The sequence below is a fragment of the Pseudomonas frederiksbergensis genome (genome assembly GCF_000802155.2).
GTDB lineage: Bacteria > Pseudomonadota > Gammaproteobacteria > Pseudomonadales > Pseudomonadaceae > Aquipseudomonas > Aquipseudomonas frederiksbergensis_A.
Genome location: NZ_JQGJ02000013.1, coordinates 57,672 through 115,342 on the forward strand (window position 1 = coordinate 57,672; position 57,671 = coordinate 115,342).

Below are 57,671 nucleotides of genomic sequence, written 5' to 3' on the forward strand. Positions count from 1 at the left end.
TGGCCGGCGCTATCGGCGGGGAAAATGTCGGTGAAACCATTGAAGGGCTTGCACGCTTCCCAATCAACGTCCGTTACCCTCGGGAGTGGCGGGATTCGCTTAGCGCTTTGGAGCAGTTGCCAATCTACACCCCGCTAGGCAGCCAGATCACCCTTGGCACAGTGGCGAAGATCAAGGTCAACGACGGGCCGCCGATGCTCAAAAGTGAAAACGCACGGCCTTCAGGCTGGGTGTACATCGACGTGCGTGGCCGGGACATTGCATCGGTAGTCGCCGATCTACGTCGGCTCGTCAGCGAGCAGGTCAAGTTGCAGCCCGGCATGAGCCTGAGCTACTCAGGTCAGTTCGAGTTTCTTGAGAGGGCAAATGCACGACTAAAACTGGTGGTCCCCGCCACGCTGCTGATCATCTTCGTCCTGCTTTACCTGACATTTGCACGCTTTGATGAGGCTTTGCTGATTATGGCCACGCTGCCATTCGCTCTCACGGGCGGAGCATGGTTTCTCTATCTGTTGGGATTCAACCTGTCGGTTGCCACCGGGGTCGGCTTTATCGCCCTGGCTGGAGTTTCTGCCGAATTTGGCGTGATCATGCTGCTCTACCTGAAAAATGCCTGGGCCGAGCGTCAAGAGCTCGGTGACAACACAGAACGCGGGTTGATGGCCGCGATTCGTGAAGGCGCTGTGCAGCGCGTTCGCCCCAAGGCCATGACCGTTGCGGTGGTTATCGCTGGTTTGTTACCAATACTTTTAGGAGGTGGTGCCGGCAGCGAGGTGATGAGCCGCATTGCCGCCCCGATGATTGGCGGTATGGTCACGGCGCCGTTGCTGTCGCTGTTCGTCATTCCGGCGGCCTATCACCTCATGCGCCGTCGACGCCTATCCGCTGAGCCTGGCAGGCACTAACGCGGAAAAAATGTGCAAAAGGGGCTGCGCTTGCAGCCTCGTTTGAGTTGCACATCTCGTTGTCATCAGTTCTACGCGCGGTATGTATCGAAATTAGCGAGTTTATGTATTTTGCATAAACTCGCTAATTTCGATACATACGCTGTGGTCAGTGCCATTCCCCACCAGCACTTGCTAGAAAAACGCCCGCTTCCATCACTGCGTTTCGATGAGCCAAAAAAAGCACCCTGCTCAAAGCCGACTTAGCATTCGTCACCCTGATATCTCTCTTGAAATTGAGGCAAATGACCTTAATATGATCTTATCTTGCCGTCATCGTTTTCGATCATGGATGTTTCTCGGGGGGTAGGTCGGAATGGCAGAACAAGAAGACGCAAAGCCTGCGAGTGGGCGCTTTAATACGAATGATGAGACGAAGCGGATCGTATGGACACAGACCGCTGGTCATTGTGAACTGTGCGGCGCAGATCTAACGTTCGACTATCGTGCCGGCAAGCCAATGAAATGGGGCGAAGTGGCGCATATCCTACCCGCCAGTCCCAAGGGGCCTCGGGGACGTGCGGATCATGATGCTGAGGCGCACACAAACGATACTGCCAACCTGATGCTCCTCTGCCCAGGCTGTCATGACAGAATTGATCGTGACGCAGATGGTTACCCTGAAAATAGTTGGAGCCCAAGCTGAAAGAGATTTTGCATAGGGCAATTCTTGAGGGCTTCGACGAAGCTCGGGTGGCGATTCTGTCCCGAGATTATGGGCGCGCTTACTATTGGCTTGAACGTACCCACATCCTCTCACAACGCCGCACTTTGCTACGTGCAAAGTCACACGTCTTGATGCTGTACGTGGGCGTCAAGACACATGATCCTCGGGAGATCCTGGGACAAATAACACGAGTTATCGCTGCACTGCTATTTTCTAAAGTATGAGTGCCTTCGGGGAATGCTGGTCGTGCCCGGGTCAGTTCTTTTCAGGTGATGCCTCTTTCTCAAGAGCTGGAAACTCTTCTGAATGAAGATTGATCCTCATGCGCGGTCTGAGTCGTTGTCGCATCCGCTTACACCCATGGAGAGACATATGAGCGCTGGTCATAGTCACGGTCAAGCACGTGCAGGACATGAGAAAAAACTGTGGATCGCTCTAGCGTTAACGACGAGTTTTATGATTTCAGAGGTCATTGGGGCTTTCATTACCGGCAGCTTGGCGTTGTTATCGGACGCAGCTCATATGCTGACCGATTCCACTGCATTAGCTATTTCATTGGTCGCTATTCAGATCGCCAAGCGCGCTGCGGATAAAAAAAGGACATTCGGATATGCACGATTTGAGATTCTCGCAGCTGCTTTCAACGCGATTCTGTTGTTCATGGTGGCGGTGTACATCCTATACGAGGCCTACCAGCGGTTTAAAACTCCGACAGAAATAGAATCGATAGGCATGCTGATCGTGGCAGTGATTGGGCTAGTTGTGAACCTTGTCTCAATGCGCTTGCTGATGTCTGCCAGTGACGAAAGTCTTAACGTCAAAGGTGCTTATCTGGAGGTTTGGAGTGACATGCTAGGCTCCATAGGCGTGATAGGAGCCGCATTGATCATTCGCTTTACCGGATGGATTTGGGTTGACGCGATCGTTGCCGCAGCTATTGGGTTATGGGTCCTTCCCAGAACTTGGATCTTGCTTAAAGAAAGCATGAATATCCTGTTGCAAGGGGTTCCAGAGGGCATCGATATCGCTGAAGTGGAGCTAAGAATAAGGGCGGTTGAAGGCGTTGAAGATATTCATGATTTGCATATCTGGGCTTTGACCAGCGGCAAGAATGTCATGAGTGCACACCTTGTCGTCCAACGTTTCTCCCGCACCGAGCAGGAAATATTAGCTGAAGTAACGCACCTTATGAGCGAAGCGTTCCATATTAGCCATACGACGCTTCAATTAGAGGATTCGCGATTTCATGAAGGGCTCGAAGAAAGCGAAGGTATGCAGCACTAGTAAGATACGTCGCGAACAGCCCATGTCAATGGTAGGGCACGTAAGGGGAAGCCCCCTACACCACCAGAGTATTTCTAGAGGTATGGGGGGATTTGAGTGCGGATTATGCAAGCTTGATATTGAAACTCACCCCTGAACCCGTCTTGCCTGCTGCCAGGAAGTTTGTCCCTCGAGGTTTGGAAAGTTCAGCCTGAAAACAGTAATGCTACCAGGCATGCTCTGAACCTCCGCTGTTCCCTGATGAAGACTCATGATCGATCTGACAATCGCCAAGCCAAGACCAGTCCCACCTTCCGCACGGGAGCGACTGGTGTCGACTCTATAAAAACGGTCGAACAAGTGCGTCAGATGCTGAGGTTCGATTCCTGCGCCTGGATTGCCTACAAGTAGCGAGACTCGTTCGGCATGGCTTTCGATAACAATTGAAATAGATTGGCCGGCCGGGCAGTGGCGTATAGCGTTCGACAGCAGATTCGATATTGCTCGCTGAATCATCAGCCTGTCGCCAATGGTCTTGCCGTTTCCGGCGACGCTTAGGCTGATGCGCTTTTCTTCCGCCGACAGCGAAAACAGATCGACGACCTTCAATGCTTCATCTTCTAACGTAATTGTCTCGAACGGGACGAGCGCCGCTGGATGACTGACTTGAGCGAGGAAGAGCATATCCGAGACGATCCGGGTGACTCGGCCCAACTCTTCGGTGCAAGACTCCAACACCGCTTTGTACTCTTCTGCAGGTCGCTCCCGAGATAGTGTCACTTGTGCCTTCCCCATCAAATTGGTGATTGGGGAACGTAATTCGTGGGCCAAGTCATCGGAAAACTGCGACAGCTGCTGAATACCACTGTCGAGTCGGTGGAGCATGAAATTGATACCATGGGCCAGTTCACTCAGTTCCTGAGGCATTTTGACCACTGAAAGACGATGACTGAGATCTTGGGCCGAGATCATGGCGGCGACCTTTCGAAATTCTCTGAGGGGAGAGAGCCCTCGTTGCACCACAGCCCAAGCGCTAATTCCAATGAGTATCAGTAAAAGCGGTAGAGCAATGATCGTCGATCGAAGATACGCGCTGAGCAATGCTTCATCGTTCGCACTATCCATGGACAGCAAAACGGCGACATTTTTACCATTCTTCAATCGGATGAGTTTGTATGCGGTGAGGAAGTGTCGACCCTCACTATCGGAATTTGAAGAATATGAGAGATTGTCGATGGCGGCATTAGCAGCTTTCAATTCGATTCGTGGATCCGATAAACCAGTTCCGAATTTTAGTACTGGCGTCCTGAGGTTTGTCAGGTCATAAATGGACAAATTTAGATTGTCGTGCCCCATGACTTGATCCAGCAAGGAGTGCGGTTTCGAGTTCACCTCCGCCATATCCTCGTAAAATGAGAGGCTGTGTTCCACCTGCTCCATTTTCTTTTCCAGACTATGTTTCGCCAATTTATCCAGCTCATGCGTAAGCGCGAAAAAGGCCAATATAGCCAGAAACACCACTAACAAGGCCCCCAAGATACTCACCGTCAAACCTAGTCGCATTGACAGGCTCGCCGGCTTCATTCGCGTGCCTCCAATACATAACCAACCCCGCGAAGGGTGTGGATCAATTTGTTATCAAAGGGATCGTCAATTTTGGCCCTCAATCTACGGATTGAAACCTCTACAACGTTGGTGTCGCAGTCAAAATTCATATCCCACACTAAGGAGATGATTTGGGTTCGTGAGAGTACCTCTCCAGTCTGACGCATCAGTAGATGCAGAAGCGCGAACTCCTTGGTCGTCAAATCTATACGCTGCGCGCCACGAAAGGCACGGTGGCGCCCTTGATCGAGCTCCAGATCGGCTACTTTGAGTACCTGCGGTACAGGAATGTGTTCACTTCGACGCATAAGGGTTCGTACTCGGGCAAGCAGCTCTGGGAACTCAAACGGTTTAACCAGATAGTCATCAGCACCCAGATCGAGCCCGCGAATTTTGTCCGCAAGCCGTCCCCGGGCCGTCAACATCATCACCCTGGTATTGCTGCTTTGGCGCAGATGTTCAAGAACACCCCAGCCATCAAGTTCTGGAAGATTAACGTCGAGTATCACCAAATCATAGACATGTTGACGTGCAAGATGAAGTCCATCTGCTCCGGTTACCGCACGGTCGACTATATAGCCACTTTCTGTCAGCCCTTGATGCAAGTATTCGGCAGTTTTAGGCTCGTCCTCAATTACAAGGATTCGCATGATATTTCGCCCTCTTCAATAGGAAGTCAGTTGGGTCAGAAGTGTTATTGTTTTATTTTCTGAGAAGAATTATATAATTCGAAACCATTTAATTTTTTGCGCTTACCGATATCCGGCATTAGATATTAAATAATGATCTTAAAGCCTGTAGCCGCTACAGGGTCAAGCTTAAACCCCCGGTCTTGAGCCATCACAGCGACTCCTTGCGACAACGTGTCGCACTTTGACCGTTGAATCGAACACTGGGCAAGCGCCACACATGGTTAACCAAAATCGACAAGTGCTGTTCGGCAGATACCAGGTTGGTATTTGTTTCGGCATATTGCTGCCCCCACGTTCGAATCTTTCATTCCTCCTATGCTAGTGCAAAAAAAATAGCTGCATCGTTGGATAACGTATTTGTAATTTTTCAGTCACCTTGCTGATAAGTGCAAAACTTTACATTTACGTATAGAGAATAGGCGTTGAAGGAACTATGAAATTGCGTCCGCATAGAAAGTTAACTGCACCCTTGAACATACAAAAGTCCTTACTAGTTGTAGGCTTGAGTTGTATGTTCTTAATGGCAGACACCAGTTTTGCCGCAGTTTCGTCTTCTCAGACGCTGACCATGGATCAGGCACTGGAATCGGCCTTTGCTAACAATCCCGATTTGGCGGCAGCACAATGGGAAATTGGTATCAGCCAAGGAGATCGAAAACAAGCGGGTTTGATTCCCAACCCCGAGCTTTCTTGGGAAGCTGAAGATACCCGACGGAGCTCGCGCACTACGACGGTAATGATCAACCAACCGATTGAGCTTGGCGGCAAGCGCGGAGCTAGGATAGACGTTGCCAGTCGAGCCCAAGACGCGGCTAGTATTGAATTGGAGCGTAAACGCAATATTCTACGTGCAGAAGTCATCCAGGCCTTTTCTAGCGCCTCGACGGCCCAGCAGAGATTGCTCTTATCGCGTCAATCCCTTGTGCTTGCCGAGCGCGGTGTTCGTGTTGCTCAAGGACGGATTAATAGTGGTAAATCATCCCCCATCGAAGGTACACGAGCAGAGGTACAGTTATCTGAAGTGCGCCTAGAACTGCGGCGTGCTGAGCGCGACGAAGCAAATGCCTATCAGCAGCTTGCGCGCGTAATGGGCGCACCGTTGCCTTCGTTTAAATCCGTCGGTGAGTCAGACCGGCCAATGCCCAACGTTCCGGAACCGTCACTGCTGCTCAACCGCATCGGTGAAACTGCCGAATTACGATTGGCAAAACTACAAATTGATCAGCGTGAAGCTTCTCTTGATCTGGAGAAGTCTCAGCGTGTTCCAGATCTCACCGTAAGTGTGGGCAGTCAATACGATGAACGAGAACGCGAGCGTGTGAACGTTGTGGGGCTGTCGATGCCCATTCCGTTGTTCAATCGTAATCAAGGCAATGTACTGGCAGCAGCCCGCCGAGCCGATCAGGCCCGCGACCTTCGCAATTCAAGCGAGTTACGCCTGCGTACAGAAATTCAGATCGCTCTGGATCAGTGGATGACGGCGAACACCGAAGTTACCTCTTTCAATCAAACCATCCTGCCTGCCGCCCAAAATGCCGTCGACACCGCGACCCGAGGTTTCGAAATGGGCAAGTTCAACTTCCTGGATGTGCTCGATGCACAGCGCACGTTGATCAGCGCACGTAACCAATACATCCAGGCCATTGCAGAGGCAACAGACGCCTGGGTGCGCATTGAGCGAGTTTTCGGTGATGTCACTCAATTAACTCGTTCCCAGTGAATTTCATATAACGCTTTTGTACCGCTGCTCAGCACTGCATTGTCACGCTAATCCGTGACTGCCCGATTGAGCTGCGTAGGGAGTTTCCATGGATAAAAAACAAATCTTTGTGATCGCGCTGACCCTGACGGTGGGCATGGGAATCGGCTCATTCTGGGTTGGTAAAACGTCTGCACCGTCCGCCGAAGCTCAGCCTCATGAGGAGCATGGCCACGATGACGACGGCAACAAGGATGCCGGTGGGTCAACAGCTGTAGGCGAACATGCCGAGGGCGAAGAGGAGGAAGGTCACCTGACACTTAGCGAGGAGCAGATTAGCGCGGCTGGCATCCAGTTGGCCGAAGCAAAGGCACACAGCATCAGCCTGTCATTGCCCTTCCCAGGAGAAGTCCGGTTCGATGACGACCGGACTTCCCATGTCGTGCCCCGAGTGCCTGGCGTCGTCGAGTCGGTACATGTCAATCTTGGCCAGCCGGTGAAAAAAGGCCAGCTACTAGCCGTGATCGCCAGCCAGCAAATTTCTGATCAGCGTAGTGAGCAAGCCGCAGCGCAACGTCGTCTGGAGTTGGCGCGTACCACCTACGAGCGTGAGCGACAGTTATGGCAAGACAAAATCTCTGCCGAACAAGATTTCCTTCAAGCCCGTCAGGCTCTGCAAGAAGCTGAAATCGCCCTCAGCAATGCCCGTCAAAAAATCAGCGTACTCAGTGGCAGCTCGGTAGCCAGCGGCGGCAACCGGTATGAGCTGCGTGCGCCGTTCGATGGCGTCGTGGTTGAGAAACACTTGGGCCTTGGTGAGGTTGTCAGTGAAACCACCAATGCCTTCACTCTCTCGGACTTGTCGCGTGTGTGGGTAACTTTTGGCGTCTCCCCCAAGGATTTGAACAAGGTGCTGGTGGGCAAGTCCGTCACCGTCAATGCCCCAGAGTTAAGTGCCGAAGTCACCGGCACCGTGGCCTACGTAGGAAGTTTGTTGGGCGAGCAGACCCGTACCGCCACGGTCCGCGTGACCCTACCCAATCCGAAAGGCGCCTGGCGTCCCGGACTGTTCGTTACCGTGCTGGTAGATACCGATACCCGGCAGACGAAAGTCGCGGTGCCAGAAGTGGCGATCCAGACGGTCGAGGATAAACCGACAGTTTTCGTTCGAACTGATGACGGATTTAAGGCGCAGCCGGTGGAAATAGGCAGTCGTGCGGCGGGTCTGGTTGAGATCACAGAGGGCCTGGAGCCCGGTGTTCAAGTCGCTGCTGCCGGCAGCTTCATTCTGAAATCAGAGCTGGGTAAAGCCTCGGCTGAACACTCCCACTGATCCGCCATTTCCACGAGAAGGTTCTTATGTTCGAACGCCTGATCCAATTTGCAATCGAGCAACGCATCATCGTGCTGCTCGCGGTTCTTCTCATGGCTGGCCTCGGCATCGCCAGCTATCAGAAACTTCCGATCGACGCAGTACCCGACATTACAAACGTCCAGGTGCAGATCAACACGGGTGCCGCAGGTTTCTCGCCACTGGAGACAGAACAGCGAATCACCTTCCCCATCGAAACCGCCATGGCCGGCTTGCCAGCTCTTGAGCAAACGCGTTCGCTCTCACGCTCAGGTCTGTCGCAAGTCACCGTGATATTCAAGGAAGGCACCGACCTGTTTTTCGCCCGGCAATTGGTCAATGAGCGACTGCAGGTGGCCAAGGAGCAATTACCCGAGGGCGTGGAAGCGGTCATGGGGCCGATCTCTACCGGCCTGGGTGAGATTTTCCTCTGGACAGTCGAGGCAAAAGAAGGCGCCGTTAAAGAGGACGGCAGCCCTTACACCCCGACCGACTTGAGGGTGATCCAGGATTGGATTATCAAACCTCAGTTGCGCAACGTTCCCGGCGTCGCCGAAATCAACACCATTGGTGGTTTCGCCAAAGAATATCAAATTGCTCCCGATCCAAAACGCTTGGCGGCGTACAAGCTGACTCTGACTGATCTTGTGACGGCGCTGGAACGGAATAATGCCAACGTCGGTGCCGGATACATTGAACGCAGTGGTGAACAACTCCTGATTCGTGCTCCCGGGCAGGTGGCAACCACCGACGACATTGCCAACATCGTGATGGCCAACGTCGATGGCACGCCGATCCGCATCAAGAATGTGGCAACAGTTGATATCGGCCGTGAGCTGCGCACGGGGGCCGCTACCGAAAACGGTCGTGAAGTCGTGCTTGGCACTGTGTTCATGTTGATCGGTGAAAATAGCCGAACCGTCTCTCAGGCCGTTGCCGCCAAACTGGAGCAAGTCAATCGGTCACTACCTGAGGGGGTGGTGGCGGTCACGGTATACGACCGTACCAATCTCGTGGACAAGGCGATTGCCACGGTCAAAAAGAACCTGATTGAAGGTGCGATCCTGGTCATCGCAATTCTGTTCCTGTTCTTGGGCAACATTCGCGCCGCATTGATCACTGCCATGGTTATTCCTTTGGCCATGCTGTTCACATTCACCGGTATGTTCACCAACAAAGTCAGCGCCAACCTGATGAGTCTCGGCGCGTTGGACTTCGGCATCATTGTTGACGGAGCGGTGGTGATTGTCGAAAACGCGATCCGGCGCTTGGCTCATGCACAACAGCACCATGGACGTATCCTCACACGTTCCGAACGGATGCATGAAGTGTTTGCAGCGGCAAAGGAAGCGCGCCGCCCATTGATTTTCGGTCAGTTGATCATCATGGTCGTGTATCTCCCGATTTTTGCCCTGACCGGTGTTGAAGGGAAAATGTTCCACCCCATGGCGTTTACAGTCGTAATTGCCCTGCTGGGCGCCATGCTGCTGTCCGTTACCTTTGTTCCTGCGGCGATTGCCATGTTCGTAACTGGCAAGGTCAAGGAACAAGAGAACGTGATCATGCGTGGCGCGCGTCGGATGTATGCACCTGCGCTGGATTGGGTCATGAACCACCGATCAGTAGCCTTTGCCATGGCACTAGGCCTCATTGCAGTGTGCGGGGTTGTCGCCAGTCGAATGGGAAGTGAGTTTGTACCGAGCCTCAGCGAAGGGGATTTTGCCCTGCAAGCACTACGCGTGCCGGGCACCAGTCTGACGCAATCGGTAGAAATGCAGCAGCGTTTGGAAAAGCTAGTGCTGGCAAAAGTGCCTGAAGTCGAGCGAGTTTTTGCTCGTACCGGTACCGCAGAGATTGCCTCCGATCCAATGCCGCCGAATATCTCTGACAGCTATGTGATGCTTAAGCCTAAGGATCAATGGCCTGACCCGAACAAATCCCGGGATGAGTTAGTCGCGGATATTCAAAAGGCTACGGCCGCGATGCCCGGCAGCAACTATGAGCTTTCGCAGCCAATTCAATTGCGTTTCAACGAGCTGATATCAGGCGTGCGCAGTGACGTAGCCGTTAAGGTCTTCGGTGATGACATGGTAGTGCTTAACAGCACAGCTGCGAAAATCGCTGCCTCTATGCAGAAGGTCGAAGGAGCTTCAGAGGTCAAAGTCGAGCAGACCACAGGGCTACCAGTACTTACCATTAACATCGACCGTGACAAGGCCGCGCGTTATGGCCTGAATGTTGGTGATGTACAGGACACCATAGCGGTAGCGGTTGGTGGTCGCCAAGCGGGTACGATGTATGAAGGAGACCGTCGTTTCGATATGGTTGTGCGTTTATCCGATGCCATGCGCAAGGACATTGAAGGGTTGTCTACGTTGCTGATTCCAGTACCGGCGCTGGTCAATGGCAATGCAGAACAGATTGGTTTTATTGCCCTCTCAGAAGTGGCAACTCTCGATCTGGTGCTTGGGCCGAACCAGGTCAGTCGCGAAAATGGTAAGCGTCTGGTAATCGTAAGCGCTAACGTGCGAGGTCGGGATATAGGCTCTTTTGTTCAAGAGGCCAGCAGCGCTATTGATCGAGAGGTACAGGTGCCGGCTGGTTATTGGACTAACTGGGGTGGGCAATTTGAGCAACTCCAGTCGGCTGCGAAACGTCTCCAAATCGTTGTCCCGGTGGCCCTGCTCCTTGTATTTGCCCTGCTTTTCATGATGTTCAACAATCTCAAGGACGGCCTCCTGGTATTCACCGGTATTCCATTCGCGTTGACTGGAGGGGTCATGGCTTTGTGGCTACGTGACATCCCGCTATCGATCTCGGCGGGTGTTGGTTTCATTGCTTTGTCGGGGGTTGCGGTGCTGAACGGTTTGGTGATGATAGCGTTCATTCGCAATCTTCGAGAGCGGGGGTATTCGTTAAATTCTGCTATCAATGAAGGAGCCCTCACGCGGCTTCGTCCGGTATTGATGACAGCTTTGGTGGCTTCCCTCGGCTTTATACCTATGGCTCTGGCCACTGGCACCGGGGCAGAGGTTCAACGACCACTGGCCACCGTTGTGATTGGGGGCATCCTGTCCTCGACTGCATTAACGCTGTTAATACTGCCTGCGCTCTATCAATGGGTGCACCGCCACGATGAAGATGAACCCGCAGAAGGGAGAATAACAACCCAATAGTTCTTTTGGTTTTGAGCCCGCTGCGGTTGTTCATCAGCGGGTTTTTTATACCAGGAACGATTACGAATATGTAATCTGAGCGCCACCGTGATGATAGGTTCGCATTGATACCCTAATAGCGTTATCTATATGAGGTGTCAGAATGAAACTTACTAAAATCTTTGCTGTTGCGGGCGCTTTGGCCCTTTCTTCATTCGCTATGGCGGAAGGCGGTGGAGACAGAACATTCGAGAAGATGATGGCGGCAAAAGATCTGGCAATGGAGAAGTATGTGGCGAAACAAGGAAAAAATGCCTCAGTGGTGTCAAGTGACGAAAAGAATGAGAAGGCTAAGTAAGCGTAGCCATGCAGTTTGGAATCAGCCCGCCCCTAGGCTCCTAGTGGCGGGTTTTTTTTGCCGGTTTGATTACATACTTGTAATTTTAGCGCCACCCGGTCGCAATCATTAGCCTGATATTATCTTGACTGTATTAGTTGAGGTGCTGAATATGAAATCTATCAACATTTTAGCTTTGTTCGGAGTTTTAGCTGTCTCGTCAAGCGTGTTTGCAGAGGGGGGAGGAGATAAGGCTTTCGAAAAAATGATGGCTGCCAACACCAAAGCTATGGAGAAGTACGCAGTCAGCCAAGGAAAAAGCGCGCCGGTACCGAAGCGATATGAATATGGAATGAAGGTGGATGTGGTAAAGGTGATCAGTGTGGTGCGGCCTGCGAAAATCTGCGCAGTAGTGCCGGCCGCAATGACTTATGAAGACTCCGTAGGGCAACTAAACACGATCACTTACACTGTAGCTGGAGACTGCCGTAGGCGAGGCGGTTAATACCTGCGCTGTTATATGACAATTAAACGCGCGACCCGCTTCGTTAGTCAAAGGTGTCGGGCGTTTTTGTTTGTTCGAGTTCTGAAAGGCAAAAAAAGACGCCCCGAAGGGCGTCTCAAAATTCACCTTACCAAAGGAGCAAAGGAGCTTCCAAAGGTGAATGGATATGACAACTGAACAGCATTGAGTTTGGATTTTCACAATCTAGCTACTCATCCATAGAACCCCAGCCAGATGCGCTAGCTAAGATTCTATCAACTCACGATAAGTATAAAAAACATAACCTAACGTGAAGATGATTGAAAAATGACATTTCTGTAACTTTTCGAAGGACGGGACGCTCGCACAGCGAGTCATCCCGTTCGATGTCACATGACAGCTAATGGATACTCAACAATCACACGTACTTCATCAAGGTCAGATTCAAACGCTGTAGCACGAGTGTTTGCTTGGCGCAGGCGGAAAGACATGTCCTTCAAAGATCCGGTCTGAACGACATATTTCACCTCAATATCGCGTTCCCAGCGTTTCTGATCGGTCAGCGGATTTCCCTCTGCATCCCGTCGCATGTAGGTTCCATTAGCGTTGGAGTAATCGGCATCGGTGCCACGGGCGTAACGTGTCATAAACGACAGTCCTGGCACGCCATATGTCGTCATATCCAAGTCGTATCGGACCATCCATGAACGCTCTTTAGGCGAGTTGAAATCGCTGTATTGGATTGAGTTGTCGAGAAAAATGGAATCCGATTGGCGGAGGTAGTCGAAGTCGTCGTTACCATTGTTTCGTTGGTGAGACAATGCGACAGAGTGTGCGCCATACTTCACGCCGACTTTAGCACTCCAAATATTATTGTTGAATTCACCTAGCAATTTTTTGCCTTCGTCGACGGCTTTGTAGTAGTTCAAGCCGCCGAATACGGAGAGTTCATCCGAAAGCGAATAGTTTAATCCCGTGCCGGCATAATATTGATTCCAGGCGTCTTTAAGGCGGCTGGAGTAGAGGCTAACGATCACATTCTTGTTCAGATTGTAGTCACCGCCAAAGTAGCCGACCCACGGTGAATTAACAGGTCCGGCATAAAATGTCGCGAAATTGTCGCGCATATTGCTGGAAGTTGGCTGGCTCATAGCGTGAAGGCGGCCCGCCTGAACAGTCAATCCGTCAAAGCTGGTGTTTGTCGCCGTTACGCCTGTGAAACTTTCTGGTAGAAGTCTGGAGTCACCAGCGGCAACGACTGGGTTAGATGGGAATACGTCGCCGACCTTTACTACCGTGTCAAAGGCGCGAATTTTTGCTGCACCTCCAATTTTAGTATATTCGTCTCTAGCCTGCCCATCACTATTGACCGGTAGTACATCGAACGAACTACGGCCACCATTACGCCCGTCACCTGTGTCGAGTTTCAATCCGATCATGGCGAACGCGTCAACACCGACACCCACAGTGCCCTGAGTAAACCCGGACTCGAATTTACTAATGATGGCATGTGCCCAGGCCTCGGAGTAACCGTTGCCCGTTGCACTCGATTGGCCGTTGCGATGATCACGATTGAAGTAATAGTTTCGGTTGAGAACAGTAAGGCTGCTGCCTTCCACAAATCCTTCGGCCTTTTCTTCCGCAAATACCGTGGACGGGCCAGAACTGACAACGATCGCCAACGCGGCCATCGAAAATTTCGTGTTGTTATTCATACATCACTCCTTAGGTTCGGCAGAACTAGAAAGCTCTTCGGCTGGAATTATTGTTTACAGAAAGCAGGATGTGCCTCCCGCATCGTCGCCGAGCTGTATCGTTGCAATCTGGAGATAACGTGGACATGATCAGAAAATTACAATTTTGTAATGTAAATCTGCTTTTTTAAAATTGCCTTTATTTGGAGCGCGTGTCAGCTGATGTGCAGATCTTGTTTGCTACCTTAACGTTCATGGGAGCCTTATGATCCGCAGCGCACCGGGTATTCACACGCAATCTGCGCTCAGATCGTATCGGTCCAACGAAACGCCTTTTTTGACGCAACTGCGAAGCTAATGATGTCCGCCGAGCCAATACGTGGGTGGCTGTATTCGCGGTGAGGTGGGAGCCTGTTGGTAATCCAGAATGTATTACGCTTACTTCGTAGGTGGGAGGGACACGAACCATGGCTTGCCAGCGGCTAGCGACGAGTCCTCCCCGAGCGACATGTACGTACTAGATACGAAATCATCTAAGCTTATCCATGGCTGGGAACGGCTCAAATCGTTACTCGACCAATGCCTAAGCTTCATGCTTACAGCCATTGGCTGACATCTCTGAACGGCCGGAAAGAGCGACTGATGCATTTTCAAACGGCGCGCATACCGGCTGCTTCGCTTTTCCTAGCTATGGGGCTCGAGGGTACGAGATCACCTCTTCGGTATATTCTAAGACGGAGCAGACAAGCTTAAGACAGGAATTGTGCGATCACTGAAGAGACGTGTACGCAAATTAGCGAGTTTATCTCTTTCACATAAACTCGCTAATTTCAGTACATACGCTGTGGTCAGCGCTCTTAATAAGTCGCATTTACCATAAAACGGCGCCGCCATTCCCCCTTCCGTTGGGGTCAAATACGACCTTGGTGCTTAAGACGATTCAGCCTCCGCCACTCTCAGATCTTTCTTGTATTTGGGGTGAATGACCTTAAGATGATTTTATCTGGCCATCATCGTTTTTTTCATGGATGTTTCTCGGGGGTAGGTCGAAATGGCAGAGCAAGAAGACGCTAAAGTCGCGAGCGGGCGCTTTAACACGAATGATGAGACGAAGCGGATCGTGTGGATACAGGCCGCTGGTCATTGTGAACTGTGTGGTACAGATCTAACGTTCGACTATCGTGCCGGCAAACCGATGAAATGGGGCGAAGTGGCGCATATCCTACCCGCCAGTCCGAAGGGGCCTCGGGGCCGCGCAGATCATGACGCTGAGGCGCATACCAACGATACCGCTAACCTGATGCTCCTGTGCCCAGGCTGTCATGACAAAATTGATCGTGACGCAGATGGTTACCCTGAAAATGATTTGAGTGGTTTACACCAAGCGTACATGGAACGCATCCGACTCGCCGCAACGACCCCCGATGGTGGCAGAGCCATTCCTCTCATCGTCCAGAGTCAGCATTTCCAGACTGTCACCGATATTCCCGTTCGCGATCTGTTGACTGCGATGTCTGCTGAGGGATTTATCGCCTTCGATCAAGGCATCAAAATCACTTTCCCTGCACCCGGACCGCGAGGTAGGGACGCGACCTATTGGCAGAACATCAAAGACAGTGTCCAGTATGAGCTGGAGCAGCAACTCAAGCGTCGCGGCGGCACCTATGGAGACTCGCCCGCGCTAGCAGTGGTAGGCTTGGCCGACATTCCGGCTTTGATGATGTTGGGCCAGAGTATCGGCGACCGTTCCAAGCGCTTGATCTTCTCCTTTCATCGCGAGCATCTTTTGCGCTGGCCCGATCAGTCCGCTGAGCCGCCCGTTTTTTTGTTTACACCTCCCTCCGACGGCGACGGGCCACTGGCGCTAGTGCTCTCCATTTCTGCGCAAGTTCCAGTTCGAGACGTGATCGACGCTCTGCCCGGTGCACGTATAGCAGAGCTGTCGATCCCAGAGCCAAGCTATGCGATGGTACAAAACCGTCGGGTGATTCATGCCTTTCGTGACGCACTTCAAATACGACTGAGCCAGCTTGAAGCTCTGACTCCTACCCCTATCCACGTCTTCGCCGCTATTCCTGCTGCATTGGCCATCGAGTTTGGCGCGTTGCTCACAACGCAGCACCAACATACGTACCTGATCTTCGATCGGGACAAAGAAAACCAAGATCGGTTTACGCAAACACTGCAATTGGGCTCGGTGGCCCAGGAGGCTAGGTAGATGCTATTGAGCAACGAACAGACCAAGCGCAGCAGTTGGGAATATTTTCTGCTTCGCGCCGCGCGGGAAATCTCGCTGTCGGAAGCGCAGTACGAAAAAATCAATGACCGCTACTCCCAACTGGAAAAAATCCTCTCGGCATCCGACAACCCGCTGCTCGCTGAGGCCCATATCTTCGTTCAAGGCTCGATGCGGCTGAAAACGACCATCAAGCCAATCCCCGGTGCGCCTGCGGATCTGGACACCATTGATGCGGACGCGATTATCTGGCTCCCTCACGCTCAAGGCGCTAGTGCGAAGGAAGTTCTAGAAGTGATTGAGCAGCGTTTTAGGGAGGGCTCCCGCGTTCAAGAAGAAGTTAAGCAATTACGTCGTGGCATCCGGATCGTTTATGCCGACGAAAATCCAGGTTTCCACATTGATGTCACACCTGCCCGCGCGATCAACGGAAATGGCGAAGCAAACGGCGAGGGTAAGCTGGAGGTTCCGGATCGGGTCACAGGGTGGAAAGCAAGCAGCCCTATCCCTTACTCGAATTGGTTACAGGTTGCCTCTGCCCAGGAAATCTCTCTTGAAAGCTTGGTAATTGCCAAAAGCCAGCGGATGCTCGATGCCGCGACACAAGATCCTTTGCCGCATTATCAGGATTACATCGATCAAGATCCCCTGCGTGCGACCATAAAACTGCTCAAGCGGCATCGCGATGAATGGGCCATCAACACAAGGAGCGCTGATACTCGCCCCATATCCGCTGTCATAACCACTTTGGCGACTCACGCATACCTGGATGTCGTGAAGGAATCGCAGTCGAAGCCCTTGGCGCCGCTCGATGCAATTTTGGAAATCGTTCGCAGAATGCCGCAGCACATCGCGCAAAGAGGTAGCGATTGCTTTGTCTGCAACCCTGCCGATAACGGCGAAAACTTTGCAGAGAAGTGGAATCGACCGGGCGAGGGACAAGGTTATCGCCAAGCATTTGCCAAGTGGCATGCGGACGCCAGTGCATCTGTGTCTCTGGGTTTGGAAAGTTTTGAATCCAACGATTCCTTCGCCGAGGCAGTGAAAAAGAATTTCGGTATTGCACCGGCGCTCATTACGGCAGTGAACAATGAGATCCCTGCGAATTGGACCATGCCCGGCCGACCGGATGGCACTACTCGAAACTCTGCTTCGATGGGTTCGCTCTTCGGAGGGGCCAGCGGTGGCGGAACGTCTCAGTCGAGCGTAAAGCCAGTTGGACGCCTTGGCTGATCCTATTACGACGCCATTGCAGCGCGGAATCGTCGCACTGCGAAATGCCCTAGGTCAGGACGCTGCCGATGCATTGCTCCAGCCCGCACCCATGCGGGCTGACGAAGCGGCGTCCTTTCACTTTCCCTTGCCCATCGATTACACGGGGCAGGAGCGGCGACTGCGTATTGGTTTCCCCTCCAACTTTCCCCGTGGGCTTTTGCGGCTGAACGTCGAACCCTCTCCATGGCTGGTTTGGCCGCATGCCACCAAGTCGGGGCTTTGCCTTCATGGCTTTCAGGAGCGCCCCATCATGGGTTCCTCGGAGGTTGTGGTAGAGGACAGCCTTGCTCGCTTGGCACAGATCGTTTCGTTGTCCAAGATGGGATCAAGCCAGGCAACGCGCGATATCGAATTTCAGAATGAGATCACTACCTACTGGTCTTTTCAGCACGGTCAGTCATTCCAGAACCTCTTACTGTTGGATCGACCTCAGGCTGCCTCGCAGTTGTTTGCGCTCAGCGATCCGCGCCGGGCTGTGCCATCCGGTCAGGAAACGGTTTGGTTAGCATCGAACGTAGCTGCACTCAAAGGGCATTACCGACGGGTTGTCGGGCGTTCCGCTGTCATTCGCGCGGCCGAAACTCCCGGTTTTTACGTCAAGCTTCAGACTTATCCGGATATCCGCACCCCGGATCCAGAAGATTTATTGCCGTGGCTAACGCCCCACCTTAAACCCGACGATGCCGAGCAATTGCTGGCATGGTTTGAGCTGAATGGAACGTTGGCGAGTCGATGGATTGTTCTGGAGCTTCCAGGAGGGGCAGATGCTCCAACATATTGCCTAAATGTACGCTCGCTCGGCGTACAGCAGGAGCGGGGGGCAAAGTTTGGCCTGCGTACAGCGCGGCGCCGGCCAGCTATCGCAAATGCACATCCACCGGCGCTCGTCCGAGCAACTACCCTGGACGTGCTTGATCGAGCGTCCATTCTGTCCCGCGATATAAGCGGCACAGCACAGCGCCTCGAAAATGCTCGGGTAGTTTGCGTTGGTGTTGGCTCGCTAGGCAGTGCGGTGGCAATACAATTGGCACGCTCCGGTGTTGGCCACCTTACCCTCATCGATCCTGACACTCTGGTGTCAGCCAATCTGGGTAGGCACGTTCTGGGAGCGGATAGCCTAGGGAGGCTGAAAGCCTCAGCGTTGAGGGACAAGATTCTGTTAGATCTTCCGACTACAGAGTGCACCGCTTATTCGACTTTCGCCGAAGTAGTGATGAGCAGCAAACCAGAAGTGTTCGATAACGCAGATCTTGTGGTGATCACGACAGCAGACTGGCAGTCGGAGGTCACTGTATGGCGAGCCAAATCCAGCGGCGCTTCTTGGGGACTTTTACAAGCCTGGAGCGAACCGTATACCCAGGTAGGCCACGCGCTATTCGCACCAGCCGGTACCTTTGATGGCCGTCATTTATTCACGAACATCGGCGATTTTCTTCATAAGTTTACAGAGTGGCCGGGAGGCGGTGTGGTTCCACTGCCGGCGTGTGGGGAGAGCTTTATTCCAGGCGGATCACTGGGGATGACCAATATTGCCTCTATGGTGTCGCACACGGCTTTACGCGCATTGACCGGCAACATTGCCACTGCATCTTGGGTCAGCAGTATCTACAGGCCTGAAGATGTGCCGAGCCTAGGAGGCCAATACCGTGGGCCCAAACTGCCAGAGGGGGCGCAGCAACTCCTACTCGAGCGCGGATGGCCGGAACCTAAGGATGAAATGGTATGACGGATATCGCTTGGCGCTGGCGATGGGCGGAGGTGGATTCCGAGCTATTGGTGTCGCAAGCTGTCGCGGACATCTTGGATAGTCATCGGCAGGGCCTTTTTGGCGTGGAGCGAGGGGGACAGTTATTCGTCAACCCGGTTAATCCGAAAGGGTTGCTGCTGGCCGTGGCCACGTTGCCTCATCGCGCCGATCGGTCAGGCTGGTCTTGGCTAGAGTTGGATGCGGAGCGGTGCCGTCAGGAGATCCAAGCTGCCAACGAACAAGGGTTACGTCTGGTGGGCTATTGGCATACGCATCCCCAATCTGTTCCGGTGATTTCTCCGGCAGACATAGGAAGTTTCTCCAGATTTGCTGCGCGTTACACGCAGGATCTGCCGCACCCAATAGCCGTTATCGTTGGCAAGTCCGAAAAACCAGAAGGCATCAAGGCTTGGTCGTTCAGGGGCGGCAGATATGTTGAGGCAACCTGGCTTAGATAAGCTTCAAGTCGGTGCCATGGGAGGCACGTCAGCGGTTACCTTTACCCGCCAGCATCAGCGCGAAGAGCTCTGCCTGAAAGCGAGCATCATCCAATGCGTTATGGTTCGGTTCGCTGAGTGGCTTCAGCGCAGCGGTCATCTTGGATGATTTTGTTTCCTGCCAGCTGCAACCTACAGCTCCCATGAAGTAGGCCTTCATGTCGATAGCGGTAAAACCAAAGGGGTTGGTATCCAAGTATTTGTGGAAGTAATAGTTGACGAATGACCAGTCAAACGGTGCATTGAGTCCTACGAAAATGACCTTTTGCCCCGTTTTGCAGGACGATTTCAGCCACTTATCAAATGCCAGCATCGCCTGTTGCGGAGCGAGGCCATCGCGCTCCAGCTTCTCCAAACTCAGCCCCGATACTGCCAGCGCTTCGGGGTCGTGTTTCGGACTGTCAGGTCGTAGTTCAAGATAGATGGACGTTTCAGGTTGGGCTACAAGACACGCTCCAATGGAAAGCAGACTGTATTCGCCTGGTATAGGCCCAGACGTCTCGACATCGACGGAAACATAAAGCTCATCAGGGTGCATGTCATATCCTTTCGTGTAGTTACCTGATCACGCTCAGGCTTAGCCATGTGAAGGTGGAAAGGCAGGTATTGCCGTTGACCCATTTTTGCCCTTTCACTCGCTATCCGGCGTTCGAGCAGCGGCAGTGCCTGTCGGTCAGCGGATCGCCGATTCCTTTGGTCAGCTCTGCGCCCAAGCATAATGATGTGTGTCATTCTGATGGCGGATGAGGGCCGGACGATCATGAGTGAAAACGAGCGTTGGATAGTCAAGTGCCAAAAAACTAAGGACGGCACTGGCGACATCATCATCGATCTGCCTCAAGAGTTGCTTGACCAAATGAGGTTAGGTATTGGGGACGACCTGGAGCTAACGGTAGCGAATGGCACATTAGTGCTAACGCCCGTGCACAACGCAACATCAGTGCGGCCCATGGTTTCTGGCGTCCTGCGTCAGGATGCCTATCATGCATATCGCATGCGTCTGGAGAGGCTTCTTCATATCTCTGTCAATGCCTCGGATCTGGACATTCACGACATGATAGTAGCTGGCTTCTCGGTCAGCCTGATCAAAATGCTTTGTGATGATGGAACCTTAAGCGACGAAGAGCGCGACAGAATCATTCACCCCAAAACCCTAAAAACAAGATTGTCAGCCAATCATCTTTTAACGCTGCCTGAGAGCGATCGCCTTTTCCGGTTTGTACATATAACCGCCATGGCCGAGGTGATCTTCGGTGACAAAGTTAAGGCCAAACAATGGCTATCCAAACCCAAAGCCCGCTTTTTGGGAGAAAGTCCGTCATCGATGGTCGCTACAACCTTTGGCACACATCTAGTCGAAGAAATGCTGATTCAAGTGTCGGAGGGCATGTCATTTTGAGCTTCTCGTTCGAATCGGTTTTTTGATCGGCAGGAGGTAGTCATGAATTTGGCAGATTATATTTCAGTGCTTTCTGATGGTGAGAAAATAGACGGATGCGAACTCACCACCCCAGATGCTGTAGCGCTCGCCCGCCTGCATTTCCCTTCCCGTGCCTATTGTCTTGTTACTGATTGGGCGATATTGGATCTCGCCGTCACAACAAGTCAGCGGAAAGCCATTACGGATAGAGAGCTAATTCCTGCTCTCGTTTACGCTTCGACCGTTATCCAAGACAGTAAAGGCCGCTTCGCATCTGGTGATTGGGTCAAAACGACACTGGGTGTTTCCTACATCCACGACTGCTTGTTTCTAACAAAAAACACCGTTTACGTGCTGATGGGGGCCGGCCGAAGGTTGCGCACAGATTTAGACACCGCACTAAGCCTGTGCTGAAAAACTCTATTCCAAACGGGTAAGTGCCAAGTCGCGCTCACATAGCGTTTCGGCATGAATGAACGCCGACGCTGTTGTGTCAATCTATGTTGTTACCAATCGAGCACCGTATTTGAAATGTGACGCGCCTGTGTCAATCTATGTTGCTGTTGTGTGGATCCCGGATCATCCTACAGCCCCCGGTTTACTTGAGGGGCTGTGTCAAACTATGTTGTTGGTAACCACCCGGCGAGACGGTCCGGAGCTCAGCTCTTCCCGAACCAACCCCCTGACTCCAGGGGGTTTTTTTATGGGCGCACGTTAAACGGCGTTTCCTTTTGAGGATCAGCGCAATGACTCGATTCGGTTTTTACCCGGTCCTGTTCGTCGCATTCGTGGTAGGTCCGGAACAACTGCGTTGACAACAGGGAGCAGAGGTGTTGATATCAAGTCATACGACAACGTATGACATAAGAAAATAATAAAAATGAAAGGTGCAGTCATGTTTTCTGCATTTACCGCCCAAAGGGTATGCAGTCCTTCGATGTCACGCTTTAGCGCCGTGCGCCGAACGCTTTCTTTCCTGTCCGAAATGGCCCACGCGGGCTCGCAGCTACTACAGAACGCCTCGTTTTTCACATCCAAGCGCCTTCGCCTGTTCCATCAGGCGTTAGCACTGGGTATGTCCGTTTCTCGCGCAACCTCAACCACACAATGAATCGCAGCACCCGGAGAACAATAATGAAGAAAACACTCTGCGCCTCTTTAATCGCCTCGTTTCTGAGCCTGACCGCCGGCAGTGCAATGGCGGCCGAAGCCGTCGACTGGCCAAGTCGTCCGGTACAGGTCGTGGTAATCGCCAACGCCGGCGGTGACACTGATTTCAACGCACGGATGATGGCCAAGTACTTCACCAAGGTGACCGGCAAGGCCATGGTCGTTACCAACATGGCCGGCGGGGGCGGCACCATCGCCGCCGATGCGGTCAAGAGCGCAGCGCCCGATGGCAACACCATCCTGTTTACCCACACCGGCCAGTTGATCGTCAACGAGGTGGCGGGGCTGTCCGAAGACCGTTTCGATGCGTTCGATATTTCCTGCATCGCTGGCATCGACAAGGGCGCGGTGTTCGTCTCGGCGAAAAGCTCGGGCATCGACAGCCTCGACCAATTGATTGAAAAAGCCAAGGCCAAGCCCGGCACTATCACCTACGGCACCGAGATGGGTAACTTCTCTCATCTGCAAGGCTTGATGTTCGAGAAGCTCGCCGGCGTGAAACTGAAAATGGTCGACAGCGGCACCGTCTCGGAAAAAATCGTTGCCTTGCTGGGCAAGCGCATCGACCTCGGTGCGATCAGCTATGGCTCGGTCCAGGATTACATCTCCAGCGGCAAGATGTCTGCCCTGGGCCAGCCTAACGCCGAGCGCAATGCGCTGCTGGGCGACGTCAAGACGTTCAAGGAGCAAGGCGTGGACCTGGTGCTGGACAAGCCTTACGTCGTCGCCTTTCCGAAAGGCACCGACCCCGCCATCGTCAAGAAGATGGCCGACACCATGAAGAAAATCACCGAAGAGCCTGAGTACGCCGAGGAGCTGAAAAAGTCCTTCAAGCAGCCGGTCAGCTTCCAAGGCACCGAAGAAGCGATCGCCACGTTGAACAAAACCCGCGACAGCTTCATGCAGTTCAAGGACGAGATGCGTAAAGCCAAATAATTTTGCGTAACGGTTCGGGTGCGTGCCGCGCTGGCTAGCACCCGACGCCCGTCCTTCCAAGCAAGAGGAGCCTGTATGGATTCCTATAAGAGAAACGAGCTGATCGCCGGCCTGGCCATGCTCGGCGCCGGCATCGCTTATCTGGTATTGACCCTGAACCTGCCGCGTCGCGGGACGGTCGATGCCGCGTTTGTACCGTTGGTTCTCGCCGTCGCGCTGTGCCTGTTGGGTGCGTTGCAGTTATGGGCCTGGCGGAAACTGCCGGACAAAAGTGCCGAACCTGCGGAAAAGCCCGAGGCGATCGATTACCCAACTGTCATCAAATCCCTGGCATTGGTGCTGCTTTACACGGCGCTGATGGAACCGGTGGGTTTTTTGATCACCACTGCGCTCTATCTCTATGCCCAGTTCATCGTATTGACCCCGGCGGACGAAAAGGTCAAGCACCTGCGATACACGCTGATCGCGGTTGTTTCGGCTGTCCTGATTTTTTACATCTTTCGTCATGGCTTCGACTTGCTCCTGCCTGTCGGTTTATTGGATTTCTAGGGGACGGCCATGATTGAGCTCATGCAAACAGGCTTCGCAGCCGTACTGACACCCTACGTTTTTCTGTTGATCACCCTCGGCGTTGCGGTGGGGATCGTTTTTGGAGCGGTGCCCGGCCTCTCGGCCACCATGGCGATCGCACTGTGCTTGCCGCTGACTTACTCGATGGGGCCCGGTCCTGGCCTGGCGCTGTTGGTGGCGTTGTTCGTTGGCGCCACCTCGGGAGGGCTGATATCGGCGATATTGCTCAACATACCGGGAACGCCGGCCTCCATCGCGACGACGTTCGATGGCTGGCCACTGATGCAGCAAGGCCATGGAGTGAAGGCCCTTGGGATTGGCGTGGTGTTCTCGTTCCTCGGCACGATCTTCAGTATCGCGGCGCTGATGTTCATCGCCCCGATCCTGGCGGAACTGGCCCTGAGCTTCGGCCCGCACGAATATTTCTCTATTGCGATTTTCTCGCTGACGTTGATCGCCACGTTGTCCACCGGCTCGCTGGTCAAAGGTTTGTTTGCCGGCGCCCTGGGTTTTGCCTTCTCCACCGTGGGGATCGCCCCGGTCGAGGCCATCCGTCGCTTTACCTTTGACCTGCCGAGCCTCAATGGCGGCTTCGCCATGCTCACGGTCATGATCGGCATGTTCGCCGTCGCCGAAGTGTTGAAGTTCGCCGAGAGCGCGCGCCTGAGCCACCGGGCCAGACCTCAGCACATCAGCATGAAAGGTGTGAAAGGTTTTGGTTTTTCGATCAAGGAGTTCATCGGCCAGTTGCCCAACGCCACCCGTTCGTCCGTGATTGGCCTGGGCATCGGTATCCTGCCCGGTATCGGTGCCGGTACGTCGAATATCGTTTCCTACATCGTGGCCAAGAAGCGCTCCAAAACCCCTGAAGAATTCGGCAAGGGCAAGATCGACGGTGTGGTCGCCAGCGAGACGGCAAACAATGCCGGCATTGGCGGAGCGATGATTCCATTGCTGACGCTAGGCATTCCCGGTGATACCACCACGGCGGTCATGCTCGGCGGTTTCATGATCCACGGCCTCCAGCCCGGGCCGCTGCTGTTCATCAGCCAGGCGCCTCTGGTCTACTCGATTTTCGCCGCGCTTATCCTCGCTTCGGTGCTCATGCTGGTGCTGGAGTTCTATGGCCTGCGCATGTTCATCAAACTGTTGGCGGTGCCCAAGCACATCCTGCTGCCGATTATCCTGGTGCTCTGTGTGGTCGGCGCCTTTGGCCTGAACAGCCGGATATTCGACGTCTGGGCGGTGCTGCTGTTTGGCTTGCTGGGGTACGGGTTCGTCAAGGCCGGGTTGCCGATTGCGCCGTTCATCATCGGTTTCATCCTCGGTCCGATGGCCGAAACCAACTTGCGCCGCGGGTTGATGCTGTCCGATGGCAACTTCGGCGGCTTCCTGACCAATCCCATCTCGGCGGGTTTCCTCATCCTGGCCGCCGCGTCCATCTCCTGGCACCTGGTGACGGTCATTCGCAACCGTAAAAGTGCGGCCATTGAATTGATGCGCAGCTAGCCCATCGCATCGGCTGCTGCAACGCGCCTGTGTTGCAGCAGCAGAACCCAAACGTTCGGAGCATAGCCATGCAAGACAAGCCTCAACTGTCTTCCGCCGACGAGGACCGCATTGCCTGGGTGCGCGTGGCCTCGGTTTTCCTGCCATTGGCCAACCCCATCAGCGACGCCAAGGTGCTGACCGGTCGGCAAAAACCCATGACCGAAATCGCCATGCTGTTTGTGGAAATCGAAACCAGGGACGGTCACCGTGGCCTGGGGTTCAGCTATTCCAAGCGCGCCGGTGGCCCTGGGCAGTTTGCCCATGCCCAGGAACTCGCCCCCAGCCTCATCGGCGAAAACCCCAGCGACATTGCCAAGCTCTGGGACAAGCTCTGCTGGGCGGGTGCCTCGGTGGGGCGCAGCGGCCTGGCGACTCAGGCGATCGGTGCATTCGATGTCGCCCTCTGGGACTTGAAAGCCAAGCGGGCCAATCTTTCCCTGGCGCGTTTGCTGGGCGCCCATCGCGATTCTGTCCAGTGCTACAACACGTCGGGTGGATTCCTGCACACGCCGCTTGATCAACTGATGATCAATACGGACATCTCTCGGGAGAAGGGTATCGGTGGCATCAAGCTCAAGGTCGGCCAGCCTGACCAGGCGCTGGATCTGCACCGGGTCAGCACCATTCGCAAACACTTGGGGGATGGTTTCCCCTTGATGGTCGACGCCAACCAGCAATGGGACCGACCCACCGCGCAGCGCATGTGCCGCCAGTTGGAACAATACAACCTGGTCTGGATCGAGGAACCGCTGGACTGCTACGACGCCGAAGGTCATGCCGCGCTCGCCCAGCAATTCGACACGCCGATCGCCACCGGCGAAATGCTCACCAGCGTCGCCGAGCACTGGGAATTCATCAAACTGCGCGCCGCCGATTACCTGATGCCCGATGCACCGCGTGTCGGCGGCATCACGCCTTACCTGAAAGTGCAGGCAGCGGCCGAACAAGCGGGGCTGATGATTGCGCCACATTTTGCCATGGAACTGCACATCCATCTGGCCGCCACCTACAGTCGCGAGCCGTGGGTCGAACATTTCGAATGGCTGGAGCCGTTGTTCAACGAACGCATGGAAACCCGTGACGGAAGAATGCTGGTGCCTACGCGGCCTGGCCTTGGGCTGTCCTTGAGCGAACGCGTGGCGGGATGGACGGCGGACCAGATCGAGATCGGGCGGCGCCCGTGATCAGGTCGACGAGGAGCCCGGCATGGCGTTGAGTGCTGAGTTTATCCACAGCATCGAGCAGGTGGTCGGCGCTGCGGGCGTAGTGCGCGATCCGGCCCTCATGGCCAGTTATCTCACCGACTGGCGCAACGCCTACCAAGGCCAGGCCGCGTTGGTGGTCCGGCCCGCCACGACCGAGGAGGTGGCCGCAGTGGTGCGGCTTTGCCACGAGGCCAGGGTGGCGCTGGTGCCCCAGGGCGGCAATACCGGTTTGTGCGGTGGCTCGATTCCGGATGCTTCCGGCAGCCAGGTAGTGTTGTCTTTGACGCGCATGAAACGCATCCGTGAAATTGACCTGGCCAATGAAACCATCACGGTCGAGGCCGGGGTGATTCTGCAGCACCTACAGGAAGCCGCCAGCCAGGCCGGTCGTCTGTTCCCCTTGTCGCTGGGAGCGGAGGGCAGTTGCACGGTGGGCGGCAATCTGGCGACCAACGCCGGCGGCACGGCGGTGCTGCGCTACGGCAACATGCGCGAGCTGACCCTCGGGCTTGAGGTGGTCCTGCCGGATGGACGAATCTGGAACGGTTTGCGTGGGCTGCGCAAGGACAACACCGGCTACGATCTCAAGCATTTGTTCATTGGCTCGGAGGGCTCGCTGGGCATCATCACCGCGGCGGTGCTGAAGCTGTTTCCAGCAACCCACAGCACGGCGACAGCCTGGGTCGCGCTGCCCTCGCCACAAGCGGCGGTGGACTTGATCGGCCATGTGCGCAGCTTGTGCGCGGACCGCCTGACGGGCTTCGAGATGATGTCGCGCCTGAGCCTGGATTTCGTCCTGGACCATGTGGCCGGTTGCACGGATCCCCTGGAATCGAAGCACCCTTGGTACGCCTTGATAGAACTGCGCGACACGGTCTCCGACGCCCCCTTGGCTGCGTTGCTGGAAAACGGACTGGCCCATGCCTTCGAACGCGGTTGGGTCATCGACGCAGTTTTGGCCGGCAGCCAGGCGCAGGCCGCCGCATTGTGGGCGCTGCGCGAAGGTATTTCCGAGGCGCAGAATCACGAAGGTCCCAGCCTCAAGCACGACATCAGCGTGCCCGTGAGCCGCATACCCGAATTCATCGAACGCACAGACAAAGCCCTGCAACAGGACTTCCCGGGTGTGCGCATCGTTTCCTATGGCCACATGGGCGACGGCAACCTGCACTACAACATCAGCAAGCCGGTCGGCGATGAAGACGCCTCGTTCAAGGCCCGCGAACAGGCGATCATGCAAGTCATCTACCGGATGACGAGTACCTTCAATGGCAGCATCAGCGCTGAACATGGACTTGGGCAAGCCAAACCCGACGCGGCGGTCCGCTTCAAGGATCCTCTGGAAATGGAGCTGATGCGTGCCATCAAACGCACGCTGGACCCGGCGGGGCTGATGAACCCTGGCAAGGTCTTTACTGCTGGGCCGGAGTGATCGAATCGGCCGTTACTGGTCTCCCCGCTGAATGCTGGACATCGAGAGGTTCCAGGGCGTCGTCAGGAAGTGGCCCAAGGTTGCGCGCTATCTGGGGATTGCCGCTAGCGAGCAGGAGCGGATAGCGCCAGCATTCGCCCTTGCCCGCTAAACGCTACTCCAGAAAACACCGATCAAAAAGATAAACGCTGGCCGGTTTGAGATTTTCCACCGTGCGTTGCGGGCGTCCGCCGTCGCCGGCTTTTTTGCGGCCGGTTTCCTGCAGATAACCCGCCTCGGTCATCTTCAGCAAACGCTGGCGCATGCTGGTCTTGAGCACCGGCCGATCGAGCACCACGGAGAAAATGCCCACCGCTTCCGGCGCACTGAATTCCGGGCCAAGGAACATCAGCGGCAGGCTGCTGTAGAGGGCTTTGGACAGCAACCGTTCCTGGACCGTGGCCACCAGGCTGTTGTGATCGAAAGGGAGTTTGATCGAGGCGTCAGCGACGTCCTTGAGGGAGAAGAATCCTTGGTGTTCGGCGAGCTGGACCGCTTCGCTGACAATCGCCAGGTAGAACGTCGAGGACGACCAGCAGCGCGGATCGCGGAACGCGTCGCCGACGGTGCCGACTTGTTCGATCCAGGCCAGTGGCATGCCGACTTTGCTTGAATTGCGCAGGCGCTCCACGGCGTCGTTCAGCGTGAGGTCTTCGACGTCACCATTGACCACGATCCCGGGCAGCGCCCAATGGCCGGCGAACGGCTCGGCTTCCCGTCGGTTCAGGAGGATTTCCAGCGCCTGGGTCTCCCGGCAAAAGCGCAGCACACAGAGGTCGATGGTGTGCAGATAACCGCGCGCAGGGGCTGTGCTAGTGGGCATGTCGATTTCCGTGGGTAGCGTAAAGGTCATAGTTTAACGGGTTCATGCCGGGTGCCATCCAGTCGATGGGCAGCGGCTCGCCCAACGCCAGTCGTTCGCGAACCACCGTACTGCGCACGTGGATCTTTTCCTCCACGCGAAGGATGGAAAATCGCTCCAGCAATTCCTGGCCGCGATAGAACGTCGGCAACAGATCCGCGACATCCTGGCCCACCACCAACGCGATCCGCTTGCCGTCCAGGGCCAGGCTGTCGGCGAGGTGAGCGAGCAGGGTGTAGCTGTAGATGGCGCCTTCGACGCCACGGGCGACGACCTGCTCCACCCGGCTCGCACGCACTTCGGCGCAGCACAGTGGCTGGACGTTCTCGACGATCGATTCCAGCCAGTTCAGGCGAACGTCATAGTCGACCATTTGCTTGCCGTATGGATGCCGGAAGCTGGGGGCCACCAGCACGCGCCTGGCCTGGCGTGAGGCCTCGATCATCACCTGGGCGTGACCGGCGTGAGGGGGATTGAAGGCGCCACCATAAAGGGCAATCTCGAACATCGCTTCATCCTCTTTCGGTACATGACGTGTACTCTATCAGCAAAATCTTTTTGATGAAAATATGCTTCGTGCTGATCTTTGAGAACTAAGCATTAACGGCGCATCAGAAATAATTTCTGGAAATGGCTTGTTATGAAAGTACATCTTATGTACTCTCGTGACCATGAAGAGGAGAAACCCAGCATGAACAGCCTGACCCGGAAAACCGCTTCCTTCGATGTCGATGCGCAAAAGAGCTTCACGCCGCTGTGCCCTGATGAGCTTCCAGTGCCGGGCGGTGACCAGATTGCCGGTGAGCTGAATTTCATCGCCTCCCTGGCCAGCCTCCGCATTGGCAGCAAGGACGCTCATTCGCCCCTGGCCCCGTGGGTGGTCGCCGATCGCACACAGATGTTCGTGCCGACTGGGCTCGAGCACGCCGACATTACCTGGGTCAGCCACTGCGTTCCCGGCACCGAAGGCTTCGCCCTGCTGGATCAGCTACCGACCCCCTACGACTACGACTATTTCGTCTGGAAGGGTGTCGAGCCGGATCTGCACCCGTACGGCGCCTGCTACCACGACCTGCACGGCAAGCTGTCCACCGGGGTGATCGAGTACCTCAAAGGCCAGGCTGTGGAGCAGGTCATTGTCGGCGGGCTGGCGTTGGACTTCTGCGTCAAGACCACCGCCCTGCAACTGGCGGCTGCTGGCTTCAGGGTGATCATTCACCTCCCGGCCTGCCGAGCCATCAGCGAGGAGGGGGCCATCCAAGCCATTGCCGACATGCAGCAAGCGGGCGTCGCGGTTGCCGCGACACGTGAAGAAACCCTCCGCCAGGCAAACGCATAGGGAACAGACATGGACAGTGCATTCGATACAAACAGCGGCACCATCCAGAGCCTTCTGGATACCGATTACTACACCTTCACCATGATGCAGGCGGTCTTGCACCAGCACCCGAATGTCGAGGTGGAATATCAGTTCATCGTGCGTTCCAAGGAGCGGCTCGGTCACCTGATTCCGGACATTCGTGTCGAATTGGAGAAGCTCGCCGGGTTGCAGCTGCGCGAGGGAGAGCAGCGGTTTTTGTTCAACAAGCGTTTCCGTGAGTACCTGACGCCGGACTTCGAACAGTTTCTCGGTTTGTTTCGCTTCAATTTGCGCTACATCCACGTTTCGGAAGTCGACGGCCAACTGCACATCCGCGTCCGTGGGCCGATGCTGCACTGCATCATGTTCGAGCAACCGGTATTGGCGATGGTCAGCGAACTGCGCAACCGTGAGAAGTACCCCGAAGTCGAGTTGGCCGACGTCACCCGCAAGCTGTACCAGAAATTCGAATGGCTGGAGAAGAATGCCAGCCGTGAAGAACTCGCCGAGTTTCGCGTTTCAGATTTCTCCACCCGGCGGCGGCTGTCGTTCAGGGCCCAGCGTGAAGTGGTGAATGTCATGCGCAGCGATTTCCCTGGGGTCTTTGTCGGCACCAGTAACGCTCACCTGGCTTACGAGTTCGATCTGCCGCTGATCGGCACCATGGCTCACCAATGGCTGATGGTGCACCAGCAACTCGGGCGCTTGCGCGAGAGCCAGAACGCGGCGTTGGAAAACTGGGTACGTGAGTATCGCGGCCGCCTCGGTATCGCCTTGACCGACTGCATCAGCACCGACTTTTTCCTCAAGGATTTCGACCTGTACTTCGCCAAGCTCTATGACGGCCTGCGCCAGGATTCAGGTGACCCCATCGCCTGGGCTGACAAGGTGCTGGGGCGCTACAAGGAGTTGGGCGTCGATGCGCGGACCAAGGACTTGATGTTCTCCGATGGCCTGAATTTCGAAAAATGCCTGCCGATCCTGCGTCATGTCCGTGGCAAGGCCAAGTTCGGTTTTGGCATGGGCACCAGCCTGGCCTGCGATGTCGACGGCGTCGAACCGCTGAGCATCGTCATGAAGCTGGTGCGGGTCCACGGCGAACCGGTCGTGAAGTTCTCCGACGATCCGATCAAGAACGTCTGCGAGGATGCCTCGTTCCTGCGGTATGCCGCCCAAGTATTCAACGTTGCCCTGATCAATCCACAATTGGGAGCCTGATATGACTTCGCTTGCGCAAGAACGCATCGCCCGGGAGCTGGGCATCGACCGTCAACTCAACCAGGGTGGCGAGGCCTTGGCGATTGCCCGCCGCATTGAATTCATCAAGCAGACCTTGCGTGAGTCGGGCTGCCAGTCCTTGGTGCTGGGGATCAGTGGCGGCGTCGACTCGCTTACCGCCGGTCGCCTGTGCCAATTGGCGATGGAGCAACTGCGAGAGGAAGGTTACGCAGCGCGATTTATTGCCGTCCGGCTGCCGTACAAGGCCCAGGCCGACGAACAGGATGCCCAGGCTTCCCTGGACTTCATCCGGCCGGACTTGATCACCACCAGCAACATCGCCGCGTGTGTTGACGGGCTGATGGACAGCATCGCCATCGATGGCTTGCAGCCCTCGGCCGAACTCATCGACTTTGCCAAAGGCAACGCCAAGGCCCGGGCGCGGATGGTGGCGCAATATGCCATTGCCAATCTGAGCAACGGATTGGTGGTGGGAACCGATCATGGGGCGGAAGCAGTGATGGGTTTCTTCACCAAGTTCGGCGACGGCGCGTGTGACTTGGCACCGCTGTCCGGGCTGACCAAGACCCAGGTGAGATGGTTGGCCGACGCGATGGGCGCCCCCGCGCATCTGGTGCGCAAGGCACCGACCGCCGATTTGGAAGACCTGGCGCCCGGTAAGTTGGATGAAGTGGCGTATGGCTGCAGCTACGAGGAGATCGATGCGTACCTGATGGGCGAAGAGGTGTCGCCGCAGGCGCAACAGATCATTGAACGCGCCTACCTCAAGACGGCCCACAAACGAGCGTTGCCCCGCGTGCCGGTATTGTTGTAATAGATTTCAATGGGACCTTTGGCCTCGAACGGAGTGGCAAATGACACAGGCAATCGGCATCAAGGATCGTGTACGCATCAAGCACGTCGAAGTGCTCTCGGATAATTGGTACATCCTGCGCAAGACGACCTATGACTATCTCGGCCGAAACGGCCAATGGCGCGAGCTGACGCGCGAAACCTACGACCGCGGCAACGGCGCCACCATCCTGCTGTACAGCAAGGCCAAGCAAACGGTGGTGTTGACTCGGCAATTCCGCTTCCCGGCCTTCGTCAATGGGCACGACGGCCTGCTGATCGAAACCTGCGCCGGCCTGCTGGACAACGACGACCCGCAGACCTGCATCCGCAAGGAAACCCAGGAAGAAACCGGCTATGTCGTCCAGGATGTGCGCAAGGTCTTCGAAGCGTTCATGAGCCCGGGATCGGTGACTGAGCGGATCCATTTCTTTGTCGGTGAATACTTCGATGAAGACAAGCAGCACGAAGGCGGGGGCCTTGAGGACGAGGGTGAAGAGATCGAAGTGTTGGAGCTGCCGCTCGACCAGGCACTGGGCATGATCGAGGCGGGGGAGATTTGTGACGGCAAGACCATCATGCTGTTGCAGTACGCCAAGCTGCATCGGTTGCTGGATTGACGACGGGCTTCAGCAGTTGGCGATCCAGGCAGCTTGTTTGCTGATCTCGCCGCTGCCGAACCTTTCACGATAGGCGGAGGGAGCCAGGCCCACTGCGTTGCGGAAGGCTGCTCGAAAGCTTTCCACTGACCGGTAGCCACAGGCTTGTGCGATCCCAGCGGTGTTCTGGTCCGTGCTTTCCAGCAGTTCCCTCGCACGGTTCAGCCGTTCCTGTTGCAGCCAGACTTTGGGTGGCAGCCCGGTGGTTTCAACGAAACGCCGCAAAAACGTGCGCTCGCTCATGGCCACGCGAGCGGCCATGTCGGCCACGCTCAACGGTTGATCGAGGTTTTCGCGAATCCATTGCAACACGCGCGTCAGTTCGTTGCGCGGCGACTTGCACACGGGAGCGACGATGAATTGCGATTGCCCGCCGGTTCGTTGTGGCGCCATGACCAGGCGCCGCGCCACCGAATTGGCGATGTGCGTGCCGAAATCCCGGGCGATCAGATGCAGGCAGGCGTCGATGCCGGCGGCGCTGCCGGCTGAGGTGATCAGCTGCCCCAGGTCGACGTAGAGCACGTTGGGGTCGACTTTGATGCTGGGGAACCGCTCGGCCAACTCTTGTGAGAATTGCCAATGGGTGGTCACGGTCTGGCCGTCGAGCAGCCCCGTTGCGGCGAGTACGAAGACCCCCGAGCAGATCGACAGCAAGCGTGCCCCGCGAGCGTGAGCTCGCCTGAGGGCTTGGAGCAATGCCTCGGGAGGCGGCTCATAGCGACTGCGCCAGCCGGGAACGATGATGGTCTGCGCGGTTTCAAGCGCTTCCAGGCCGGCATCGACGCGAATCTGCAGGCCACCCAACGCATGCATCGGGCCTTGGTCGACCGCGACGATGCGATGGGTGTACCAAGGCACGTCCAGTTCTGGGCGGGGCAGGCCGAAGATCTCCAGGGCGATACCAAACTCGAATACGCAAAGGCCCTCATAAACAAGGATTGCCACTGTTCCGGGATGAGCGTGCATTTGGCGTAAATTCACCGTTTATTGTCGTCTGCTGCACTGTAGCGGACGTTCCCATGTCCCTACAATCGCTGCCAGGCAATCAGGAAACCAAGACGGCTGCGCCCCACAAAGGTGACTGTCGCGTTACCGGTAACCCACCCCATCGCACCGGTAGAGGATTGTCACTTCCAGATTTATTCCTGCTTCTACAGAAGTTCGATGAGTTCGAGCTGCGCGAGTGTGCGCATCTGATTGAGTTCTGTTAAGGGCGCTGCCAACGGATATCGGCGGTGTCGAGGAGTTGTCAGTTGTACCCGGATTAACCTGGACGTTGTAAGGGAATGGAATATGTTGCTGATCCAGATATTGTTTGTGATGTTGTCAGCAAAACTCCTGGGGGCGGTATTCAATCGCTTGGGGCAGCCTCAGGTAGTTGGCGAAATGATAGCCGGTTTTGTGTTGGGGCCGGTTGTACTCGGTCAGCTATTTCCCACCTTTCATCAACAGTTATTTGACAGCACTGCCGTTACACAGCTGAAAGTATTGAGCGAGCTGGGCATCTTGTTGTTCATGTTCGTCATTGGTGCGGAGTTTCGGTTTCCTCTCAAGCAGAGCAAGACGGGCTTCAAGGCCATGGTCATCGGCGCGTTCAGCATCGTTATCCCTTTTTCTCTCGGCGCCGCGATGGCCCCTTGGCTGTTCGAGCACTTCGCCATGCCCGGGACCTCTCGGTTGGGTTTCGTCCTGTTCATCGGCACGGTGTTCTCCGTGACCGCTTTCCCGGTACTGGCGCGGATTCTCAAAGAGCGAGGCATGCTCGGTACACAAACCGGTGCGATTGCCTTGCTGGCCGCCGCCATGAGCGATGTGGTGGCGTGGATGCTGATAGCGGCCGTGGCCATGGTGAATGGCCAGGACGACAACTGGATGGCCCTGTTCTTGCGAGGCGCGTGCCTGTTGTCGCTGGTGGTCTTTTCCTTGCTGGTGCTCAAACCGTTGCTGGCCCGCTGGCTTGCCGCTGAAGGAAAACTCGCGCAACCCATGGTGCTGGTGGCGCTGCTGGCCGGTGTGATGATCTACGGCAGCCTGACCGACGCTCTGCAAGTACACGCTGTGTTCGGTGCTTTCCTGTTCGGCCTGTGCTTGCCCCGGGACCAGCGCTTGCTGGACATGATCATCGAACGGTTGGAACACGTGTCGCTGATCATATTGATGCCTTGTTTCTTTGCCCTCGCAGGCTTGAGCACCACGTCTTCGGCTTTCTCGGGCCTTGGCGTCTGGGTGTTGCTGGTGATCCTGCTGGTGGCTGTCACCGGCAAAGTGGCCGGTAGCGCCCTGGGCGCAAGGCTGGTGGGATGCTCCTGGTCCAATTCCCTGACCGTCGGGGCCCTGATGAATACCCGCGGGCTGATGGAACTGGTCGTGCTCAAGATCGGCCTGGACATGGGCATTATCGGCAGCGAGCTGTTTACCGCCCTGGTGGTGATGACCATCGTCACCACGCTGATGACCGGCCCGCTGATGAATCTGCATAACAAGAAAGTCATCCCCACAGGCACTCCGTTAATCGCGCGAGTGTCGCCCCCCACGGATTTGTAACACCGACCGATAACAATGGAATGGAGCGATAAATGAGCGAACAAACATCCAGCTTGGTCATCGAAGTAATGGAGCAACAACTGGCCAAGCACTTCCAGGCTATTTTGCAAGATGAAAACCGGATGAAGCAGATTCGTAATGAATTTCGCCGCGACGGTTATTTCAACTTCAAGAACTTTTCCTTCCTGCCAAAAAGGATTCTGGAAAACGTTCACAGCGAAGTTCATGCGCTGTTGGATGAATATTCGGTACGTCGCGATGTTACTGTTCCGTCCACCGGTAATACTTACCGCAAGATGTACAACGTCAACCAACCTGAGATTGCCGAAGGCGGGACGTTCATTCCGGCGCTCTACCAATCCGAGTCGCTGCGTAATTTTCTCGGCAACATCGCTGGCGATGACCTGGCGTCCTGCTGGGAGCAAGAGCAATACCTGATCACCAAGCTGAGCCATCCGGGCGATACCCACGGCTGGCATTGGGGCGATTACCCCTACACCATGATCTGGATCATCGAAGCGCCCGAGGACCCTGCGATCGGCGGCGTGCTGCAATGCGTGCCTCACAGCGAGTGGGACAAGCAGAACCCGCAGATCTGGCAGTACATCCTCAACAACCCGATCAAGTCCTACCACCACCTGAAGGGCGATGTGTATTTCCTCAAGTCCGATACCACGTTGCACCACGTCGTGCCGATCCAGCAGGAAACCACTCGGATCATCCTCAATACCTGCTGGGCCAGCGCCCATGACCGGCGAACCGACGTTGCCCACGAAAGCATCGAAGTGATCTGGGACACCAAGGCCCGGTCTGCCGAAGAAGCCTGACGGCAAATCGGCCGGGCGGATGGCTGTCCGCCCGGCTTCATATTTGAAAATCAACGTTGCCCCCGGGGCTCAAGGAAGCAGGCCATGTCCATTACCCAAGAAACCTTTCAATCCGAAACCGCTTACGTCGTGCGCAACGAAGGTGTCGACCTGGAACTCCAGTCGTTCATGGATGAGCAGATCGACTACATCCTCAAGCATCGGGCGACCGAACACCCATTTCTCAACGCCTACGCCGAGCACGGCCTGCCGCCGGAGCAAAGCAAGGTGCTGTACTTGGAAACCCTGCATTACTTCAAGTATCTGCCGTTCTATGTCTGTGGCATTTCCACCATTACCCGTGACGAGGCGGTGTTGCGCACCATCGCGTTCAACGCCCGTGACGAGCTGGGCGAAACCCATTCTCACTCCGACCTGTATCGCAAGTTCCTGCACGACAAGGGCATCAGCGAAGAGCAGATCGAAGCCTACAAATGTCTGCCGAGCACCCAGGCATTGAATGATGGTATCTGCGCGCTCTACAGCAAGCCGCCGCTGCAAAAAGCCCTGGGCGGCCTGTTCGCCGACGAGGCGATGTCGGCCTCGATGGTTTCCAAATACAACGATGGCCTCATCAAGGAAGGCGTCGGCGAACGTGGACGGTTCTTCTGGACGCTGCACATGGAAGTCGAAGTCGGGCATTCCAACGCCGTGTTCAATGTCATGGAAAAACACCTGCAAACGCCGCAAGAGCGCCGTCTGTTCGCCGAAGGCATCGAACAGTACCTGCACCTGATGGAAGTGTACTGGGACGGTATCGAGCGCAAACTCAACGCTGGAGGACGTCAATGACCGCCAAGAATGAATCCGGACAAGGCGTGGCCTTCGGGCTCGGCGCCACGCTGCTCTGGGGCTCGTACCCTCTCTGGTACAAGCCCCTCGCAGGGCTCGATGCCTACCATCTGCTGTCCTGGCGCGTCGTCTTTGCCGAGCTGTTTCTCCTGGCGCTGGTGTTGTTGACCGCCCGGGTAGGAACGTTGCGTTCTACGCTCAAGACGGTTCGCCCGGTGAACGTGCTGACGGTGTCGGCGGTCCTCGGGCTGTGGTGGCTGATGTACATCTACGGGATCATGACCGGACGCGTGTTGGAGGTGGCTTTCGGCTATTTCCTCAGCCCCATCATGAGCATGGTGGTCTCGCGGGTCATCTTCAAGGAGCGCCTCACGTCATTGCAGACCTGGGCGATATTCCTGGCCGTCACCGGTGTGACGTTGATGGCATTCGAGTTGCTGAACCTGCATTCATTCCCATGGATCGCACTGGTCATCGGCTTCTGCTATTCCTTCTATGGCATCTTCAAGAAAAAGGTCCCCGGCGATCCGGTGGTCATCCAGACCTTGGAAATTGCCGTACTGCTGCCATTTGCGGCGCTGTTCCTGGTGCTGGCCCAAGCCCAGGGCGTAGGGCATCAGTTCCTGCAATCGGGTACCCGCGACCTGTTGCTGATCGCGACGGGCCTGATCACGGTGCTGCCGTTGTGGTGGTACAGTCTGGCGGCCAAGCAGTTGTCGATGATCACGCTGGGCTTCTTGCAATTTGTCCCGCCAATTTGCAATTTCCTGTTGGCGGCGTTCGTTTACGGTGAACCGGTCTCGTCGTTGAAACTGGCGGCGTTCTCGTTCATCTGGCTGGCGCTTGCGTTGTTCACGTTGAATTCAATTCGGGTCCAGCGTGCAGCGGCAGCCGCCAGGTTGTCCGTGCAAATGCGTACGGCATGACATACCCGCCCGCGCCGCCTGCAGGCGGCGCGGGTAATTCAGGATAAGGGAATCGAAATGAAGAAAGTCGCCGTGGTGGGTTGCACCGGTGCAGTGGGCATGACCATGCTGCAATTGCTTGAAGACACCGACTACGAAGTGGTCTGCATGGCCTCTGAGCGTTCGGCCGGCAAGCGCTTGAAGGCTGGTAACACCGAGCACCTGATCGAGCCGTTTTCGGTCGAAGGCTGCGCTTCGTGCGATATCGTCTTCCTGTGCGTTTCCGGATCGTTTGCCTTGGAATATGGCGAGCGCCTGGCTGAAACCTCATACGTTATCGATAACTCATCGGCTTTCCGTTATCACCCGGACATTCCGCTTCTGGTACCGCCGATCAATGGTCAGCGCTACAAGGGCGAAAAACTGATCGCCAACCCCAACTGCTCCTCGGCCATTGCGCTGATGGTGCTTGGGCCGCTGCACGACACCTTCGGGCTCGAAAGCGCGATCATTTCCACCTATCAGGCCGCCAGTGGCGCGGGGCAGCCCGCCATGCTGGAGCTGCGGGAAAAGGCCAAGGCGTTCGGCGATTATGGTGATGAAGACGGCAGCGAGAACTTTGCCCATAACCTGGCGTTCAACGTCATTCCCCAAGTCGATTCGTTCGAAGACAACGGTTACACCCGCGAAGAGATGAAAGTGGTCTGGGAGTTGCGCAAGGTCCTGGGCGAACCGGAGCTGGCCATCAGCACCACGGCGGTGCGGGTGCCGACCCTGCGTTCTCACGCCGAGAGCCTGAGTCTGCGATTCAGGAAACCGGTCCAGTCGCTGGCCCAGGTGCGCGAACTGCTTGCCGCGGCGCCGGGCGTCGAAGTGGTGGACGAACCCAAGCAGGGCGTTTATCCGATGCCCATGACGTCGACGTACAAACATGCGGTCGAGGTTGGCCGGATTCGCTACAACCTGATCTACGGCGAGAACGGACTGGACCTGTTTATCAGCGGCGACCAATTGCTGCGTGGGGCGGCGTTGAACGCCTTCGAAATCATGCAGTTGGTCAGCGATTGATCGAACCAGGCATCGAGTGAACCAAACGCGCAACCGCCCCAGCGGCTGCGCGTTTTTGCTTTCAGCTGGACTGCGCCTCGCTGTCGTCCTGCATGTCATCCAGGTATTCCGGCTGGTCCGATTGGTCGGGCAATTCGGTGACGACGCTGAAGTCGCTGATTTCGATTGCGCCAGCCCCATGGCCCAGCAAGTGGAAAGAGAACGCCTTGCGCGGTTGCGGATTATCGAAATGGATGTCCATCACCAGCGGTTGGTCGCTAGTCACCGCCACATCGGTGGGCAAGTCCATTGGCACGTCTTGTTCGAATTCCTTGGCCTTGAGGGAAATGTACGCAGCGTGGCCTTTATCCACGGCGCGAATGGTCAGGCTTACGCGTGTGCGGGTGCCCTTGGGCATCTCCAGATATTGGGCGCCGATCAGGTTGTCGGTCCAATCGTTGGAGACGTGGGCGGGCAACGGGATTTTTTCATTGCTGCCGAATTGGTAATGCTGGTTAAGGGGCGTTGCCAGCAACGTTTGGTCCAAGGCAGTGGCCCGTGCGGCAATCAGCCGGGCCCGTTGACCACCGTATTGCCCGGCGTAAGTGGCACGGTCGGCGATGAAGCCCTCGCTCTTGTAGTCACGGCAACGTTGCAGGAAATCGCATTCGGTGAAGGTGCCCTTGCCATCGTGATAACGCAGCTTGCCGTTGGTGAACGACATGATTTCCCGACCTGTCTCGTAATGCCTGAACATCGAGCGGCCGGACAGTGAAATCGGTATCTCGAAACCAAAGTAATCGAGCACCGAAGCGGTCAGGTCGACATGGCCATGCACCCCTTGCTTGATCGTCGGCAACGGCTCCGGCGCCAGCGTCAGGTTGAACCCCCAGGACGACGCCAGGCGCACGTCATCGATGCCATGGGATTCATCCGAGGTGATGACCACCAAGGTGTTTTCCAGGATGCCCTGGCGTTCGAGGCCCGCGAGGAAGTTGTCCAGCGCGTCGTCCAGGTAGCCCACGGCGGCCTGCTTGGCGGTGTCGTAGCGCTCCAGGTAATCGTCCGGGGCCGAGTAGGGTTGGTGCGTGCCGACGGTCAGCAGGGTGAGCATCCATGGCTTGTCCGTCTGTTGCAGTTGCCCGACATAGTCCAGCGCGCCTTCGAAAAAAGTCTTGTCATCCTTGCCCCAGGGAAACTCCAGATAAGCCGGTCGAGTGAACCACTCCATGCCCAACGTCGTGTCGAAGCCGATGTGCGGCATGATCCGGTCCTTGGCCATGAACCGCAGCCCGGCGCCTTGCAGGAAATGAGTCGAGAACCCGTTCTTGCGCAACTGGGCGGGCAGGCAGGCCTGGTTGCGCTGGGTCTGGTTCAGCATCTCGACGCCCTTGGGCGTGCCATCGTCGAGTTTGTCGTAGTCACCGCACAGCATTGCGTACAGGCCACGGATGGTCTGGTGGCTGTGCAACACGTAGTTGGGCGTATTCATTCCACGTTCGGCCCAGCTACTGAGGCGCGGCATCAGCTTTTCCTGGTAACGGCTTTGCAAAGCCTGGCGGTTGGTCTCCAGGTAGGCGCCGGGAATGCCTTCCAGGGTGATGATCAGGACATTGCGCGCACGGCCCGGCGCGGCGAGCAGCTTTTGCCCTTCCAGATCCAGGCGCGTCAACCCTTCCATGGGCGGAGCCGGTTCCGGCGTGTCGCCTGCCAGCCATTGTTCGAGGTGCTCTTGCCCGGCGGCGACGCTGGCGGTCATGAGCTGGTGGGGCAGGTTGAACAGGTCCCACTGGTCTGCCTCGCTGGGGCGCCAGCTTTGTATGCTGCCATGCACCAGCAAAAGCGCTACGGGCATGGCCCAGGCATGACGTGGCAGGGGCGGCGGCTGGCGGCTTCGATTAGCCCATTGGATGGCTAGGCAGAACGCCAGTGCTGCCAGTGTGGCGGCGGCGCCCCAAGGATGAGCGAAGCCGCCGCTGCTGGAGTTCTCGACGAACTGCGGGTCGATCAGGTACTGGATGTCCGCAGGGGTTGGCATCCGTCCTACTGCGCTGACCAGTTCGATGCTGGCGAGCGTCAGTGCACACCACGCCAGCAATACAGGTAACGCGAGCCACCAGGGACGACGATAGAGCACCATCATCAACAAGGTGCCGATGGCAATATCCGACAGATACCCCAGCGGGTCGGACCAGCCCAGTGCGAGGCGCAGCCCCATGGGGATCAGCAGCACGCAGCCGGCCAGGGCGGCGAGGGTCGCGCGTGGATGGGTCAAGGTTCGGTGGACAATATTCACGGAAAACGGCCTTTCGGTTTTAACCAAACCATCGAAAAACACTGGCCTCTTGCCAGCGAGCCTGTGCTTGGTCATTAAACGGTCACAAAACTGTGCGGGATGGTACCAAGCCCAGCCGCCATTATTGGCCACGATCTGGCGGCCGGCTGCGGTTCGCCGCTCAACGCCTCTACAATGGCGCCACGGCGCGGCTTTCGGCGTGCACAAAACTTGTATCAGGATTTCTCATCGGAGGATGGATGGACAGGTTCCAGGAAATGCAGGTGTTTGTTGCCGTGGCCCAGGAGTCGGGATTTTCATCGGCTGCGCGACGCCTGGGGCTGTCGGCGGCCAGCGTGACGCGCGCAGTGGCGGCGCTGGAGCAACGCATCGGTACGCCGTTGTTGGTGCGTACCACGCGCAACGTCTACCTGAGTGAAGCAGGCCAGCGCTTTCTCGAGGACAGTCGCCGGATCCTCGGTGATCTTCAGGAAGCCGAGGATTCGGCCGCGGGCAGTCACGCCCAACCGCGTGGGCAACTGACCATCACCGCGCCCGTGCTGTTCGGACAACTGTTTGTCACGCCGGTGTTGGTGGACTTCCTGGAGCGCTATGGCGAGGTCTGCGTCAACGCCTTGCTGCTGGATCGCACCGTCAGCATGGTGGAGGAGGGAATCGACGTTGCCGTGCGCATCGGCGAGTTGCCCGACAGCAGCCTGCACGCCGTACGTGTCGGCGAGGTGCGGCGAGTGGTGTGTGGCTCGCCGGATTTCTTTGCCCGCCACGGTCGGCCGCAGCACCCGCAGGACCTTGAGCGAATGCCTGTGGTGTCGTCATCAGCAATCGGCCAGGTCAAGCATTGGACCTTCGTCGAGGCAGGCCAGCCATTGTCCGTCCGCCCCTCACCGCGGCTGGTGGTGACAGCCAACCAGGCCGCCATCACCGCGGCGTGCCAAGGCTTGGGGATGACGCGAGTGCTGTCCTACCAAGTGGCCGGCAACCTTGCAGCCGGTGAGTTGGAAGTCGTCCTGGCGGATTTCGAACTGCCGCGGCTGCCGATCCATGTCGTTTATCAAGGCGGGCGCAATGCGCCGGCGCGGGTTCGCAGTTTTGTCGACTTCTTGGTCAGTGCGTTGCGAGAACACCCAGCCTGGAAAGGCTGATGCATTGTTTCGCCAGCGGAAATAATGGATTGCGCCTACAGGTGATTCTATAGATCCGGGCTTGAGCAGAAGATGACGCCATCGACGCCGTCCTACCGATGGCGTCCTCTCTCAGCGGAGTCGACCATGAACCCGATCAAGCTATATCACTTCCCACTCTCGGGCCACGCCCACCGTGTCCAGCTGATGCTCTCGTTGCTCGATTTGCCTGTAGAGATAAGCTTTGTCGATCTGGCCAAGGGGGCGCACAAACAAGCGGATTTCCTGGCAATCAACCCGTTCGGCCAAGTGCCGGTCATCGACGACAATGGTGTGGTGCTGGCTGACTCCAACGCGATCCTGGTGTACCTGGCAGCCAAATACGGCCAGGGACGTTGGCTGCCAACGGATCCGGTCGGCGCCGCTCACGTCCAGCGCTGGCTGTCGGTAGCCGCCGGACCATTGCATGCCGGCCCGGCTACGGCGCGGCTGATCACGGTGTTCGGTGCCTCTGCCAACGCCGAAGAGGTGATCGCCCGTTCCCACAGTCTGCTCAAGGTCATTGACCAAGCGCTGGGCAACAGCGCTTATCTGGTGGGTGACACCCCGACCATTGCCGACATCGCGGGCTATAGCTACATCGCCCATGCGCCGGAAGGCAATGTTTCGCTGCAGGACTATGCCCATGTGCGCGCATGGCTGGCGCGGATCGAAGCCCTGCCTGGTTTCGTCGGGATGCCGCGTACGGCTGCGGGTTTGCAGACAGAAGTCTGAGCTTCAGGCCGGTCATGGCGGGGGACAACACCCCCGCCAGCGGTTTGTGTAAAAACCTGGAAGCGTTAATCTGCCAGCCTTTCTTGGTTGGCTGCGTTTCATGAACTTTATCCACAGGCTATCGCTGGCCGTTGCCGCGTTGTTTCTGAGCGGCTGCGACCAGCCCGCGCCTACCGTTCTCGACCAACAGCTCTATGTCTGGCAACGCCAGTGGACGCCGGCCCACGAAGGGGCTTTGCGTGAGAGCCGCCGCGATTTTTCCAGCCTGCGGGTGTTGGCGCTGCAGGCGTTTCCCGGAGCAGGTTGGAGCCGGGCGCGTATCGATCCGGCGTTGCTCAAGGCTGATGGCCGACCGCTGGTGGCGGTGGTTCGCCTGGACGGCCAGCTCAAATCCCTGGACCAGGACGAGGTGATCGCACAGATCCAGCAGATGCTGGGCGACTGGCAGGCCCTGGGCCTGGCGCCGTTGGGCGTCGAGATCGATCACGATGCGGGTAATGCCCGGCTACCGGCCTACCGGACCTTTCTCGCCCGGTTGCGACAAGTCTTGCCAACCACGCTCCAGCTCAGCATCACGGCGCTGCCGGCCTGGCTCGACAGCCCCGAGTTGCCTGGCTTGTTGGCGACGGTAGACAGCAGCGTCCTGCAGGTCCATGCCGTCAGTGATCCCCGACAAGGGCTGTTCGATCCGGAGCAGGCCAGACGTTGGGCCGAACGCTGGGGCGACGTCACCACGCGGCCGTTCTACTTGGCTTTGCCGGCCTACGGCGTGGCGCTGCTGACCCCGGAAAACGGTGCGCCTGTGGTGGAAAGCGAAGTGCCCATCGACCGGGGCGGCGAACGTCGGGAGCTGCTGGCCGATCCGCAACAGGTCGCCGGCCTGACCGCGAAGCTGCGCGCCGACCCGCCTGTGCACCTTGCCGGGATCATCTGGTTTCGCCTGCCGCTGGCGGGCGATCGACGGGCATGGAGCCTGACCACCCTCGGCGCGGTGGCCCGTGGCGACAGGCTCGACAGCCGGATGCGATTGCACGTTGAGGAGCGGGGCGGCCTTTACGATATCCGCCTGGTGAACCAGGGCAATCTCGACAGCCCTTGGCCCCAGCGGCTCACGCTGGCGGTAGGCGCGTGTGACGGGGTCGATGCCCTGGCGGGTTATACGTTGCAACAAACCCCCGGAGTGCTTACCTTCACGCGCATTAAGGAAGGCCGCCTGGCTGCCGGTGCCCAACGGGCGATCGGTTGGGCGCGCTGTACAAAAATCGACCAAGGAGGATTCAATGTCTACCCGTAAGTGGCCTCGTCGCCTGCTATGCCTGAGCCTCGGTCTACCCCTGGGCCAGGCGCTGGCCTGCGGGCCGGAGTTCCCGATGCGCCTGCTGGATAACCGGGCCCAATCCTTGGCGGAGTTGCCCGAAGGTAGCTTTCGTTTCGAGGTCAGCCGTCTCGGCCAAGCCATTGCGGGGTTGAAGCCGACCACGGATGCGACGCGCAATCCGGATTACAGTTATGACGATGTCGCTTCCTACGTAGAGCAACGCAACAAAGCCGAACAGCTTGGCCTGACGCCACCGCAACAAGCCGTGATCGAGCGGCTGCGGGCGCTGGGTGATGTCGAGCAGGTCGCCAGCGACGCGGCGAACCTGCCCGCCGAGCTGCGCTTGTACGCGGTGGGCGCGGCGGCTTTCAACGCGGGCGATCACCAGCGCGCCGTCGAATCATTCCAGCAATTGCTGGCATTGCCAGCCGAGGAACGCCGCCTGCGTAGCACTTGGGCGGCCTATTCACTGGGCCGTGCGTTGTTCGCCATGGCCACCGAAGCCGGCCGTGGGGAACCGGCGGTCTTGCAGGATCAGGCGCGCCAAGCCTTCCGCCAGGCCCGAGAGCTGAGTATCGCCGGCTTCAGCGACCCACTGGAATTGGGCGTTGCCAGTCTCGGCGAAGAAGCCAGGGTGGCCTACACCGCCGACGACTGGAACAGTGCCATCGAACTGTACGCGACCCAGAACCTGCAAGGATCCCCAGTCGGCTACAGTTCGTTGCTGCAATTGGCGAGCAACCTCAGATTGGAGTCGGATGGACGCCTTAAAGAGCTGCTCAAGGCCAAGGCCGTCCAACGCCTGGCGACGGCGTACCTGCTCAGCCGCGTCGGCTGGTGGGACGGTGAGGAGCCTTCGGGCGAGAAAGAACTCGTCAAGTTGCTGCAGGCCAACGCCCAAGGCAACCTGGAGGATGCGGACCGCTTGGCAGCGGTCAGTTATCAACACGGTGATTACAGCGGCGCCAAGGCCTTCGTCGATAAAGCCGCGGACACTGGGTTGGCCTGGTGGGTACGCGCCAAACTGGCCCTGCGCGACGGCGACAAGACTGCTGCGGCGGCGGCTTATGCCAAGGCCGCCCAGGCATTTCCAAAAGAGGAATCCTGGGGTGATCGACGCACGCCGGACTGGGACTACGAAACGGTTCAACCCAAGTGCCGGGTCGAAGGCGAAAGTGCAATCCTTGCATTGCAGCGCGGCGACTACCTGCAAGCGTTCGATCAGCTTTATCGTGGCGGCAACAATTATTGGTACGACGCCGCGACAGTCGCCGAGCGCGTGCTGACGGTCGATGAGCTCAAGCAATACGTCGACGCCCAGGTTCCGGCGCCGCCGCCGTTGAGCCAGGAAGATCGGAACAATTACGTACCGTTGTCGGTGGCCGCGAATCTACGCAACCTGCTGGGTCGTCGCTTGTTGCGCGAAGGGCGCTACGAGGAAGCGCCGGCATATTTCGATAATCCCGAACTCCAGGCCAAGGCCCGTAGTTACGGCGAACTGCGCCAGGATGCCGAATCGAAATGGTGGCCGACGAGGCGGGCCGAGGCATATTTCAATGCGTCGGTTGTTGCCCGCAGATCCGGGATGCAATTGCTGGGTTACGAGATGGCGCCCGACTACGCGAGCCTGGAAGGTAACTACAGCTTTGAACCGGTGGAGCTGAAGGTCGGTCCGCTGGTGTCCGACGCTGAAGTTCAACGGCAACAGGCCAGCGCCGCTCAACCGGACATGCGTTATCACTACCGTTTTGTCGCCACGGCGCTGGCAAGCCAGGCAGCCGATCACCTGCCGCACACCAGCCAGGCGTTCGCCGCAGTGCTGTGCAAAGCGGTGGGGTACAACTCGAGCCTTGCAGAGCAAAGCGCGTTGTATCAGCGTTATGTGAAAGAGGGGCCTTACGTGGAATGGGCATGGGACTTTGGCCATCAGTGCCCGGAACCGGCCTTCGACCAGGCCAGCAAGCGCTACGTGACCCAAGCCGTGGCGCCCGTACGCTCGGCGTTGCGGCCGTTCAAGATCTGGTTGCAAATCGGTGGGGCGGTATTGGTGGTTGCTGTTGCGCTGGCATTGATCAGCCGTCGCAAGCGCAAGGCTCGGGTGGCGTCGAGCTGATTAAGAAGCGAACTTGCTAGCGATGAGGCCGGGTCAGTCTGACGCCATCGCGAGCCAGCTCGCTCGCCACCAGGGGAGTGCGGCGCTACATTTGCGTCGCCATCCCCTCCACGTTCATGGCCGCCTGGCGCAATGCCTCCGAGCGGGTAGGATGGGGATGACAGATCAGGGCGATGTCCTCTGCCGACGCGCCGAATTCCATCGCTACGCAGTATTCGCCAATCATCTCGCTGACGCTCGGGCCCACCAGGTGCACGCCGAGGACTTCGTCGGTGTGCTCATCGGCCAACACTTTGGCGAAGCCCTCTGTTTCATGGTTGATCTTCGCCCGGCTATTGGCCGTGAACGGGAATTTGCCCACCTTGTAGGTGCGGCCAGCGGCCTTGAGCTGCTCTTCGGTCTGGCCGACGCTGGCCAGTTCCGGCCGGGTGTAGATGACGTTGGGGATCAGGTTGTAATTGACCTCGCCGGCCTTGCCGACAATTTGTTCGATACAGGCCATGGCCTCATCTTCAGCCTTGTGGGCGAGCATCGGCCCGGACGTGACATCGCCGATCACCCAGACACCGGGCGCTTCGGTGCGGTGGCGTTTGTTGGCGAGCATGCCGCGCGGATCGGTCGTCAACCCGACGTTCTCCAGCCCCAGGCCCTTGGTATAAGGTCGGCGGCCGATGGCGACCAGCACGTAGTCGGCTTCTAGGGTCTGTGCGTCGCCACCTGTCGCGGATTCGACCTGCAACTGCACGCCACTTGCCGAGGATGTGGCGCCAGTGACCTTGGCACTCAACTTGAACTCGATGCCCTGTTTTGCCAGGGCCCGCTGCAAGGTCTTGCCGGCATCCGCGTCCACGCCCGGGCAAATGCGGTCGAGGTATTCCACCACGGTCACCTCGGCACCCAGGCGCCGCCAGACTGAGCCCAACTCCAGGCCAATGACGCCCGCGCCGATGACCACCAGATGACGGGGCACTTCGCCGAGGGACAGTGCGCCGGTGGAATCGAGGATGCGTTGGTTATCAATTTCGACACCTGGCAGTGGCGTGGGCTCGGAGCCGGTAGCAATGATGATGTCCTTGGCGTTCAGTTCAACCTGCGTGCCGTCTTCGCGGGTAACGGTCACCTTGCCGGGGCCGTCGATGTGACCCCAACCTTTGATCCAGTCGACTTTGTTCTTGCGAAACAGAAACTCGATGCCCTTGGTCAGGCCCGCGACGCTTTCGTCCTTCTGCTTCATCATCTGCACGAGGTCCAAGGTGGGGGTGACGTTGATGCCCAGATTGGCAAATTCTGCGCCCTTGGCCGCTTCGTACAGCTCGGAAGCGTGAAGCAGGGCCTTGGACGGCATGCAACCAACGTTCAGGCAGGTGCCGCCGAGTGTGGCGCGGCCCTCGATGCAGGCGGCTTTCAGGCCCAATTGGCCGGCTCGAATCGCCGCGTTATAGCCGCCGGGACCTGCGCCCAGAATGATCACGTCGTAGTTGCTCATCACTGTTCTCCCGCCTGGGTGGTTAAAAAATTATGCACGTAATATGGGCGCTTCCAGAGACGTCGGTCAAGGCCTGCGGGTCAGGCCTTGCATGAAAAATACAAAACGGAAATTTCACAGGGGCCGTTATAAGGTAACGGCCTAGCGGAGCGGTGGCGGCGTTTATCCACAGTCCTTTCTTTTTTCCACAGGCGCTGGAATGTCATGCAAGTCGATCTTGATATCGAAGGGGCTCGGGTGGCCGAGTGGCCGCGCTTCCAGTGCGCTGCCTCGCAAACACGCCGTTTGAAGCGGCTCGCGATGACGCTGGGCGGCTTGGCGGGATTGGGACTGGTGCTGGCGTTTTTCATCGGTTTATTTTCGCCGCGATCCTTGTGGCCCGCCTTGTTGGTCAGCCAAAGCGCAGGTCTGATCGTGCTGCTGGCAGGCGTGCACTCGGCCGGTTGGGTGACGCAATGGCGAAGCGCGGCGCTGGCGCCAGCGGTGGAAAATCTACCGGTTGAAAGCGAACCTGTTGATAACTCGGGTTGGTATGAGCGGATGCTCGAGCGCATCAGTGCGCGCTGGGTTGGCCTGCTCAAGCACATCGGGGCGCCTGCGTTATGGCTTTCCGGGTGGGCGCTTCTGGCGCTGCTGAGTCTTGAGCAAACCTGGAATCTGGAGTTGCCGGCCGCTTCGCTTGGCGTGTCGGGCAGTGTCGGTGCGGTGTTTTCGTTATCGCTGGCGTTCGGCGTGTTGGTGTTTGAACGTCAATTGGCCCAGCAGCCGCCCACCGAGTGGCCGGAAGCGTTGGCGTTGGCACAGCTGGCGCGGGTGGCGATCGTCGTATTGGCCTTCGGTGCATTGTGCCTGCTCTTCGCCGCCGATACGTCTATCTGGCCGATGCGCCTGGCGGTGCTGATCGGGGTGTTGCCAGGGCTGGTCGCGGTGGAGTTCCTGCTGCGCGCCGTACTTTCATTGTTCAGCCCGCGCCGCGACTCCTTGGAGCCGGCGTTGTTGGGCCGAAGTTTTGTCGCCGATCTGCTGTGCTGGCCACCGCAACCGCTGCGGGTCTTGCAGCACGAGTTGCACAACCGCTTCGGCATCGACTTGCGTCAGATCTGGGCGTTCAGCTATATGCGCCGGGCTTTCTTCCCGGTGCTGGCGCTGGTGGCGTTGGTGGGCTGGTCGCTCACCGGTGTGCATGAAGTGGCGTTACAGGAGCGCGGCATCTACGAGCGTTTTGGAGAGCCGGTGAAGGTCTTTGGCCCAGGCCTGCATGCGGGGCTGCCTTGGCCGTGGGGCAGGGTGCTCAAGGTGGAAAACGGTGTCGTGCATGAACTGGCGACCGGCGTCGGCGAAAACAAGGCGCCAGCGAAAGCTAAGCTGGCGGAGGGAGCGGCGCCGGCCATCGCCAATCGTTTATGGGACGCCACCCACGTCAACGACAAATCCCAGGTCATCGCCAGTCGGCATGCCGAACAACAGAGCTTCCAGATCGTCAACATGGATGTGCGCTTCGTTTATCGCATTGGCCTGACGGATGCCGCGGCGCTTGCTGCAACGTACAACAGTGCCGATGTGCCGGCACTGATCCGCAGCATGGCCAGCCGCATCCTCGTGCATGAGTTTGCTTCGCGAACGCTGGACGGTTTGCTTGGGGCGGACCGGGTCAATCTGGCAAACGAAATCGGTAGCGCGGTGCAGGCTGACTTGCAATCGCTCGACAGCGGCGTAGAGATTCTTGCAACCGTGGTGGAGGCGATCCACCCACCAGCCGGCGCGGCGAATGCCTATCACGGTGTGCAAGCGGCGCAGATAGGCGCCCAGGCACTGATTGCCCGGGAGCGCGGTGCCGCAGCGGAACAGAACAATCAGGCGCAACTGCAAGCCAGTATCGCCCATGACCAGGCCCAAGCCACCGCCAGGGAAATCAATGCTGCCGCCGAAGCCGCAGACCTGCGCTTCGATGCCGAACGCAAAGCCTACGCGATGGCAGGCCACGCCTTCGTCCTGGAGCAATACCTCAGCCAACTGAGCCAGGGGCTGGGCAAGGCCGATCTATTGATCCTCGACCATCGTTTGGGTGCTGGCGGCAACGCGCCGACCCTGGACCTGCGTAATTTCGCGCTGCCGGCGGATCCCGCGTCGTCACGTAAACCTGTCCAGCCAGGAGCTGCCCATTGAGCCAGTCTTCGTCACACGATCACCACGACCATGGTGGGCACAATCGCGGCCATGCAGGCCATCACCACGGGCATCATCATCACCACGGCGATTCGCAGCACGCTGGGCCGTTTCCGTGGAGGCGTCTGGGCTGGGCGACGCTGTTGGTGGCGTTTGCCGTTGCGGCCGCCAGCCTGGTGCAAGTGCGCTCGGGGGAGGCCACCGTCATAACTCGTTTTGGGAATCCGGCGCGGGTGCTGTTGCAACCGGGCCTGGATTGGCGCTGGCCGGTGCCTTTCGAGGCGGCGGTCCCGGTCGATTTGCGTTTACGTACCAGCTCCAGCGGTTTGCAGGATGTCGGTACTCGTGATGGGCTGCGGATTATCGTCCAGGCCTATGTGACGTGGCAGGTACAGGCTGACCCGGACAGTGTCCAGCGTTTCATGCGGGCAGTGCAGAACCAGCCGGACGAAGCCGCGCGACAGATTCGCACCTTTGTCGGCTCGGCGTTGGAGACCACGGCTGCCAGCTTCGATTTGGCGAACCTGGTCAATACCGATGCCAGTCAAGTGCGTATTGCCGATTTTGAAACTCAACTGCGCCGGCAGATCGAGCAACAACTGCTCGCGACCTATGGCGTACGGGTCCTGCAGGTGGGCATCGAGCGCCTGACCTTGCCTTCGGTGACGCTCGCTGCAACCGTGGACCGCATGCGTGCCGAGCGCGAAACCATTGCCACGGAGCGTACCGCGATGGGTAAACGCGAAGCGGCACAGATTCGCTCGGCGGCCGAACGTGATGCGCGAATCATGCAGGCAGATGCCGCGGTCAAAGCGGCCGAGATAGAAGCGCAATCCCGGGTCGAGGCGGCGCAAATCTACGGCAAGGCCTATGCGGGTTCGCCCCAGCTTTACAATTTGCTGCGCTCGCTGGACACCTTGAACACCATCGTCAGCCCGGGTACCAAGATGATTTTGCGCACCGACGCGGCGCCATTTCGCGTTTTGGTAGACGGTCCTCCGTCCTTGGAACCAAAGGGCGGGTCCCAACCATGAGTTTGGTTCCACGTGGAACAAACGAATTATCCGATCCGTGGATTCAGGCCGGGCGCCTGACGTTCCTTGCGCTGTATGCGGTCACTGCCCTTGCCGCATTGGCCTGGATGTTCGCCAATGTGCGGCAGATCGAGCCGCAGGACCGTGCGGTGGTTTTGCAATTTGGTGCATTGGACCGTATCCAGAACGCCGGACTTCTATGGGCATGGCCTCGGCCTGTGGAACAAGTGATTTTGGTGCCAGCGGCGGATCGAGTCCTTGAACGGCGCGTAGAAAATCTGCTGCGCTCGGATGCGGCTCTACAGGCTGATCGGGTGGCCAGTTTCGCTTCGCCCGTGCCTGATGCCTTGGCGGGTTCTGGTTATTTATTGACCGGTGACGCGGGCGTGGTGCAACTGGACGTGCGCGTGTTCTACAAGGTCATCGAGCCTTACGCGTACGTGCTGCAGGGCGAACATGTGCTGCCTGCTCTCGATCGGCTGGCGACCCGCAGTGCCGTGGCCCTTGCCGCAGCCCGGGACCTGGATACGATTCTGGTGGCACGCCCCGAGTTAGTCGGCAGCGACAGCCAGGCCGCGGAGCGTCGGGAGCGCCTGCGTGGCGATCTGGTGCAAGGGATCAATCGGCGTCTCGCTGATCTTGCAGCGACGGGGCAGGGGTTAGGGATCGAAGTGGTGCGGGTCGATGTTCAGTCGAGCCTGCCGGGATCTGCCGTGGGGGCCTTTAATGCGGTGTTGACGGCCAGTCAACAGGCCGACAAAGCCGTCGCCAACGCCCGCACCGAAGCGGAAAAACAGTCTCAGTCAGCCCGCCAGGACGCCGACCATGCGTTGCAGGTGGCCGATGCCCAAGCTGGCGAGCGGCTCGCCAAGGCGTCGACCGACACCGCTGCGGTGTATGGCTTGGCGAAGACCCAAGGCAGCGATCCGCAAATGCTGCTGCGCCTGTATCGCGAACGTATGCCGGAGATTCTGCGTCGTGCCGGATCGGTGACTACGCTCGACCCGAAAGACGATTCCCGCCTGATTATCCAGGGAGCCGGACAATGACCGCTCAAGCCTTTGCCTCGCCCATGTTGTCTTCTGCCGAACAGCGGGCCGCCGCTCGGCAATTGACCTTGGCGATGCTTGCCCTCGGGCTGCTTGCCTTGGGGCTGGCATGGCGCGCTTGGTCGCCAGAGCAGAACGGTGTCAGCCAATTGCTGTTGGGATTCGCCTCGCTGCTGGTGGCGGTGCCCGTGATGCGTTCCGCCTGGTACAGCCTGCGATATCCAAGCTTGCACAGCATCACCGACCAGCTCATCGCCTTGGCGATGCTCGGTGCATGGGCCACCGGCGATCTGCTGACGGCCGCACTGCTGCCCATCATCATGATCTTCGGTCACGTGTTGGAAGAACGCAGCGTGATCGGCTCCCAGGAAGCGATCCACGCCCTCGGGCAATTGACCCGCAGCCGAGCCCGGAAGATTGAGGCCGACGGTACGATCATCGAAGTCGACAACGGGACGCTGCGGCCGGGCGACTGGGTGGAGGTCCGCGCCGGAGACCGAGTGCCTGCCGATGGCCGAATCTTCTTTGGCCAAGCGAGCCTCGACACTGCGCCTATTACCGGAGAATCCGTCCCAGTGGAGGCTGTCGTGGGCATGGATGTATTTGGCGGCGCGATCAACCTCGATGGCTTGCTACGCCTGGAGGTGACGCGTATCGGCGATGAGTCGACCCTGGGCAAGGTGATTGCCCTGATGCAAAACGCCGAGCGTTCCAAACCACCGATTACCCGTTTGCTCGAACGCTATGCCGGTAGTTACCTGGTGCTGGTGTTGCTGCTGGCCGCGGTGACCTGGTTTGTCACCAACGATGCCCAGGCGATGCTCGCGGTCTTGGTGGCGGCTTGTCCCTGCGCGTTGGTGTTATCAGCACCGGCGACAGCCATTGCCGGGATTGCGGTGGCAGCGCGCCACGGGATCTTGATTCGCAGCTCGGCTTTTTTGGAGGAGCTGGCGGACCTGACCTCACTAGTCATCGACAAGACCGGGACCCTGACCTACGGCACGTTGCAATTGCAATCGATCCAAAGCGCCTTGGCTGACCGCTGCGAGCTGCTGCCTTTGGCCGCCAGCCTTGGGTCGGCCAGCAGTCATCCCGTCAGTCGCGCGTTGGCGGGGCAGGTGGACCCGCTGCATTATCTGCCGCTTAGCGATGTGCACGAGCGCCAAGGCTTGGGTGTCACCGCCAACACCGGAAGGGGAGAAGCCGCACTCGGTCGCCCCGAGTTGTTTGCCCGGTTGGGTATCGACACGCCAGCCATTCCCGAGCATGACGGCCCGATCGCCGGCCTGGCGCTGGATGGGCAGTTTCTCGCCTGGCTGCTGTTGGCGGACAACATCAAACCGGAAGCACGGGCGGCCATGGCTGAGTTGCGCGAGCTTGGCCTGGGCCGCCAAGTATTGTTGACCGGAGATCGCCAGAGCGTGGCCATTGCCGTGGCACAGCAGGTCGGCATTAACGAATTGCAGGCTCAGGCCTTGCCGGAAGACAAGCTCCGGCGGGTCGAGGCTGAAACAGAGCATGGCTTTCGGCCCATGGTGGTGGGTGATGGCATCAATGATTCCCTCGCGCTCAAAGCCGGCGTGGTGGGTGTCGCAATGGGGGCCGGCGGGGCAGATATCGCGCTTGCATCGGCGGATATCGTCCTGATCGGCAGTGACCTGCGGCGCCTTGGTACCTGTGTGCGGCTGAGTCGGCAATGTCGACGTACACTGCAGGTCAACGTGATCATTGGCCTGGGCTGGACGCTGGCCATCGTAATCTTCGCCGCGTTTGGCTGGCTTGGCGCGGCGGGTGCGATGATCGCTGCGTTGCTGCACAACTTGAGCACGCTGCTGGTGTTGGGTAATGCCGGGCGGTTGCTGCGGTTCCAAGAGCCGTTGTTGAAGATCTAGCGGGTCCGTTGGAGCGAACTGTTCAAGGCGCCCGCAGTCAGTTACGAGAGGGCACTTCACTTCCGGCGGTCACTGCTCAAGACAGTAGAGAAGAAGGCGATAGAAAAAGGCTATAAATTCGATAGGCTGCTATTTTTCTACCATGGTCTACCCTCAGTTCAGGCTTCTGAAACAAAGGGGGGATATTTTCATGTTCGCTCAACTTCCGCCGGCCTTGCAGAATCTGCACCTACCGCTTCGGTTGCGGCTCTGGGATGGCCATGAATTCACGCTGGGTGATGATCCCAGCGTCACAATTGTGGTCAAGGACCCACAAATGGTTGCGCAATTTACCCATCCCAGCCTGGATGCATTGGGAGCGGCGTTTGTCGAGGGAAAACTCGAGCTCGAGGGCTCGATCAGTGAAGTTATCCGAGTGTGCGACGAGTTGAGCCAAGCCCTGGTGGACGAAGACGACAGCAACCTGCCGGTGCGTAACGTCCATGACAAGGAAACCGACGCCAAGGCGATCTCCTACCATTACGATCTATCAAACGCCTTTTATCAGCTCTGGCTCGACAGCGACATGGTGTACTCCTGCGCTTATTTCGAGACCGGCAGCGAAACCCTTGAGCAAGCCCAACAAGCCAAGTTCCGCCATCTGTGCCGCAAGCTGCGTCTGCAACCCGGTGACTATTTACTGGATGTCGGCTGCGGTTGGGGCGGGTTGGCACGTTTCGCGGCGCGGGAGTTCGGCGCCAGGGTGTTTGGCATAACCTTGAGCAAGGCCCAACTCGCCCTGGCCCGGGAGCGGGTCAAGGCTGAAGGCCTGGAAGACCTGGTGGACCTGCAATTGCTCGACTACCGCGATTTGCCACAGGACGGTCGTTTCGACAAGGTCGTCAGCGTCGGTATGTTCGAACACGTCGGGCACGCCAACTTGGCCCAGTACTGCAAGACGCTGTTCGGCGCCGTTCGCGAAGGGGGCCTGGTGATGAATCACGGAATCACCGCCAAGCACACCGATGGCCGTCCGGTAGGGCGTGGTGCGGGTGAGTTCATTGAGAAATATGTATTTCCCAATGGTGAGTTGCCGCATCTCTCGATGATCTCTGCCGAGATCAGCGAAGCCGGGCTGGAAATCGTCGATGTGGAAAGCCTGCGCATGCATTACGCGCGCACCCTCGATCATTGGAGCGAGCGTCTGGAGGACAACCTCGAAACCGCCTCCAGGGAGGTGCCGGAGCGGGCGCTGCGGATCTGGCGGCTTTATCTGGCAGGCTGCGCCTATGCCTTCGCCAAGGGCTGGATAAACCTGCACCAGATCCTCGCGGTCAAGGCCCATGCCGATGGCAGCCATGAATTGCCCTGGACGCGGGACGACATCTACGCGCCCTAAAGAATCGGCGAAATGAGCCGGGCGATCCGCATGCCGATCTTTTGCACGCGGTGGGTCTCCCGGCTTTCCTGTTTCGCGACTTCGTGGGCCTGGGCAAAATCTTTCTCGAGCATCTGCTCCACTTCGCTGGCGAATGCGACATCAACCGTCAGCAGCATCACTTCAAAATTCAATCGAAACGAACGGTTGTCCAGGTTCGCGCTGCCGATCGCGCTTATTTCCTGATCGATCAACACGACTTTCTGATGCAGGAATCCTGGCTCATAACGAAACACCCGCACGCCGGCCCTTACGGCCTCGAATGCATAAAGGCTGGACGCTGCGTAGACGATTTTGTGATCGGGACGTGATGGCAGCAGGATGCGTACATCCACCCCGCGCAAGACTGCCAGGCGCAGCGCAGCGAAGACCGCTTCATCGGGAATGAAATAGGGTGTGGTAATCCAGATCCGCTCGTTCGCCGCATGGATCGCCTCGACGAAAAACAGCGAGCAGGTTTCGTGCGCGTCCGCCGGGCCGCTGGCCAGTAACTGGCAGAGCACGCCGCCGTCCGGGTAAGTATCCGGCAGGATCAATGGCGGCAAAGAACGGGCGGCCCAGAACCAGTCTTCTGCGAACGACTCCTGCATGCTTGCCACCACCGGGCCGCGTACTTCGACATGCGTGTCGCGCCATGGCGCCAGCGGGGGCTTTTCGCCAAGGTACTCGTCGCCTACGTTATGCCCGCCGACAAACCCCAGTACGCCGTCCACGGCTACGATCTTGCGATGGTTGCGGAAGTTGACCTGGAACCGGTTCAACCAACCGCTGCGGGTGGCAAAGGCTTTCACATGGACGCCGCCGTCGCGCAATGCCTGGACATATCGGTGGGGCAGGGAGTGACTGCCGATACGGTCGTACAGCAGGTACACCGTCACGCCTTCGGCCGCTTTCTTCAAAAGCAATGCGTGCAGGCGCTGGCCGAGGCGGTCGTCATGGATGATGAAGAACTGGATCAGGATGGCTTCCCGCGCGCCTTCGATGGCTTGGAAAATCGCTTCGAACGTGGCGTGGCCGTCTACCAGCAACCGCACCTGGTTATTCGCCAGGCAGGGTGCTCGCCCTAGCTTGGGCATGGCGCGCAACGAAGCATAGGCCTGGGAGGCGCGAGCGGTGAGTGCTTCTTCGACCCAGGGTCGCCAGTTCAGCTCGGAAATCGCCTTGCGCATTTCTTCGTTCGCCTGCCGTCGCGCCTTGATGTAGCCGTCGAAAGTGCTGCGGCCGAAAACCAAGTAGGGGATCAACGTCAGATAGGGAATGAACAGCAATGAAAGGGCCCAGGCAATCGATCCTTGGGCGGTTCGCACGGTGAGTACCGCATGGACGGCGGCGATGGAGCCGAGTGTATGGAGCAGCGCGATCAGGTAACCGAAAACATGCGGGCCGTAATAATCCATGGGGCAGCCGAGCTCCTGAAGTTTCATTGCTTAACAGACCATGTTCCGCAGCGAATGTCGCTATTTAATTCACCTGGCCGGGCCTTGAACCGAAGCCTGTGGGCAGCGTCTAACGGCCACTTGTCCTCTGGAGTTTTTGCAATGAAAGTTCGCTTGCTGGGTGTGGCCTTGGCCGTTGGCTTGTCGGTTCCTGTAGCGGCGCAGGCGCAGATGCTTCAACCAGGCCTGTGGGAACTGACGACAAGCAACATGAAAGTCGACAACCAGAACTTGCCAGACCTGCAATTGATCCTCGGCCAGTTGCAGAACCAGATGACACCCGAGCAGCGGGCCATGTTGGAAAAGCAAGGCATTACCATGGGCGGCAAAGGTATTCGGGTATGCCTGACCCCGGAGCAAGTCCAGACGAACGACATCCCGTTGCAGGACCCGCAGTCGGGCTGCAAGCAGCAGATCACCGAGCGAACCGGCAACCAGTGGAAGTTTCGCTTCAGTTGTCCGAAAGCCCAGGGCAGCGGTATCGCGACATTCCAG

Annotated in this window: 48 protein-coding genes and 1 pseudogene (2 of these 49 cut by a window edge); 39 read left to right on the forward strand and 10 right to left on the reverse strand. The window is 57.5% G+C overall.

Features of this window, described 5'->3' with window-relative positions; translation table 11 throughout:
* From JZ00_RS21285 to JZ00_RS21290, 4 genes and pseudogenes are all read left to right on the forward strand, one after another.
* Positions 1–905: the 3' portion of an efflux RND transporter permease subunit gene (locus JZ00_RS21285; RefSeq protein ID WP_024014904.1), read on the forward strand. 2,239 nt of this gene lie to the left of the window's left edge; only the last 905 of its 3,144 coding nucleotides appear in the window; its start codon lies beyond the left edge, outside the window; it ends in the stop codon at positions 903–905.
* Positions 906–1,404: 499 nt separating this feature from the next.
* Positions 1,405–1,590, forward strand: coding sequence for an HNH endonuclease signature motif containing protein (locus JZ00_RS32035; RefSeq protein ID WP_230383560.1), 186 nt, complete (start codon positions 1,405–1,407; stop codon positions 1,588–1,590).
* Positions 1,591–1,598: 8 nt separating this feature from the next.
* Positions 1,599–1,928, forward strand: a pseudogene (locus JZ00_RS30450) (DUF3703 domain-containing protein).
* Between the two features lie 55 nt (positions 1,929–1,983).
* Positions 1,984–2,895: a cation diffusion facilitator family transporter gene (locus tag JZ00_RS21290; protein ID WP_024014903.1), complete on the forward strand. Its 912-nt coding sequence runs from the start codon at positions 1,984–1,986 to the stop codon at positions 2,893–2,895.
* 126 nt (positions 2,896–3,021) lie between these two features.
* On the opposite strand, the gene JZ00_RS21295 is transcribed toward JZ00_RS21290, so the two are convergent.
* The gene (locus JZ00_RS21295) at positions 3,022–4,458 is read right to left on the reverse strand and encodes a heavy metal sensor histidine kinase (protein ID WP_024014902.1); all 1,437 of its coding nucleotides are present in this window, start codon (positions 4,456–4,458) and stop codon (positions 3,022–3,024) included.
* Positions 4,455–5,129: a heavy metal response regulator transcription factor gene (locus tag JZ00_RS21300; RefSeq protein WP_039593197.1), complete on the reverse strand. Its 675-nt coding sequence runs from the start codon at positions 5,127–5,129 to the stop codon at positions 4,455–4,457. Before JZ00_RS21300 ends, JZ00_RS21295 begins: the two co-directional genes overlap by 4 nt.
* Before the next feature lie 553 nt (positions 5,130–5,682).
* Here JZ00_RS21300 and JZ00_RS21305 point away from each other — a divergent pair.
* The 5 genes from JZ00_RS21305 (at position 5,683) to JZ00_RS21325 (ending at position 12,218) form a co-directional block, all read left to right on the forward strand.
* Complete coding sequence (locus tag JZ00_RS21305; RefSeq protein ID WP_024014899.1) at positions 5,683–6,891, forward strand: TolC family protein; 1,209 nt, start codon at positions 5,683–5,685, stop codon at positions 6,889–6,891.
* Positions 6,892–6,979: 88 nt separating this feature from the next.
* Positions 6,980–8,203 carry an efflux RND transporter periplasmic adaptor subunit gene (locus JZ00_RS21310; RefSeq protein WP_024014898.1) on the forward strand — a complete coding sequence of 408 codons (1,224 nt, stop codon included), beginning with the start codon at positions 6,980–6,982 and terminating at the stop codon, positions 8,201–8,203.
* 26 nt (positions 8,204–8,229) lie between these two features.
* A complete protein-coding gene (locus JZ00_RS21315; protein WP_024014897.1) occupies positions 8,230–11,397 on the forward strand; it encodes a CusA/CzcA family heavy metal efflux RND transporter in 3,168 nt (1,055 codons plus the stop codon).
* A 142-nt stretch (positions 11,398–11,539) separates the two neighbouring features.
* On the forward strand, positions 11,540–11,734 hold the full coding sequence (locus JZ00_RS21320; protein WP_024014896.1) for a co-regulatory protein PtrA N-terminal domain-containing protein: 195 nt from the start codon (positions 11,540–11,542) through the stop codon (positions 11,732–11,734).
* Positions 11,735–11,885: 151 nt separating this feature from the next.
* The gene (locus tag JZ00_RS21325) at positions 11,886–12,218 is read left to right on the forward strand and encodes a DUF2790 domain-containing protein (RefSeq protein ID WP_024014895.1); all 333 of its coding nucleotides are present in this window, start codon (positions 11,886–11,888) and stop codon (positions 12,216–12,218) included.
* A gap of 368 nt (positions 12,219–12,586) precedes the next feature.
* Here the strand turns inward: JZ00_RS21325 and JZ00_RS21330 are convergent, their stop codons facing one another.
* Complete coding sequence (locus JZ00_RS21330; RefSeq protein ID WP_024014894.1) at positions 12,587–13,912, reverse strand: OprD family porin; 1,326 nt, start codon at positions 13,910–13,912, stop codon at positions 12,587–12,589.
* 1,030 nt (positions 13,913–14,942) lie between these two features.
* Between JZ00_RS21330 and JZ00_RS21335 the strand changes: the two genes are divergently transcribed.
* From JZ00_RS21335 to JZ00_RS21350, 4 genes are read left to right on the forward strand one after another with little or no spacing between them, the layout of a single operon-like run.
* Complete coding sequence (locus tag JZ00_RS21335; RefSeq protein ID WP_024014893.1) at positions 14,943–16,109, forward strand: SAVED domain-containing protein; 1,167 nt, start codon at positions 14,943–14,945, stop codon at positions 16,107–16,109.
* On the forward strand, positions 16,110–17,360 hold the full coding sequence (locus tag JZ00_RS21340) for a nucleotidyltransferase domain-containing protein (protein WP_024014892.1): 1,251 nt from the start codon (positions 16,110–16,112) through the stop codon (positions 17,358–17,360). It begins immediately after the preceding gene.
* Positions 17,344–19,128, forward strand: coding sequence for a ThiF family adenylyltransferase (locus JZ00_RS21345; protein ID WP_024014891.1), 1,785 nt, complete (start codon positions 17,344–17,346; stop codon positions 19,126–19,128). The genes JZ00_RS21340 and JZ00_RS21345 overlap by 17 nt, the downstream gene beginning before the upstream one ends.
* The gene (locus JZ00_RS21350; RefSeq protein ID WP_024014890.1) at positions 19,125–19,607 is read left to right on the forward strand and encodes a Mov34/MPN/PAD-1 family protein; all 483 of its coding nucleotides are present in this window, start codon (positions 19,125–19,127) and stop codon (positions 19,605–19,607) included. Before JZ00_RS21345 ends, JZ00_RS21350 begins: the two co-directional genes overlap by 4 nt.
* A 28-nt stretch (positions 19,608–19,635) precedes the next feature.
* On the opposite strand, the gene JZ00_RS21355 is transcribed toward JZ00_RS21350, so the two are convergent.
* Positions 19,636–20,184, reverse strand: coding sequence for a 3'-5' exonuclease (locus JZ00_RS21355; RefSeq protein WP_024014889.1), 549 nt, complete (start codon positions 20,182–20,184; stop codon positions 19,636–19,638).
* A gap of 222 nt (positions 20,185–20,406) precedes the next feature.
* Here JZ00_RS21355 and JZ00_RS21360 point away from each other — a divergent pair, with 222 nt between their 5' ends.
* The 7 genes from JZ00_RS21360 (at position 20,407) to JZ00_RS21390 (ending at position 27,930) form a co-directional block, all read left to right on the forward strand.
* Positions 20,407–21,045 carry an antitoxin Xre/MbcA/ParS toxin-binding domain-containing protein gene (locus tag JZ00_RS21360; protein WP_230383555.1) on the forward strand — a complete coding sequence of 213 codons (639 nt, stop codon included), beginning with the start codon at positions 20,407–20,409 and terminating at the stop codon, positions 21,043–21,045.
* Between the two features lie 42 nt (positions 21,046–21,087).
* Entirely contained in the window at positions 21,088–21,480 is a 393-nt protein-coding gene (locus tag JZ00_RS21365) for a DUF6957 family protein (RefSeq protein WP_024014887.1), read from the forward strand.
* 720 nt (positions 21,481–22,200) lie between these two features.
* On the forward strand, positions 22,201–23,172 hold the full coding sequence (locus tag JZ00_RS21370; protein ID WP_039593199.1) for a tripartite tricarboxylate transporter substrate binding protein: 972 nt from the start codon (positions 22,201–22,203) through the stop codon (positions 23,170–23,172).
* Positions 23,173–23,247: 75 nt separating this feature from the next.
* The gene (locus JZ00_RS21375; RefSeq protein ID WP_039593200.1) at positions 23,248–23,721 is read left to right on the forward strand and encodes a tripartite tricarboxylate transporter TctB family protein; all 474 of its coding nucleotides are present in this window, start codon (positions 23,248–23,250) and stop codon (positions 23,719–23,721) included.
* Positions 23,722–23,730: 9 nt separating this feature from the next.
* Positions 23,731–25,251 (forward strand): tripartite tricarboxylate transporter permease, encoded by a 1,521-nt coding sequence (locus JZ00_RS21380; RefSeq protein ID WP_039593201.1) that lies wholly within the window; start codon positions 23,731–23,733, stop codon positions 25,249–25,251.
* A 68-nt stretch (positions 25,252–25,319) separates the two neighbouring features.
* Positions 25,320–26,477, forward strand: a complete 1,158-nt coding sequence (locus JZ00_RS21385) for an L-talarate/galactarate dehydratase (RefSeq protein ID WP_039593202.1) — start codon at positions 25,320–25,322, stop codon at positions 26,475–26,477.
* 22 nt (positions 26,478–26,499) lie between these two features.
* The gene (locus JZ00_RS21390) at positions 26,500–27,930 is read left to right on the forward strand and encodes an FAD-binding oxidoreductase (protein ID WP_039593203.1); all 1,431 of its coding nucleotides are present in this window, start codon (positions 26,500–26,502) and stop codon (positions 27,928–27,930) included.
* A gap of 154 nt (positions 27,931–28,084) precedes the next feature.
* Here the strand turns inward: JZ00_RS21390 and JZ00_RS21395 are convergent, their stop codons facing one another.
* Together JZ00_RS21395 and JZ00_RS21400 are read right to left on the reverse strand one after the other, a co-directional pair.
* Positions 28,085–28,792, reverse strand: coding sequence for an NUDIX hydrolase (locus JZ00_RS21395; RefSeq protein ID WP_039593204.1), 708 nt, complete (start codon positions 28,790–28,792; stop codon positions 28,085–28,087).
* A complete protein-coding gene (locus tag JZ00_RS21400) occupies positions 28,782–29,339 on the reverse strand; it encodes an adenylyltransferase/cytidyltransferase family protein (protein ID WP_039593205.1) in 558 nt (185 codons plus the stop codon). The genes JZ00_RS21395 and JZ00_RS21400 overlap by 11 nt, the downstream gene beginning before the upstream one ends.
* A 183-nt stretch (positions 29,340–29,522) precedes the next feature.
* On the opposite strand from JZ00_RS21400, the gene JZ00_RS21405 reads away from it, so the two are divergent.
* The 4 genes from JZ00_RS21405 to nudK are packed head-to-tail and all read left to right on the forward strand — an operon-like array spanning position 29,523 to position 32,881.
* Positions 29,523–30,170 carry a nicotinamidase gene (locus JZ00_RS21405; protein ID WP_039593206.1) on the forward strand — a complete coding sequence of 216 codons (648 nt, stop codon included), beginning with the start codon at positions 29,523–29,525 and terminating at the stop codon, positions 30,168–30,170.
* A gap of 9 nt (positions 30,171–30,179) precedes the next feature.
* Positions 30,180–31,409, forward strand: coding sequence for a nicotinate phosphoribosyltransferase (gene pncB / locus JZ00_RS21410; protein ID WP_039593207.1), 1,230 nt, complete (start codon positions 30,180–30,182; stop codon positions 31,407–31,409).
* 1 nt (position 31,410) lies between these two features.
* The gene (gene nadE, locus JZ00_RS21415) at positions 31,411–32,244 is read left to right on the forward strand and encodes an ammonia-dependent NAD(+) synthetase (protein WP_039593208.1); all 834 of its coding nucleotides are present in this window, start codon (positions 31,411–31,413) and stop codon (positions 32,242–32,244) included.
* A gap of 40 nt (positions 32,245–32,284) precedes the next feature.
* Positions 32,285–32,881 (forward strand): GDP-mannose pyrophosphatase NudK, encoded by a 597-nt coding sequence (gene nudK / locus JZ00_RS21420; protein ID WP_039593209.1) that lies wholly within the window; start codon positions 32,285–32,287, stop codon positions 32,879–32,881.
* A gap of 9 nt (positions 32,882–32,890) precedes the next feature.
* On the opposite strand, the gene ftrA is transcribed toward nudK, so the two are convergent.
* Positions 32,891–33,886, reverse strand: coding sequence for a transcriptional regulator FtrA (gene ftrA / locus JZ00_RS21425; RefSeq protein WP_039593210.1), 996 nt, complete (start codon positions 33,884–33,886; stop codon positions 32,891–32,893).
* 354 nt (positions 33,887–34,240) lie between these two features.
* Between ftrA and JZ00_RS21430 the strand changes: the two genes are divergently transcribed.
* The 5 genes from JZ00_RS21430 (at position 34,241) to JZ00_RS21450 (ending at position 39,095) form a co-directional block, all read left to right on the forward strand.
* A complete protein-coding gene (locus tag JZ00_RS21430) occupies positions 34,241–35,464 on the forward strand; it encodes a cation:proton antiporter domain-containing protein (protein WP_232916949.1) in 1,224 nt (407 codons plus the stop codon).
* A gap of 32 nt (positions 35,465–35,496) precedes the next feature.
* The gene (locus JZ00_RS21435) at positions 35,497–36,291 is read left to right on the forward strand and encodes a HalD/BesD family halogenase (protein ID WP_039593212.1); all 795 of its coding nucleotides are present in this window, start codon (positions 35,497–35,499) and stop codon (positions 36,289–36,291) included.
* 84 nt (positions 36,292–36,375) lie between these two features.
* Positions 36,376–37,122, forward strand: coding sequence for an iron-containing redox enzyme family protein (locus JZ00_RS21440; RefSeq protein WP_045154583.1), 747 nt, complete (start codon positions 36,376–36,378; stop codon positions 37,120–37,122).
* Entirely contained in the window at positions 37,119–38,048 is a 930-nt protein-coding gene (gene rarD, locus JZ00_RS21445; RefSeq protein ID WP_039593213.1) for an EamA family transporter RarD, read from the forward strand. Before JZ00_RS21440 ends, rarD begins: the two co-directional genes overlap by 4 nt.
* A 57-nt stretch (positions 38,049–38,105) precedes the next feature.
* Positions 38,106–39,095, forward strand: a complete 990-nt coding sequence (locus JZ00_RS21450; RefSeq protein WP_039593214.1) for an aspartate-semialdehyde dehydrogenase — start codon at positions 38,106–38,108, stop codon at positions 39,093–39,095.
* A gap of 61 nt (positions 39,096–39,156) precedes the next feature.
* Here JZ00_RS21450 and JZ00_RS21455 read toward each other — a convergent pair whose 3' ends face one another.
* Positions 39,157–41,370, reverse strand: coding sequence for an LTA synthase family protein (locus JZ00_RS21455; protein ID WP_200900495.1), 2,214 nt, complete (start codon positions 41,368–41,370; stop codon positions 39,157–39,159).
* A gap of 239 nt (positions 41,371–41,609) precedes the next feature.
* Between JZ00_RS21455 and JZ00_RS21460 the strand changes: the two genes are divergently transcribed.
* The 4 genes from JZ00_RS21460 (at position 41,610) to JZ00_RS21475 (ending at position 46,696) form a co-directional block, all read left to right on the forward strand.
* Positions 41,610–42,512 (forward strand): LysR family transcriptional regulator, encoded by a 903-nt coding sequence (locus tag JZ00_RS21460; RefSeq protein WP_039593215.1) that lies wholly within the window; start codon positions 41,610–41,612, stop codon positions 42,510–42,512.
* 126 nt (positions 42,513–42,638) lie between these two features.
* Positions 42,639–43,265 (forward strand): glutathione S-transferase family protein, encoded by a 627-nt coding sequence (locus tag JZ00_RS21465; RefSeq protein ID WP_039593216.1) that lies wholly within the window; start codon positions 42,639–42,641, stop codon positions 43,263–43,265.
* Positions 43,266–43,365: 100 nt separating this feature from the next.
* A complete protein-coding gene (locus JZ00_RS21470) occupies positions 43,366–44,559 on the forward strand; it encodes a DUF3142 domain-containing protein (RefSeq protein WP_039593217.1) in 1,194 nt (397 codons plus the stop codon).
* Positions 44,546–46,696: a hypothetical protein gene (locus JZ00_RS21475; RefSeq protein WP_039593218.1), complete on the forward strand. Its 2,151-nt coding sequence runs from the start codon at positions 44,546–44,548 to the stop codon at positions 46,694–46,696. The genes JZ00_RS21470 and JZ00_RS21475 overlap by 14 nt, the downstream gene beginning before the upstream one ends.
* Before the next feature lie 85 nt (positions 46,697–46,781).
* Here the strand turns inward: JZ00_RS21475 and lpdA are convergent, their stop codons facing one another.
* On the reverse strand, positions 46,782–48,182 hold the full coding sequence (gene lpdA / locus JZ00_RS21480; protein WP_039593219.1) for a dihydrolipoyl dehydrogenase: 1,401 nt from the start codon (positions 48,180–48,182) through the stop codon (positions 46,782–46,784).
* Positions 48,183–48,386: 204 nt separating this feature from the next.
* Here lpdA and hflK (JZ00_RS21485) point away from each other — a divergent pair, with 204 nt between their 5' ends.
* The 5 genes from hflK (JZ00_RS21485) to cfaB all read left to right on the forward strand — a co-directional run bounded on the left by hflK (JZ00_RS21485) (position 48,387) and on the right by cfaB (position 55,701).
* On the forward strand, positions 48,387–50,348 hold the full coding sequence (gene hflK / locus JZ00_RS21485) for a protease modulator HflK (protein WP_039593220.1): 1,962 nt from the start codon (positions 48,387–48,389) through the stop codon (positions 50,346–50,348).
* Positions 50,345–51,382 carry a protease modulator HflC gene (hflC, locus tag JZ00_RS21490; RefSeq protein WP_039593221.1) on the forward strand — a complete coding sequence of 346 codons (1,038 nt, stop codon included), beginning with the start codon at positions 50,345–50,347 and terminating at the stop codon, positions 51,380–51,382. The genes hflK (JZ00_RS21485) and hflC overlap by 4 nt, the downstream gene beginning before the upstream one ends.
* Positions 51,379–52,431: a protease modulator HflK gene (hflK, locus tag JZ00_RS21495; RefSeq protein ID WP_039593222.1), complete on the forward strand. Its 1,053-nt coding sequence runs from the start codon at positions 51,379–51,381 to the stop codon at positions 52,429–52,431. The genes hflC and hflK (JZ00_RS21495) overlap by 4 nt, the downstream gene beginning before the upstream one ends.
* The gene (locus JZ00_RS21500; RefSeq protein WP_039593223.1) at positions 52,428–54,323 is read left to right on the forward strand and encodes a cation-translocating P-type ATPase; all 1,896 of its coding nucleotides are present in this window, start codon (positions 52,428–52,430) and stop codon (positions 54,321–54,323) included. Before hflK (JZ00_RS21495) ends, JZ00_RS21500 begins: the two co-directional genes overlap by 4 nt.
* Before the next feature lie 190 nt (positions 54,324–54,513).
* A complete protein-coding gene (gene cfaB, locus JZ00_RS21505; RefSeq protein ID WP_039593224.1) occupies positions 54,514–55,701 on the forward strand; it encodes a C17 cyclopropane fatty acid synthase CfaB in 1,188 nt (395 codons plus the stop codon).
* On the opposite strand, the gene cls is transcribed toward cfaB, so the two are convergent.
* Positions 55,698–57,137 carry a cardiolipin synthase gene (cls, locus tag JZ00_RS21510; RefSeq protein WP_039593225.1) on the reverse strand — a complete coding sequence of 480 codons (1,440 nt, stop codon included), beginning with the start codon at positions 57,135–57,137 and terminating at the stop codon, positions 55,698–55,700. The genes cfaB and cls overlap by 4 nt on opposite strands.
* A 141-nt stretch (positions 57,138–57,278) precedes the next feature.
* Here cls and JZ00_RS21515 point away from each other — a divergent pair, with 141 nt between their 5' ends.
* A protein-coding gene (locus JZ00_RS21515) for a DUF3617 domain-containing protein (RefSeq protein ID WP_039593226.1) crosses the window boundary here: on the forward strand, positions 57,279–57,671 show its 5' portion. Its footprint extends 129 nt past the window's final position; 393 of the gene's 522 nt are visible here — the first part of the coding sequence; it begins with the start codon at positions 57,279–57,281; its stop codon lies off the right edge, out of view.

Coding starts and splice junctions, on each gene's coding strand:
- JZ00_RS32035 (WP_230383560.1), top strand. CDS start 1,405: ATGAAATGGGGCGAAGTGGCGCATATCCTACCCGCCAGTCCCAAGGGG.
- JZ00_RS21290 (WP_024014903.1), top strand. CDS start 1,984: ATGAGCGCTGGTCATAGTCACGGTCAAGCACGTGCAGGACATGAGAAA.
- JZ00_RS21295 (WP_024014902.1), bottom strand. CDS start 4,458: ATGAAGCCGGCGAGCCTGTCAATGCGACTAGGTTTGACGGTGAGTATC.
- JZ00_RS21300 (WP_039593197.1), bottom strand. CDS start 5,129: ATGCGAATCCTTGTAATTGAGGACGAGCCTAAAACTGCCGAATACTTG.
- JZ00_RS21305 (WP_024014899.1), top strand. CDS start 5,683: ATGTTCTTAATGGCAGACACCAGTTTTGCCGCAGTTTCGTCTTCTCAG.
- JZ00_RS21310 (WP_024014898.1), top strand. CDS start 6,980: ATGGATAAAAAACAAATCTTTGTGATCGCGCTGACCCTGACGGTGGGC.
- JZ00_RS21315 (WP_024014897.1), top strand. CDS start 8,230: ATGTTCGAACGCCTGATCCAATTTGCAATCGAGCAACGCATCATCGTG.
- JZ00_RS21320 (WP_024014896.1), top strand. CDS start 11,540: ATGAAACTTACTAAAATCTTTGCTGTTGCGGGCGCTTTGGCCCTTTCT.
- JZ00_RS21325 (WP_024014895.1), top strand. CDS start 11,886: ATGAAATCTATCAACATTTTAGCTTTGTTCGGAGTTTTAGCTGTCTCG.
- JZ00_RS21330 (WP_024014894.1), bottom strand. CDS start 13,912: ATGAATAACAACACGAAATTTTCGATGGCCGCGTTGGCGATCGTTGTC.
- JZ00_RS21335 (WP_024014893.1), top strand. CDS start 14,943: ATGGCAGAGCAAGAAGACGCTAAAGTCGCGAGCGGGCGCTTTAACACG.
- JZ00_RS21340 (WP_024014892.1), top strand. CDS start 16,110: ATGCTATTGAGCAACGAACAGACCAAGCGCAGCAGTTGGGAATATTTT.
- JZ00_RS21350 (WP_024014890.1), top strand. CDS start 19,125: ATGACGGATATCGCTTGGCGCTGGCGATGGGCGGAGGTGGATTCCGAG.
- JZ00_RS21355 (WP_024014889.1), bottom strand. CDS start 20,184: ATGCACCCTGATGAGCTTTATGTTTCCGTCGATGTCGAGACGTCTGGG.
- JZ00_RS21360 (WP_230383555.1), top strand. CDS start 20,407: ATGAGTGAAAACGAGCGTTGGATAGTCAAGTGCCAAAAAACTAAGGAC.
- JZ00_RS21365 (WP_024014887.1), top strand. CDS start 21,088: ATGAATTTGGCAGATTATATTTCAGTGCTTTCTGATGGTGAGAAAATA.
- JZ00_RS21370 (WP_039593199.1), top strand. CDS start 22,201: ATGAAGAAAACACTCTGCGCCTCTTTAATCGCCTCGTTTCTGAGCCTG.
- JZ00_RS21375 (WP_039593200.1), top strand. CDS start 23,248: ATGGATTCCTATAAGAGAAACGAGCTGATCGCCGGCCTGGCCATGCTC.
- JZ00_RS21380 (WP_039593201.1), top strand. CDS start 23,731: ATGATTGAGCTCATGCAAACAGGCTTCGCAGCCGTACTGACACCCTAC.
- JZ00_RS21385 (WP_039593202.1), top strand. CDS start 25,320: ATGCAAGACAAGCCTCAACTGTCTTCCGCCGACGAGGACCGCATTGCC.
- JZ00_RS21390 (WP_039593203.1), top strand. CDS start 26,500: ATGGCGTTGAGTGCTGAGTTTATCCACAGCATCGAGCAGGTGGTCGGC.
- JZ00_RS21395 (WP_039593204.1), bottom strand. CDS start 28,792: ATGCCCACTAGCACAGCCCCTGCGCGCGGTTATCTGCACACCATCGAC.
- JZ00_RS21400 (WP_039593205.1), bottom strand. CDS start 29,339: ATGTTCGAGATTGCCCTTTATGGTGGCGCCTTCAATCCCCCTCACGCC.
- JZ00_RS21405 (WP_039593206.1), top strand. CDS start 29,523: ATGAACAGCCTGACCCGGAAAACCGCTTCCTTCGATGTCGATGCGCAA.
- pncB (WP_039593207.1), top strand. CDS start 30,180: ATGGACAGTGCATTCGATACAAACAGCGGCACCATCCAGAGCCTTCTG.
- nadE (WP_039593208.1), top strand. CDS start 31,411: ATGACTTCGCTTGCGCAAGAACGCATCGCCCGGGAGCTGGGCATCGAC.
- nudK (WP_039593209.1), top strand. CDS start 32,285: ATGACACAGGCAATCGGCATCAAGGATCGTGTACGCATCAAGCACGTC.
- ftrA (WP_039593210.1), bottom strand. CDS start 33,886: ATGCACGCTCATCCCGGAACAGTGGCAATCCTTGTTTATGAGGGCCTT.
- JZ00_RS21430 (WP_232916949.1), top strand. CDS start 34,241: ATGTTGTCAGCAAAACTCCTGGGGGCGGTATTCAATCGCTTGGGGCAG.
- JZ00_RS21435 (WP_039593212.1), top strand. CDS start 35,497: ATGAGCGAACAAACATCCAGCTTGGTCATCGAAGTAATGGAGCAACAA.
- JZ00_RS21440 (WP_045154583.1), top strand. CDS start 36,376: ATGTCCATTACCCAAGAAACCTTTCAATCCGAAACCGCTTACGTCGTG.
- rarD (WP_039593213.1), top strand. CDS start 37,119: ATGACCGCCAAGAATGAATCCGGACAAGGCGTGGCCTTCGGGCTCGGC.
- JZ00_RS21450 (WP_039593214.1), top strand. CDS start 38,106: ATGAAGAAAGTCGCCGTGGTGGGTTGCACCGGTGCAGTGGGCATGACC.
- JZ00_RS21460 (WP_039593215.1), top strand. CDS start 41,610: ATGGACAGGTTCCAGGAAATGCAGGTGTTTGTTGCCGTGGCCCAGGAG.
- JZ00_RS21465 (WP_039593216.1), top strand. CDS start 42,639: ATGAACCCGATCAAGCTATATCACTTCCCACTCTCGGGCCACGCCCAC.
- JZ00_RS21470 (WP_039593217.1), top strand. CDS start 43,366: ATGAACTTTATCCACAGGCTATCGCTGGCCGTTGCCGCGTTGTTTCTG.
- JZ00_RS21475 (WP_039593218.1), top strand. CDS start 44,546: ATGTCTACCCGTAAGTGGCCTCGTCGCCTGCTATGCCTGAGCCTCGGT.
- lpdA (WP_039593219.1), bottom strand. CDS start 48,182: ATGAGCAACTACGACGTGATCATTCTGGGCGCAGGTCCCGGCGGCTAT.
- hflK (WP_039593220.1), top strand. CDS start 48,387: ATGCAAGTCGATCTTGATATCGAAGGGGCTCGGGTGGCCGAGTGGCCG.
- hflK (WP_039593222.1), top strand. CDS start 51,379: ATGAGTTTGGTTCCACGTGGAACAAACGAATTATCCGATCCGTGGATT.
- JZ00_RS21500 (WP_039593223.1), top strand. CDS start 52,428: ATGACCGCTCAAGCCTTTGCCTCGCCCATGTTGTCTTCTGCCGAACAG.
- cfaB (WP_039593224.1), top strand. CDS start 54,514: ATGTTCGCTCAACTTCCGCCGGCCTTGCAGAATCTGCACCTACCGCTT.
- cls (WP_039593225.1), bottom strand. CDS start 57,137: ATGGATTATTACGGCCCGCATGTTTTCGGTTACCTGATCGCGCTGCTC.